Here is a 57,671-nt window from a genome sequence, read left to right as displayed (position 1 = left end):
CCGAGCAGCGTGACGCCCAGCGTCGACGGCCAGGTCAGGCCGACCGGGAGCGTGCTGATCGACCGCGGCAGGATCGTGTCGTCGCAAGCAGCGATCAGTGCGGTGAACCGTGGGTCCCAGCCGGCGAACAGGTCGATCAGCCGCACCCGGGCCGCGGCCGGATCGTCGAACGGGATCCCGCTGGCGGCGAACCAGTCCTCGGCGGTGTTGTGGAAGCTGAGGTAGACGCGTACGCGGCCGTCGCCGTTCCGCTGCGCCGACAGGGATTGCCCGTTGCCGAGCACCCAGTAGTTGCCGCGCCCGACCATCGCCGCGAGGTCGGGGTGGGTGCGGTCGATGTCGGGAATGCCGAGCTCGACGACGTTCTGGCCGGTGTGCGCCGGTCGGGCGTCGGTGAGCAGTGCGCGGACCCGGGAGTTCGCGCCGTCGGCGCCGACCAACAGGCCGTACGTCGCAACCCTGCCGTCGGCGAAGTGCAGCAGGCCGTTGTCGGCGGATTCGAACGCATGCCCCCAGCGCACCGTGTGTTCGGGGAGGGAGTCCAGCAGTAGGTCGCGCAGATCGGCACGGTCGACCTCGGGTCGCTCCAGCGGTGCGTCGTCGGGCGTGTCCTCCTGCAGCAGCAGGGTGCCGTCCGGCTCGAGGAGGCGCAGATCCTGGCCTTCGGGGCGGGCGATCGCGTGGAACCGGTCGATCAGGCCGGCCTCGCGTATCGCTCGCTGCCCGGTCCCGGAGTGCAGGTCGAGCATGCCGCCCTGGCCGCGCGCACCGTGCGACGGTTCGCGTTCGTACACGACGGCGTCGATGCCGTTCACGTGCAGCACACGGGCGAGGGCCAGGCCACCCAGGCCGGCTCCGACGATGGCGATGGTCATGACTGCCCCCGATTCACCGCATTGGTCGATACACTGTATCGCTGATGTCACCGTATCACTCGCGATAGTGTCGGCGACATGTTGGTGTGGGAGAGGCCGGAGCCGCCGGATCGGCCGGTGCCGGCCACGTTGAGCCGGGAGCGGATCGTACGAGCGGCGATCCGGCTGGCCGACGCGGACGGCCTGGAGGCGGTGTCGCTGCGCAAGGTCGCCGCCGCGCTGGGCGTCGGGCCGATGCGGCTGTACGGCTACATCGACACAAAGGACGAGTTGCTCGATCTGATGGTCGATGCGGTCCACGCCGAGATCCGGCCGACCGGAGACGGCTGGCGAGAGGTGCTGCACTCCCTTGCCGAAGCCACCCGGAAGGCCGCCCAACGGCACGCATGGTTCGCCGACCTGATCGGTGGGCGCCCGCAGCTCGGGCCGCACACGCTGGCCTGCGGGGAGGCCGTGGTGGCCGCAATGGGCGGCGTCGACCTGGACACCGCCGTGCCGGCGATCGCCGCGGTCAATGCGTACGTGACCGGCGCGGTGCGCCGGGAGATCACCGAGCGGCGTGCCGAGCGGGCCACCGGGATGGACAAGGAGCAGTGGCAGGCCGCCTTCGGGCCATATCTGGAGCGAACCTTCGCAACGGGCCGATTCCCGGCGCTGGCCACGGTCGTACGCGATGGCCCTCACCTGGACGCTGACCGAACCTTCCGGACCGGTCTCGACTTCCTCCTCGACGGCATCGAAGCCCGCATCTCAAGCTGACGCGCGGCCAAGGGGCCGGACGAGCGCCGCCCGTGGCGCCGAATCGACGCTGACGCGTTGCGACGTCGCAACCTCACCAAAGCGCGCGGCAGTGACTCCTCCCCCGGCTGAGGCCGGGGGCTTCTCGCTATGCCGGTACGGCTTAGCGACGGACCAGCCCGGCCCGTAGAACATTGAGTGCTCCCACGGTGTCAGCGTGCGCGTGGTGGCCGCACCGCTGACAGTGGAACTTCTCCTGTGCGGGCCGGTTCTCCTTGGCGACGTGCCCGCATTCGGGGCAGGTCCGGGAGGTGTTGCGGGGGTCCACGGCGATCAATTCCCGTCCGGCACTTTCAGCCTTGGCGTGCAGGACCGCGAGGAACACCCCCCATCCGGCGTCGGCAATGCTGCGGTTGAGTCCGGCCTTTGAGGCGGACCCGTTGGGCAGGAAAACGCCCGGCTGATCGGGGTCGGGCTTCGGCTTGGGGGCCTTGCTCATGTTGCGGATCTTGAGGTCTTCGTGCGCGATGAAGTCGTGCGCGCGGACCAGTCCAAGGGCGGTCTTGTGGGCGTGGTCGAGGCGTTGGCGGCGGACCTTGCGGTGGAGGTCGGCGACCTTGGCCACGGCCTTGCGGCGGCGGTTGCTGCGCCGCTTGCACCGGGCAAGGGCCTGCTGTGCGGCTTCGATCTTCGCGGCGACGGTGCGGGCGTGGCGCGGGTTGGGCACGAACTCGCCGTTGGAGTCGGCAAGGAAGTTGGCTATGCCCAGGTCGATGCCGACCACGCTGCCCGTCGCGGGCAGCTGCTCGGGCTGGTCCTGCTCGGCGGTCAGCACGACGAACCACTTGCGGCCCTCGCGCTTGACACTGACGGTTCTGACCTTGCCGACCACGGCCCGGTGCTGATTGACCTTGACGTGTCCGACGCCTTGGAACCGGACGCGAGTGACGGGGTCGTGCGGGGTGGAGTCCCACCGGCAGCCGTCCCCGTCTTTCGGGAACTCGACCGTGTCGAACCAGTTCACACCCCGGAACCGGGGGTAGCCGGGCGTCTCACCGGACTTGACCCGGCGGAAGAACGCCGCGAACGCCTTGTCGAGACGGCGGAGAGTCGCCTGCTGGGAGGAGAACGACCACCGGCCCTGACGCTCCGGGTCGAATGCCCGGATGTCCTTGAGCTGCGCCGACTGCATCCCGTACTTGACGCTCGTCTTCGACGGGTGCCGGTAGGCGTCGCGGCGTTCCTGCAACGCCCCGTTGTAGAGCGAACAGTGATCCCGCAGCATCTCGGCGAGTGCCTGTGTCTGACCCACGGTGGGCCGCATGAGGAACTTGTATGCACGGATCATCCGGTCCACCCCCTCCCGGTGCTGACGATTGATCATACTACGCTTGGCCCATGTCACCACGTTGGGAACCAGACCCCGATATACGGCGGGGAAACCATGTCGTCTCCAACCTGCACGCACACTTGGTGTTTGTCACCAAGTACCGGCGTGAGATCTTCAACGACGAGATGCTGACGCGCTGCGAGATGATCATGCGCGACGTGTGCGACGGCTTCGGCGCGGAGCTGCGGGAGTTCAACGGCGAGGGCGACCACGTCCACCTCCTGGTGCACTACCCGCCGAAGGTCTCCGTCTCCAAGCTGGTCAACAGCCTCAAGGGCGTCAGCTCCCGCTACCTGCGGGCCGAGTACACCGGGCGCATCAACCGGATCGGCATGGGGTCCGTCTTCTGGGCACCCTCGTACTTCGCGGGGTCCTGCGGCGGCGCACCGCTCAGCATCGTCAAGGACTACATCGAGAACCAGAAGCGCCCCGTTTGACCGTCACCACGGAGGCGCAGAGACCTCCGGCGCTCCGCGCCTCCGTGCCAGGGATCGTATTCCCGCCCGGCCTGAAGGCCGGGATTCCCTGCGAAGATCAAGGATGGGCGAGGCCGAGCAGGCCGTCGTCCGCAGCCAGCCGGTGCCGGCGAGGAGCTCTTCACCGTGGACGCCACGCCTGCACAGGCTGACCTTTACTGGATCGGGGTGCACAACGCGCTCGGTACGCCGGACGAGGCCGTACGGTACGCGTCACGGATTGCCCCGGCGGCGTTGCCGACGGCGGAGCGCCGGGCCCGACTGGGGACGGACACGGCGAGGATGTGGCAGCAGCTCGGGGATCACCGTCAGACGTTCGCCGCGCTGCGGCTGGTGGAGCAGGCGGCGCCGGAGGAGGCGCAGCGGCCGGCGTTGCGTGCGATGACGGCGGGGTTGTTGTACGGGCCGGTCGCACTGCCGGGGCTGCGGGAGTTCGCGCAACGGACCGGGGCTGCATAGATGCTGGCGACCGCCGAGAGCGCGGCCTTCATGGTCCGGCCCGCGGTAATGGTCAGCCGAGTACTCGCCGATCTCCGGTTCGGTCGGCGACGTCCTCCCCGCCCCGTCGGGGTGGTCGTCTGCGGCCTTTTCGTAGTCTGCTCCCCGCACGCGCGGGGAGCGCCCGCTGCATTCGGCCCTGGTATCGGGCCGCAGCGGCATCGGGCGGAGTGGAACGCCGAAGCCCCGTCACCGGGCCGGACCGCTGTGGGGCGGGATCCGGGTCCGGTGGCGGGGCCGCCGTCGGCGGGTCAGCCGCAGTGGCTCCAGGGGCTCTCGTACGAGCTCTGGTCGTTGTCGCTGAACCAGCCGTTCCACTTGACGCACTCGCCCGCGGCGTGGGCGTAGACCGGGCCGGCGTAGGACCCGTAGTAGCCGGTGTCGGACTTCTGGGAGCTGCCCTGGACGGTGAGGCCGGCCGACATGTGCACCGGGGAGCCCGCGTTCCCGCGGATGGTGACCACGCAGTTGTAGCCGTTGGAGCTGTTGTAGGTCAGGTAGACCCACACGTCGCGGTTGATGAGCTGTTCGGAGTCGACGACCTTGTAGCCGGGGCCGCAGACCTCCGTCGGCGAGGCGGCGAGAGCCGAGGCCTCAGGCGCGGTCATCACGGTGGCGGCTCCGGCCATCGCGAGGGCGCCGAGGACGGAGACGAGCTTCTTGCGCACGGAAAAACCTCTCTTGCGCCGAACATCCAGTGGTTCGACACGGTCGGAAATGCGGATCTGTCGGGCTCTGGTCGGTCCGCCGGGGGACGGGCCTGCCGGAGCCGGGAACGGGACCTCGGGGGCGTTCCCGCGGCCCGTCGAGGGGGCGGGAGGCGGGGCTCAGCAGCCCCGGGTTCCGCTCGACACGGAGTACTCGTGGCCGGCCCAGTTGACGTAGCCGTAGGCGTAGACGCAGTAGTCCGCCGTGCCGGTCACGCCGACCGGTCCGGCGTTGTACGCGTACGATCCCTTGTCGATGCGCGACGAGGCGTCGACGGTGCAGCCGCCGCCCGTACCGGACTTCTGCAGGCACCGGTAGATCTCGACGCTGGTCGTCGCCGAGACGCCGTAGGACGCTCCGCGGTGGTAGAAGCAGGCGCTGTTGGTGCCGCCGTTGCTGCTGTTGTAGTAGATGACCAACTCGCCGATGGCACTGCCGTTGTGCGAGACGCTCTGGTGGTACGTGATGGTGCCGGAGCAGGAGGTGGCGGCCTGCGCGGTGGAGGACGCGAACAGGCTGACGCCGGCGAGCAGCGCCACACTGGCGAACACTGCGAGGACTCGGCGGAGGACGTGCATACGGAACCCTGTCTGAGGCGGATCATCGATGATCGATCGAACGTCGACCATGCTGGCGCAGCCGCGTAACACCGCCGTATCGCACGAGGGCCCCGCTCGTGCGCCGCTTCCGCTGCCTGAACAGCGCCTGCTCAGCAGTGACGTTCGCCGAGCAGATCGAGGTGTCCCGAGAAGCGCCCCTTCACGGAGGAGGCCGCGCCGCTCGCGGGGGTGGAACCGGCGTTCCACCCCCGGCCCGCTTCCTCGACCGGCCCACCGGGCGGTCCGCTCGGGCGGGAGTGCCCCACCGCACGCCGCCCTATGACGCAGACGTCATGGGGTGCGGGTGATGAAGACGTCACTCCGGTTGTTGGTGTCCCCGGCCACGAGGTTGTCGGCGTACGACATGAACGTCACGGTGCTCCCGCTGCGGGTCATCGAGGGAGCGGAACTGACGTTGTTGCCAGGGGTTCCCGCCGCGTTGACACTCACGGCCCTGAGAGAGCCCGTGGAGATGACCTTGCGGTAGACGTGAGTGCCCGAGAACCCGGGGAGCAGGTTGGTGGCGTCGGAGTCGAACGAGACAACGTCCCCGCTGCCGCTGATGACCGGCAGGTAACCGACCGGACCATCGGGTTCCGCTGTTCCGTTCTCGCTCACCCGGACGACCGCACCCGTGGTGAGGTCCTTGCGGAAGACGTCGCTGGTGGCGTTGGTGTCGCCGGCGACCAGGTTGGAAGCGAAGGAACGGAAGACGACGTACCTGCCGTCGTTGCTCAGTGCGGGTTCGGTGGAGTCCCTGCTTGCGAGGACTCCCGCGCTGGAGGCACTGACGCTCGTGACTGACCGGTCGCTCAGGTTCACCCGGTAGACGGCAAGAACTCCGGAGGCCCCGGTGACGATGTTCGTCGCCGTGGAGTCGAAGGCGAGAAATCCTCCGTCGCCGCTGAAGGCGGAGTGCAAGGCATCGCCGTTGGCGGGCCCTCCCCCTGCGGTTCTGCTCACCAGGGCGACCGTACCGGCCGACACGTTCCGCACGAAGACGTCCGCACGGGCGTTGGCGTCGCCGGAGGTCAGGTTGTCGGCGGTCGAGGTGAAGGCGACGAGATTGCCGTCCCGGCTGATGGTGGGAAGCACCGAGTCTGCGTTGGCCGCCTGGCCCGAGGCACTGCGGCTCATCCGGGTGACGGCTCCGGTCTGCATGTCCTTGCGGAAGACGTCGGTCCTACCCGTGGTGTCTCCCGGGACGAGGTTGCTCGCCACCGAGCTGAAGACGACGTAGCGGCCATCTCCACTGATCGACTGAGGCGAGGTGACAGCGCTCGCGCCGTTGCCGATCCTTCCGGTCTGGTCGGCGCTGACAAGAGTCACGGTGCCGTCGAGGAGGTCCTTGAGGAAGACGTCACTTCGGCCGTTGGTGTCTCCGGACACCAGATTGTCCGCCGTCGAAGTGAAGGCCACGTAACGGGAGTTGTCGTTGACGCTGGACACCGTGGCGTGGCCGTTCGCGGCGGCCCCCACTGTCCGCGAGACGAGCGCAGGAGAGTAACTCGGCGGCAGGACCATCGCCTGAGCCGCTGTCGCGGCAAGTGCGACAGCGATCGCCGAGGAGACAACGAGCATTCCTCGCCACGACTTCATGAGCGACTCCTTCATCCAGAGTGGGCGGGTCGGTTGGAGTCTCGCGTGGTCACGGTCCTCGTGGCATGAGCATCGGTTACTCACCGACGCGGCCCGAGGTTCCGGAACAGGGGTCCGTCAGGGACGCCTGAGCCCGTCCCGACGGGGAGGGTGTTGTCCGCGGACAACACACCCCTCTGCCTGTGCGGGCACCCGGTGGCGATGGACGGCTCGTTTCGCAGTGCTCCGGTCAGTACGTGCGGTCGCTCCCAGACCTCGAGGACACCACGGTTCCCGTGACGATCGCGCCGTCCAGGAGCAGCGTGGGCGTCACGTCGTCCGCGTCGATGTCCCTGTGTTCCGCGCCGACCGCAACAGCTCCGGGTAGGGGTCCGGGTACTTGACGCCCGCCCTGGTCGACCAGCACCCGCAGTACCGACTGGACCGCCCCTTCCACGACACCGCTCACTCCCCCTGCCGGTCCGCCGGATCGCATTCGGACCACGTCCCACGCGTGGGCGGCGGGTGCTCTGCGGATCAGGCAGTGCGGAGTGCCTGGACGGGCAACCGTGATCACCGGGCCGCGGGCCAGGGCCGGCCTGACGGGTGGGGGCGAGAACCACTGGGTCCGGCGAGCGTCCCGAAGCTGTCGGCCGACCAGTTCGCCTCGCTGGAAGAGGAATTGGGCAAAGGGCCCATCCGCCCACGGGCTCGAGGCCCCCAGGACATCGTCCGCTTCGCCCAACTCACCCCCGGCGAGACCCTGCGCATCCGCAACCGCACCACCCGCGCCTCGCCGCCGCCACCATCCTTGATCTTCGCAGGGAATCCCGGTCGTCCGCCCGGCGGGGCCGATGCTCCGGCGCAGCAACCGCCGCCGCCGGATCGCGGGCTCGACCGCGGCTGACCGGCGATGCGTCAGGGACGGGGCCGGCAGGGCGCGAAGGGGCGGAAAGGCGCCGAACGCGGCAGGGCCCGGCACCTGGGGTGCCGGGCCCTACCGGGGTTGGTAGCGGGGACAGGATTTGAACCTGCGACCTCTGGGTTATGAGCCCAGCGAGCTACCGAGCTGCTCCACCCCGCGTCGGTAGACGCGACTGTACGGCACGGCGGCCACGCGCGGGAAATGCGTTTCCCGCCCCGCGCTGCCGCCGGGTGCCTGTGGTCCACGGGAGCCGGGCTCCTGTGCGACGGGATCGGCGCGAGGTGGGTGCTCCTCGCCGCGGCGGCCGGACCCGGCGGCGCCTGCGCGGGGACCTCTGGCGGCTCGGGCGTCCGGGGGCCGGGCGGAGGGCTGGTCGCGCAGGCCTGCGCCGGCGCGGGCGGGACGGTGGTGGCGCTGCCGCGCTGACGGCCGCGCCCTCGGCGCGGTGGCCGAGGGCCGCCGGCGCCGGGCGCGCCGGGGTCGTCCGGCTGCGCCGGGAGACGGCTGGACGGTCGTTGAGCGCGGCGGCCCTGGTCTCCTGCCGGAGGGGGCCGCTCCGCCTTTCTCTTCCGCGGTGGGCCTGGGTTTTCGGTTCGGTCGGGGGTTCCGGTGTCGGCGTCGGGGTTGGGAGCCTCAGGTCATGCGCGGATGGCCGAGGTCAGCAGGTCGCGCATCTCGTTCCAGCGGTCGAGGAGGTCGGCGCGGTGGTGGAGGGTCTCGGAGATGTGCTGGGCGCCGAAGAAGCCGGAGACGAGTACGCGGGCGGCGGCGTGCGGGTCCACCCCGGGGCGGAGCTGGCCCTCGTCCCGGGCCTTGGTGAGCAGGTCGCTCAGCAGGTCCGTCCAGCCCTGGTAGGGCGTCGGGAGCGGGGCGTCGATCAGTGACCGTTCGATCTGGAGGCGGGCGCCGGCCTGGACGACGATGTCGTCCCGGAAGGCCAGCGCGGCGCGGTTGAGCATCTCCACGGCGGTGTCCAGGGGGCTGAGGTCTTCGGCCTGGAGTTCGTTGAGCAGTGCCGGCCACCGGGCGTAGTGCTCCTCGACGACGGCGATGGCCAGTGCTTCCTTGTTGACGAAGTGGAAGTAGACGGCTCCCTTGGTCACTCCTGCCTCGTCCGCGACGTCCTTGACCGAGGCCCCGCGGAACCCGGAGCCCGCGAAGTGCCGGGCGGCGGCCAGCAGCACCTGGGCACGGGTGCGGACGGCTCGGTCCTGGACGAGTTCGGGCGACCGGGGCGGTCCTGACTTGGGGTTCTCCCACGCGGGCACAGATGAGGTCACTGGCACGCTGTCCTACCTTTCGTGGTGCTCGGCCGATGCCGGAGTGGAGGGCGCGTCGGCATCCCGTTGCAATATACCTTCCGGCCGGTATATTTTCGAGGAGCGTTCGGGTCGCGGTGACGCGCCCGGCGCGCGGTTCGTGATGTTCAGGTCATTTGAGGTCCTGCGACTCCCGGGGGAGGGAGCACGTACATGCACGCCAGCGTACCGTCAGCCAATCTTCAGCTGGTCGCTCAACCCAGCAAGCCCGATCCGCACCGCCTGCTCACGTTCGAACACGGGGTTCCGCGTCGGCTGGTCCACAAGGCGGCCGTCTCCGAGGTACTGCTCACCGACGCTCTGATGCTCGACACCGACAGGTTCGTCGTGGCCGCCCAGTGGCCACGCGAACACCTGCTCTACAACGGCGCCGCCAACGGGTCAAGTGACCCGCTGCTGGTGGCCGAGACCATCCGGCAGGCCGTGATCTACCTGTCGCACCGCTTCTACGCGGTGCCCGAAGGCCACCACTTCATCCTCGACAGCCTGGAATTCGACATCGACGCCCCGGGGATACCGCAAGGCACGGGGAGTCCGCTGGCCGTCGTCCTGGACGTCTCCTGCGTCCCCACCACCGACAACCCGCGCCGCTTCGCGATGGACATGGAGTGCTCGATCCACGTCGAGGGACACCGCTACGGCCGGGCCGGTCTGCGCTGGGGCGCGATGGACCACCGCCGGTACACGATGCTGCGCCGGCCCGAAGGCCCCGCCCCGAAGCCGGCACCGACCGCCGTCGCCTGCGGCCCGGCCCTTCGGCCCGCGGACGTCGGGCACCTGCACGAGCGCGACGTCCTCCTGTCCCCCGTGCCGCACGCGGCGCCCGGGACCTGGCTGCTGAAGGTCGACCAGGACCATCCCGTGCTGTTCGACCACGGATCGGACCACATCCCCGGCATGGTCCTGCTGGAGGCCTTCCGGCAGGCCTGCCACCCCGCCGCCCAACGCGACAACGCCTCGGCCCCGACCCCGAGCATCGCCGTCCTCACCTTCGCCGCCACGTCGTTCTCGGCCTTCGGCCGCCTCGGCGCCCCGGTGACCATCACCTCCCATCCCGCCCCCGGCTCGGACGACCTCTGCTTCGGCCTCGCCGCGACACAGGAGGGCCGGACCCTGGCGACCGGGATCCAGCAGTGGGTCCGCGTGCCGAAGCCTCGAATACCCACCCAGCGCAGCCACACCGACCGAGAGGGCGAGGGACGTTGCTGACCACGGCGTCGGCACCCGTGCCGCTCGAACCCGACGCCCGGCACGTGGCGGCCGCGGCGGCCCTGCACCGCGACCTGGCGGAGAACCGGCGCAGATTACCCGCCGACCTCGCCACGGCCCTGACCGACGCGGGCTTCACCCGCCACTTCGTCCCCGAACGCTGGGGCGGGCGGGCCGGATCCTTCGGCGAGCTGGTGGCGGCGGTCGCCACGGTCGGCGAGTCCTGCGCCTCCACGGCCTGGTGCGCGGCGCTCTACGCCGCGCACGCCCGGCTCGCCTCCTACCTCCCGGACCAGGCGCAGCGCGAACTGTGGGGCGAGCGCCCCGACGTGCGCATCGCGGCCTGCGTCATCCCGCCCTCGGGCGAGGCGGCCGCCGTCCCGGACGGCTGGCGGCTCAGCGGCCGCTGGGACTACGCCAGCGGGGTCGACCACGCCGACTGGATCCTTCTCGCCAGCCGGACAGCCGGGGAGCACCGGATCTTCGCGGTCCCGCGGGGGGACTTCGAGGTGATCGACACCTGGCACAACGTGGGCCTGCGGGGAACCGGGAGCAGCGGCGTGGCCGTCGGTGCCGCGTTCGTCCCGCGGCACCGCTCGTTCACGCTGGAGGACCTGCTCCGTCCGGGCGGCGGCGGAGGCCGTTGCCACAGCGTGCCGTTCCCGCTCGTCGCGGGGTTGCAGTTCGTGGCGCCCATTCTCGGTGCCGCGCGCGGCGCGCAGCGCGACTGGCTCTCCTCGATGGCGGGCAGGCGCCGGGCGGACGGCCGCTCGGCCCGGGACACGGCGACCGTGCAGTTCGTCCTGGCCCGGTCGTCGGCGGAGATCCACGCGGCGCAGTTGCTTGTGGAGCATGCGGCGCAGCGGGCGGACCACGGCCGGGTCACCGCCCTGGTCGTGGCGCAGAACCAGCGTGACGTCGCGATGGCCGCCGAGTTGTGCGCCACCGCGGTCGACCGGATCTTCCGCGCGTCGGGGGCGCAGGCCCAGAGGGAGTCGAGCCCGTTGCAGCGGAGCTGGCGTGACGTCACCGTCGCGGCCGGGCACGCCACGTTGGAGTTCGAGAAGGCCGCTTCGGAGTACGCGAAGGCCGCCTTCGCCGCCGAGGACGGGCGGGGGCGGTGAGTGTGTCGCGGGCCTCGGGGACGGCCCCGCGGCGGGGTGCGTTCTTCGATGTCGACGAGACGGTGATCGCGGCCAAGAGCATGCTGGAGTTCTGGCGCTACTGGACCGTGTGGAGCGGCGGCGGGTGGTCCCGGTACCGGGCCGGGCTGGAGGGGTTGGACGCCCTGGTCCGCCGGGGGGTGCCGCGGAGCGAGGTCAACCGCGCGTACTTCCGTCTGTTCGCCGGGGCCTCGCGCGCCGAGACCGAGAGTGCCGGACGGGCCTGGTACGCGGGCTACCGCCGCAGGCCGGCGGCGTTCGTCGCGGCCACCGCCGCCGCGCTCGAGGGACACCGCCGGGCCGGTGACGCCGTCGTGCTGGTGTCGGGCTCCTTCGCGGCGTGCCTGGCTCCGCTGGCCGATGACCTCGGGGCGGACCGGTTGCTGTGCACCGAACCGGTGGTGGCCCGGGACGGGCTGCTGACCGGTGAGGTCCGCCGGCCGATGATCGGCGCGGCGAAGGCCGAGGCGGTGGCCGCGACCGTCGCGCAGCTGGGTCTCGACGCCGCGGAGTGCTTCTGCTACGCCGACCATGCCAGCGATCTGCCCATGCTCCGTGCCGTGGGGCATCCCCGGGTGGTGGGCCGGGATGCGGTCCTGCTGGCGCGGGCGCGCGAGGGCCGTTGGCCGGTGCTGCCGGCCGGCGTCCACGGCAAGGACCGCGCGGCCGGCGGTCGCTGAGCCGGGCGGCCGGGCCGGCGGGCGTTCGTCTCGCCCATCGGCCCGGTCCGTCGGCCCTTGCCGTGCCCCGGTGTTTCGAAGGGGCGGCCGCCGGGAGTGGATCGCCGTCCGGCCCGGGGTGCGGCAAGGGGTCCCGGGGTCGACCCCGGACATGTAACATACCTTCCAGATGGTTTTTTATCTGCGGGCCGACCGAGGGGTGAGGATGGCGCGGCAGGAACGCGGTCGCACGACCCGTGAGCACGTGCTCGACGCGGCGGCGGAGGAGTTCGCCGCCTGGGGCTACGCGGGCACGAGCCTGAACTCGGTGGTCGCCCGCACGGGCCTGACCAAGGGGGCCCTGTACGGGCACTTCGCGTCCAAGGAGGACCTGGCCGCCGCACTCGTCCAGCAGGGCGAGCGGGCCTGGCACGCGCTGCGCGAGTCGTGCGACGCCCCGGGCGTCCCGGCGCTGGACGCGCTGCGCGCGCTCACGCTGAAACTCGCCGCGCATCCGGGCGACGGCGTCCGGTTCAAGGCCGCACTGCGGCTGGTCGTCGAGCGCGCGTGGCTGCAGACCGGGCCGGCGGGGGCCTTCTTCGACATCCAGCGGCATCTGGTCGACCTCGTCGAGCGGGCCCAGGCGGCCGGCGAGGTCGCCCCGGAGCACTCCCCCGAGACGGTCGCCCAGCTGCTCCTGGCGGTCGCCCTCGGGATCCACTTCGTCCCGCCGCCGACCGCGGGCACCTCGCTGCCCCAACGGGCCGAGAAGATCTGGGAGTTGGTCGCGGCGACGGTGCGCCGCTGACCGGGCCCGGACCCCGCGCCGATCGGAAAGTCCGATCGGCGTCCGATGAAAATACCTTTCGGAAGGTATTTTACTCTGTCATCCTGAAGCCCTGCCCGAGGTGCCCGTCGTGTCCGTGGAGGTGGTCGTCCAGTGAAGCTCGCCCAGTGCGCGGCCTTCGTCGCCATAGCCGACACCGGTACCTTCACCAGCGCCGCGACGGCACTGGGAGTGACCCAGTCGGCCGTCAGCCACGCCATCGCGGGCCTCGAGGCCGAACTCGGCGTGGCGCTGATGAAGCGGGACCGGAGCGGCGTCAAACTCACCGACGTCGGCCGGCGCGTCCTCGGCCACGCCCGCGCCGTCATCCTGCACACCGAGCAGATGCGGCAGGAGACGGACCTCCTGCGCACCGACGCCGGCGGCACGATCCGCATCGGCACCAGCCAGAGTTTCGCCGTCCGGCTGCTGCCGCGCCTGATGACGGAGTTCCGCTCCACGTTCCCCCGCCTGGAGATCGCCCTGCGCGAGGGCACCGACGCGCAGATCACCGAGTGGCTTCGCGGATACGCGCTCGACGTCGGCATCGTGACCCTGCCGAAGCGCGATCTGACGACCATTCCGCTGCTGCAGGACGAGTGGTACACCGTCCTGCCGGACAGCCACCCACTGGCCGGCTCCCGCGCCCTGCGGATCCACGACCTCAGGGCCGAGTCCCTCATCATGCCCGAGGGCGGAGTCGAGCCGATGCTTCGCACGATCTTCCGCACCGCCGGCCTGGAACCGGTCGTCGCCCACCGCGTCCGTGATGTGAACGCCCTGCTGGCCATGGTGGCCGAAGGACTCGCCCTGACGGTCCTGCCGGCCCTCGCGCTGCCCGCGCTGCCCCCCGGCCTGCGGGCGCTGCCCTTCGAACCCACCGTCACCCGCCACCTCGCCATCGGCGTCCGCGGGGCGGCAGGCAACTCCCCCGCCGTCAAGGCCTTCATCGCCACCGCGCAGGCCCTCGCCCGGCGAAACGACTGGAGTCACCGGCCGGCCCAGCACCGCCGGACCCCCGCCCCGACCCCCGCCCCGACCGCCGGACTCCGGCGGACCGCCGGCCCACCGGCGGTCCGCTGATGGGCCGCGACCACCGCCTCCCACGGCCCGGGCCGCTAGGACAGGGGCGCGGTCGGCGCCTCGCGGACGCCCAGGGCGACGCAGCCGGTGTCGGTGCGGACCCGGTGCACGCTGCCGGGCTCCTCGACGATCAGGTCACCGACCCCGTACCGGTCGCCGTTGTCGTTGCACAACTCCCCCGACAGGACGAACATCAGCTCGTATCCGGTGTGCTCGTGCAGGTCGCCGTGGGCCCCGGGCGCCATCCGCACCAGGAAGGCCGACGCCGACTGCGGGGCCTCGGTGGTGTAGATCGGGCACACCTCCACCCCGGCCCGGCCGGGCTGGACCCAGCGCACCCAGTCGAGGTTCTCCAACCCCTCGGGGGACAACAGGTCCCGCAGGACCGTGACGTTCCGGCCCCGGGGGCCGTCGGAGAGCTGAGTGGGCATCGACATGGCGGATTCTCCTCGGTGTTCACCTGCGAACGGGTACGTGCGAATGCGTGCGGGGCGGCGGCGGCGGCCGGGCCCGGCGGCCGGGCCGAAAGGGCCCGCCGCTCAGGCGTCCACCAGCCGGGGCCGCCCCACCGGGCGCAGCGCGGCGGCCAGCGCGTCGCCCGCGATCGCGTCGGCGTCGTGGACGAAGTCGGTCCAGAAACCCGGTCGGCTGCTGCCGCCCTGCATGAACCAGCGGGTGTGCTCGGTGGGGATGCCCAGGACGTACAGCCCGGGGTCCGGGCGTCCGTCGCGGCCCACCGGGTGGAACGGGGTGCCGGTCACGGCCACGCCACCGGTGTGGAACGCGTCGTCGCCGGCGCGGTTGACGTACTCGGTCCAGATGCCCCGTTCGCGAAGCCGGCGGGTGAGCGCGGCGGGGTCCCGGGTGAGGTCGGGCGAGGGGATCCGGGCGTCGATCACGGTGTCCACCGCGACCTCGGATCCGGCCACCAGGGGCGAGGAGACCAGGAAGGTGCCGGTGTCCGCGTCGGTGCCGAACCGCGCGTCGGGGCCCACGATGCGCAGCAGGCCGCAGTCGATGAGGGCCGCCGTCTGCTTCAGCCTGCCGAGCGGGGGGCCCGCGGCCAGGAACGAGCTCCTGGGCACGTACCAGCCGAGGAAGTCGGTCCGGTGCGAGGCGGGGTCCAGGCCCGAGAAGTCGACCAGTTCGCGGATGACCCCGCGGGTGTCGCGTACGACGTCCAGTGCCGCCTTGAGCGGCGAGTCGACGTTTCCCTGTTCCGCGTGGTCGAGGTCGCGGCGCAAGGCCGCGGTCAGCTCGTCCTCGAAGGACTCCCGGTCCGGGAAGGTCCGGCCGGCGAACGGGCGGGCCAGCCGGTCGAGGTCGATGGGCGGCAGGTCGCCGACGCCGTGGCGGGCGGCGATGGCGGCCACGTCGGGCACCTCGGTGCGCACGGCGTCGACCACCTGCGCGACGAAGGCGGAGCGCGCGCCGGCGCCGCGGCGCTCTTGCAGGGCGGTGGCGTAGTAGACGAGTTCGATCTCGGCCATCAGCAGCGGCATGGCGTCGGCCATGAAGTCGACGCGTTCGCCGCCGCCGCGGCGGCGGACCCGGTCGGCGGTGAAGAGCAGGGGCCGGTAGCGGTGGTCGGGGTGCTTCTGGTTGCGGCCGCGCGCCGGCAGCGGCATTCCGCTGCGGGAGCCGGCCACCATGACGGGCTCGTCTCCGCTGGGGCGGTAGAGCAGCCCGCCGTCGCCGTCGTCGTCGAACGTTCCGCCGCGTCCGAGGGTGAGTGCGGCCATGACGTCGTAGAAGGAGAGGCCGAGGCCGAGGACGCCGACCGCCGAGCCCGCCGCGATGGTGTCCAGGGGCATGTCGGCGGCGGAGTCGCCGGGGATGTAGGTGAGCCGGGGGTGGGTGTCCGCGAAGCCGGCGAGCTCCTTCTGGTGGCCCGTCAGTTCCGGCTGGGTGTGCCCGGTGACCAGGACGACCCGGTCGGCCAGCAGGTCGGGGCCCTGCGACAGCGTCAGGCGGTAGCCGCCCGGGGTGGGTTCGAGGTCCTCGACCAGGGTGTTCATCCTGTGCAGCGAGGAGCCTGCGGGCAGCGCGGCCTCGACGGTGTCCAGCACGAACTGCATGTAGCGGCCGTGCACGGCGCGCGGCGCGTACCCGTCGGGGCCCGGGAACGCCGGGTCGGTGGTACTCCACCACTGTGCGAGGGACGGGCCGTTTCCGGGGCGGACGGGGCCGCCGTCCCACGGGCCGGAGAACGAGGAGACCTCGGCGGCCACCGTGTTCATCAGGAACCAGTCCGGCTGGTCGGTGCGCCACACCCGGCCGCTGCCGACCTGGACCGCGTCGATCAGGTAGATCTCCACCGGCCGCGTGGGGCGGGCCTCGGCCAGGCGGGCCGCCATGCGTTCGAGCACGCTCAGGCCCCGGGGGCCGCTGCCGACCACCGCGACGCGGTGCGGGCGGCCGTGGCCGGCGTGCTCGCGCGGGGGCCGGGGGGCACCCGTCACCGGGGCGGACGTGGCACGTGCGGCCGGTTCCTCGAAGCGGGACGCGACTCGGCTCTTCACCTTTCCACCTTTCTCTGAATTCTCGTGAACGCGCTCGCTCCCGACGGACCGGACGGAGATATGACCAGGCATATCCGCGCAGCCAGGATTGACGTCCGAAATGGGGGGCGAGGTGTTCTCCTCAAGCGACTCCCCGAGCGTAGACCGGACGGGGAGGCGGTTCAACGGCGCTTGGTTCATGCATGGCATGAGCGTTTCTCATGCGCGGCTTCGCCGCCGCCGAAGCGAGCCGGACCGCGCCGGCCGTGCGTGCCGCTCGTGGCCGGCGGCGGCCGCACCGGCGGCCTTGGGCCGCCTTCACCCCTTGTCGTGGCCGACAGCGGCCGAATACCTCGATCGGAGACAGGAATGCGACGACGACCGGCACTTCTGGTGATGGACCTGATCAACGAGATTGTGCACCCGGACGGGAAATACGCCGCCGAGGGATATCTTGAGCAGATCACCCGGCGAGGGGTGCTCGAACGGACCGCCGTGGCGATCGGGCGTGCCCGTGCGGCGGGCATTCCCGTCATCTACGTGGTGGTCGGCTTTTCGGCGGGCTTCGCCGACTGGCCGGAAGGGTCACCGGTATTCGACTCGGCGCGTGCCGACGAGCGCCTGGTGCTGGGCACGTGGGCGACGCGGGTGCACGAGGCGATCAGGCCCGCCGACGGCGAGGCGGTCGTGGCCAAGCGGCGGGTCAGCCCGTTCCACGGCACGCACCTGGAGGTGCTGCTGCGCGGTCTGCGGGTCGACACCCTGCTGCTGGCCGGGGTGACCACCGACCTGGTGGTGCTGTCCGCGGCCCGGGAGGGGCACGACCGCGACTACCGCGTCGAGGTCCTCGAGGACGCCACCGCCACCTCCGACCAGGAGCTGCACGAGGCGGCGCTGAAGGTCCTGGCCCGGACCGCGACGATCACCAGCGTGGACCGGGCCCTGCCCGCCTGACGGCGAAGGCCCGTTCGGACCGCGCGGTGATCCGTGCCGACCGCGGGGGCGTCCCGGGAGAGATCCAGTGAACCGGCCGGCGGCAACCGTGCCGTCGGCCCAGCAGAAGGGTGGGAGACATGAAGAACCGCACAGCGGCCCGGTTCTCCGGCATCGAGAAGTCGGCGACCTTCGCCGTGGTGGACACGGTGCGCGCGCTGCGCGCGCAGGGGGTCCACGTCCTCGACCTCGGAAGCGGCGAACCGAGCTTCGATACCAGCGCGCACATCACCGCCGAGGCGTCGAAGGCGCTGCTCGGCGGATTCACCCACTACACGCCCAGCCGCGGCCTTCCGGAGCTGTTGGAGGCGATCGCCGGGAAGCTGGCCCGCGACAACGCGGTGGTGGTCGACCCGGCCACCGACATCATCGTGACGCCGTCGGCGAAGCACGCCCTGTACATCTCGATGATGTCCGTCCTCGATCCCGGCGACGAGGTGATCATCCCGACCCCGAGCTGGGTCAGCTACCAGTCGATGGCGCGCCTCGCGGGGGCCCGGCCGGTGGCGGCGCGGCTGAGCGCCCAGGACGGCTTCCGGCTCTCCCGCGCGCTCCTCGAGCGGTATGTGACGGAGCGGACGAAGGCGCTGCTGATCAACACGCCGAACAATCCGACCGGGCGGGCCCTCACCCGTCAGGAGGCGTTCGAGGTGGCGGAGTTCGCCGCCGAGCACGACCTGCTGGTCATCACGGACGAGATCTACGAGAAGGTGCTGTACGGCGCGGAGCATCTGAGCCTGGCGAGCCTGCCCGCAGCCGCGGGGCGCACGCTCGTCGTGAACGGGTTCTCCAAGGGCTACGCGATGACGGGGTGGCGGCTCGGGTACGTGGCCGGGCCCGGCGACGTCATCGGCGAGATGGTGAAGGTGCAGGAGCATTCGGTCGGCTGCGCGGGGTCGTTCGTGCAGCGCGGCGGCCTGGCCGCGCTCACCGGTGCGCAGGATTTCATCCGGGAGATGGTGGACGAGTACGCGGTCCGTCGGGAGGTGATCGTGGCGGGACTCAACGCCCTGCCGGGGGTCAGCTGCGAGCTTCCCGAGGGCGCCCTCTACGCGTTCCCCGACATCAGCGCGACCGGGCTGGGGACGTCCGCGCAGTTCGCCGCCTGGCTGCTGGAGGAGGCGGGCGTGGCGGTGACGCCGGGTTCGGCCTTCGGGCCCGGCGGGGAGGGCCATGTGCGGCTCTCGTTCGCGACCTCGCGGGATGTGATCGAGGCCGCGCTCGAGCGGATGGCCACCGCGCTGGCCGGTCGGCGCGGCGCGGCCGTGCGCGGCTGACGGCCCGGCAGGGGAGACGACGGTACGGCGGCGGCGCCCGGCCCGACCGGGCGCCGCCGCCGTTCTCCGCGCCGCGCCGCCCTCGTGGGCGGGCGCGGCCCGGGGGACGCCGAAGCCGGCGGGCGCGGGCCGGGTGGCCCGTGCCCGCCGGCTCGCGTCGGCGGCGTCCGGTCGGTCAGCCGGTGGACGACACGGCGCCCGCCAGGACGGGGGTGCCGAGCTCGCGGGCCAGGCGCGCCTTGACGACGGCGAGGTCCTCGCAGTCGGCGCCCGTGCGCTCGGCGATGTGGACCCGGTAGAGCTCGGCCAGCCGCTCGTTGTCGACCTCGACGCCGAGCTGGTCCAGCAGGTGGCGCAGCACGGCTCGGCCCGAGTGGCGGCCGATCAGGATGGACCGTTCGCGGCCGAATCGCGCCGGCTCCACGTACTCGTAGGTCGCGGGGTTGCGCAGGATGCCCTGTTGGTGGATGCCGGCGGCGGTGCCGAAGGCGTAGGTGCCGAAGATCGCCTTGTTGCGCGGCTCCTCCAGGCGGATGGTCCTGCGCAGTGCCGTGTACGCCTCGTACATGGACGCGAGGTCGATGTCGGTGTAGATGCCGAGGACGCCGCGCTTGTAGCTGAGCAGCGCGGCGACCTCCTCCAGGGGGGTGTTGCCGGCGCGCTCGCCGATGCCGCCGAGGGTGGCCTGGACCTCGTCGGCGCCGGCCTGCAGGCCGGCGACCGCGTTGGCGGTCGACAGGCCGAAGTCGTCGTGGCAGTGCGTGGAGAGCCGGATGGGGGCGGGGGCCCAGCGGCGGAAGGCGGCGATGAGGTCGGCGTACTCCTCGGGGGTGGTGCAGCCGGAGGTGTCGGCGACCGCGAAGCAGGTGGCGCCGGCGTCGATGGCGCCTTCGGTGATGGCGCGCAGGAGGTCGTGCTCGCCGCGGCTGGCGTCCTCGATGCCGACGGAGACCGACTCGACGCCGAGGGAGTAGGCGTGGGCCACGGTGTCGGCGACCTCGTCGACGGCCTCGCGGCGGGTGATGCCGCGTTTGTGCTTCAGGTGCATGTCGCTTCCGGTGGCCATCACCTGGACCTGGTGGTTGGCGGTCCCGCCGGCCTGGACGGCGCGGTCGACGTCGGCCCGTACGGCGCGGCAGAAGGTGGTGAACCGGGCGGTGGTGAGGTGCTGGGAGATGAGGCGGGTGGCTTCGAACTCGCTGGGTGAGGAGGCCGGGAAGCCGGCCTCGATGTAGTCCGCTCCGAGCGCCTCGATGCGCAGGGCGATGTCCAGTTTCTGCTGGGGGGTCATCGCGTTGGCGGGGGCCTGCTCGCCGTCGCGCAGTGTGGTGTCGAAGACGGAGATCCGTCGCGCTGCGGGTCGGTGGTCCATTGTGCGTCCTCCATGTGTGTGCGGACGGATGGGCGGTGCGGGATGGGGGGGTTCGGGATGGGGGGTTCGGGATGGGGCCGTGCGGGGTGCGCTGGGTGCCGGGGTGCGGGTGTGGTTCCCCTCAGGCGGGCGGGGCGCCGCGTCGCATCGTGGCGGCCGCGAGCGCGGAGCCGGTGAGGAAGGCCGCGCCCGCGATGAGGGCCGACCGGTGCAGGCCTGACGTGAAGTGGGCCGCGGTGGCGCAGAGGGTTCCGAAGAGCGCCACGCCGACGGCGTTTCCGACCTGTCGGGAGACGTTGAAGACCGCCGAGGCGACTCCCGCTCCGCCGGCCGGCGCGGATTCCATGATCGCGGCGGTGGCGGCGACCACGGTCATCGGTGTGGCCAGCCCGGTGGCGATCAGGGCGAACAGCAGGACGGGGTAGGCGGTGTCGTGGTCGGCGGCCAGCCAGCCCAGGAAGCCGACGGATCCCAGCAGGAGGGCGAAGCACATCGGCGGGTAGGGGCCGGTGCGGGCGGTGATCCGGCCGGAGAGCGGCGCGGCGATCAGGGACATGCAGACCGAGGGGAGCAGGGCCAGTCCGGTGCCCAGGGCGCCGTAGCCGCGTTCCTGCTGGAAGTAGAGGGTGGCCAGGAAGAGCATGCCGTAGTAGCCGAAGCTGAGCAGGAAGCCGATCACGGCGGTGGGTGCGAAGCCCGTGCGGCTGAAGAGCGACGGCGGCATCAGCGGTGCCCGGCCGTCGGGCCGCGAGGCGAGGCCACTCTCCAGGCGGCGCTCCACCGTGACGAACACGGTGAGCGCGAGCGCGCCCGCGGCGAACGCGGCCAGGACCGGGAGTGATGTCCAGCCTGCCGTGCCGGCCTCGTTGAGTGCGCCGGCCAGTGCGATCAGGCCGACCACGCCGAGCACCTGGCCCACCGGGTCCATCCGGGTCCGGGTGGGGCGGGGCGGTGGGGAGGGGACGTGGCGCAGGGTCAGCAGGACCGCGACGAGGGCCACCGGCACGTTGAGCCAGAACACGGCGCGCCAGTCCAGTCCTGCCACCAGGAGGCCGCCCAGGACCGGGCCGGACGCGAAGGCGATCGAGGAGACGCCGGCCCAGATGCCGAAGGCGCGGGCGCGGTCGGCCTTGGTGGGGTAGGCGGTCTGCAGGAGGGCGAGCGAGGCCGGGACCAGGAAGGCGGCGCCCGCTCCCTGCAGCAGGCGGGCGACGACCAGGACGCCGGTGGTGGGCGCCAGGCCGCAGCCGACCGAGGCGGCGGTGAAGGCGGTCAGTCCGGCGACGAACATCGTGCGGTGGCCGAGGCGGTCGCCCAGTCCCCCGCCGAGCAGCAGGAGGCCGGCGAAGACGGTGCTGTAGCCGTCGACGATCCACTGGAGGCCGGCCGGGCCGGCGTGCAGGGACCCGCGGATCGCCGGTACGGCCACGGTGACCACGGTGACGTCGAGCATCACGAGGAAGTAGCCGAGGCTCAGGGCGATCAGCGGCAGGCGGGACACGGGCGCGGCGTTCGGGGGTGCCGGATCCGGCGTGGCGTCGTCCCGGCGCGGGGGCAGGCGATGTGACGTCGTGTCAGTGGTGGGCATAGCGATCCCTTCGGGGGCGTCGGGCCATGATGACACAGAAAAATTCCTTCTAGAAGGTATTCTTTTTGTTCATGGATGACCCCGGCGGTGACCTGCGGCGTCAGGTCCCGGCCTCCACCAAAGCGGGAGTGCGGACCCTCCTTCGGGATGACCGGCAGGCGACGGCCTCCACCACCGACCGATGACCGGGCGCCGCGCCGGACCGAGGCTTGGGGCACCAACCGGCCCACAGCCTCGGGGAGAGCGACCCGTGAAACCCTTCTACGCCCTGTCCGACCACGAGCGCGACGCCCTGTACCGCGTCCTGGAGAGCGTCGGGAAGAACCCGTTCGAGGACTACCCCGCCTTCTCCCGCGCGGTGGCCGACGTGGTGGACCGCGGGGAGGTGCCGGCCTTCTTCACGCAGGTCTGCGGGCGCATCCGCGCCGAGCGCGAAGCCGGCGTCTCCGACGCCCACGTCCTGCGCAACTGCCCGATCGACGCCCACGTCCCGGACCTCGACCCCGACGACCCGATCGCCGACAAGTACGCCAAGAAGAAGACCTTCGTCGCCGAGGCCTTCCTGGAGCTGTTCGCACAGCTGGTCGCCACTCCCCTGCTGGCGTACGCCACGCGCTTCAACGGGGACTTCTTCACCGACGTCGTCGCCATCAACCGCTACAGCGGCATGCAGACCGGCTTCAGCGACAGCGAGCTCGTCTTCCACAACGACCGCACCGCCCACGCCGTGAGGGCGGACTTCATCTCGCTGCTCGGCATGCGCTGCTCCGACGCCGACTTCATCTACACGGGCTTCGTCGACGGGCGCTCCCTGCTGGCCCACCTGTCCGAGGAGCAGCAGGCGGTGCTGCGGCAGCCCTGCTTCATCACCCCGTTCGACGTGTTCTCGCGCGACAGCAACAGCCGCCAGACGGTCTCCGAGCGGCATCCGATCCTGGAGAACCACCACAGCTTCCGTTACCTCGACACCTGCACCACGGTCGCCGAGGGAAGCCCGGAAGAGGCCGTCCGGGCGCTGCTCGCGATGAAGAACGCGCTGGTCCGGGCGGACAAGGTCCGCCACCGCATCCTGACCGGCGACCTGTTCGCCCTCGCCAACCAGGACGGTCTGCACAGCCGGGAGAAGATGGAGATCAACGACCCGGCGCGGGCCCGCAGGCGCTGGCTGCTGAAGACCTACGCGTTCCGCGACCAGAGCGCCGCCGACCGGTACTCGGGCCACTGGCTCGACGGCGTCCCAGGCCGGGTGGCCGACTGACGGCCGCCCTCGGCGGTCCGTACGCCCGCTTCCCCCGGGCGGGCGTACGGACCGCGCCCGACCACCTGCCTTTTCACCTGCCCTTCCACCTGCCCGCTGCCCAGGCCCGTGCGACCCACCGGCCGGGCGTGCCGTTCCCCGGCCCGGCCCCGCGTGAGATCCACGCGCGGCCGGGCCGGGTCGTGTGCGGTGACGGGCCCCGCCCCTAACATTCCTTCCAGAAGGTATTCTTCTGTGGCATGATGTGGTCCGCTACCCGAAGGGGCCAAGGGCACAGGGGGCGAGGGGCCGCACCACGCCCCTCGCGAGGTGGCAGTGCAACGGGCAGAGGCCACCTCGCCGCTGCGCCGGTGCTGCGCACGTCAGTTCACCTCGGCCGTCGCGCCTTTCGCGCCCCCTTCGAACAGCCCACGCGACAGGGGAGCCCGATGACCACGACCGTGAACCTTCCTGTGCCCACCGCTCCGCCCGGACGGCCGGCGCCGGCCGCCGGGGCGACGAGCCGTCAGAGACCGTCCGGTATGCCGTTCCACCGGTACGTGCCGTTCGCCGCGGTCGACCTGCCGGACCGCACCTGGCCGAGCAAGGTGATCACCCAGGCCCCGCGCTGGCTGTCCACCGACCTGCGGGACGGCAACCAGGCGCTGATCGACCCGATGTCCCCGGCCCGCAAGCGCACGATGTTCGACCTGCTGGTCAAGCTGGGCTACAAGGAGATCGAGGTCGGTTTCCCGTCCTCCGGCGCCACCGACTTCGACTTCGTGCGCTCGATCATCGAGGAGGGCGCGATCCCGGAGGACGTCACCATCTCCGTGCTGACGCAGGCCCGTGAGGACCTGATCGAGCGCACGGTGGAGTCCCTGGTCGGTGCCCACCGGGCGACCGTCCACCTGTACAACGCGACCTCGCCGCTGTTTCGCCGGGTGGTGTTCAAGGGGTCCAGGGACGACATCCGCACCATCGCCGTCGACGGCACCCGGCTGGTGATGGAGTACGGCGAGAAGCTGCTGGGCGAGGAGACCGTCCTCGGCTACGAGTACTCGCCGGAGATCTTCATCGACACCGAGCTGGACTTCGCCCTGGAGGTCTGCGAGGCGGTGATGGACGTCTGGCAGCCGGGTGAGGGCCGCGAGATCATCCTGAACCTGCCGACCACGGTCGAGCGTTCCACCCCGAACGTCTACGCCGACAAGATCGAGTGGATGTCGCGGAACCTGTCGCGCCGCGAGTTCGTCGCGCTGTCCGCGCACCCGCACAACGACCGGGGCACCGGCGTCGCCTCGGCCGAACTGGCCGTGATGGCCGGCGCCGACCGCGTCGAGGGCTGCCTGTTCGGGCAGGGCGAGCGCACCGGCAACCTGGACCTGGTCAACGTCGGGATGAACCTGTTCTCCCAGGGCGTCGACCCGATGATCGACTTCTCCGACATCGACGAGATCCGCCGCACCTACGAGTACTGCAACAAGATGGCCGTCCCCGAGCGCCACCCGTACGCCGGCGACCTGGTCTACACCTCGTTCTCCGGCTCGCACCAGGACGCCATCAAGAAGGGCTTCGACGCGCTTCAGGTCGACGCCGCGACGGCCGGCGTCCCGGTCTCGGAGTTCACCTGGGGCGTGCCGTACCTGCCGATCGACCCCAAGGACGTCGGCCGCTCCTACGAGGCCGTCATCCGGGTCAACAGCCAGTCCGGCAAGGGCGGCATCGCCTACGTCCTGAAGAACGACCACAAGCTGGACCTGCCGCGCCGGATGCAGATCGAGTTCTCCCGGATCATCCAGGCCAAGACCGACGCCGAGGGCGGCGAGGTCACCCCCGCGGCGATCTGGTCGCTCTTCCAGGACGAGTACCAGAACACCGCCGACACCCCCGGCAGCCGGATCCGGCTGGGACGACGCCTCGCCCTGAGCACACACGACGGCCGGGACACCTTCACCGCCGACGCCGTCGTCGACGGCGCGCACACCGTCCTCACCGGCCACGGCAACGGTCCCGTCGACGCGTTCGTCAACGCCCTCGCCGGCGTCGGCGTCGACATCGGGATCCTCGACTACGCCGAGCACGCCATGGACCAGGGCGTGGGCGCCACGGCCGCCGCCTACCTGGAGTGCCGGGTCGAGGACAGGGTCGTCTGGGGCTTCGGCACCGACCCCAGCATCGCCAGGGCGTCCGTCAAAGCCGCCGTCAGCGCCGTCAACCGCGCGCACCAGCACCGATCCGAACCACCGGTTCGGTGAACCAACCCATCTCACCGGGAGCCGTTATGGAGTTCAGACATCTTGTGACGTTCCAGAAGGTGGCCGCGGTCCTGAGCTTCACCCGGGCCGCAGCCGAACTGAGCTACGCGCAGTCCAGCGTCACCAGCCAGATCAAGCACCTCGAGGCGGCCCTGCAGACCGAGCTGTTCGACCGGCTCGGCGGCAGGATCCAGCTCACCGACGCCGGCCAACGGCTCCTGCCCTACGCGGAGCAGATACTGGCGCTCGCCGAGGAGGCACAGAACCAGCTCACCGGAGTCCGGGAGCCGGCCGGCGCCCTGACCGTCGGCACCATGGAGAGCATCACCTCCTACCGCCTGCCCCCGCTCCTGGAGATGTTCCACTACCGCTACCCGCGCATCCAGCTGACCCTGCGGCCGAGCCTGTGCGCGGAGACCCGCCTGGCCCTGCAACAGGGCACCTACGACGTGGGCTTCCTGATGGAACAGCAGGTGCACCACCAGGGCCTGGAGACCGTCGTCCTGGCACCGGAGCCACTCGTCCTGGTCGCCTCCCCCAGCCACCCGATGGCCTGCGCGTCCCGCATCACCGTCCCGGAGCTGCGCCGGGTGACCGTCCTGGCGACCGAGCCCGGCTGCGCCTACCGCGACCTCTTCGAGGCCGAGCTGAGCACCGGGCCGGGCGAGCCCGCGTCGTTCCTGGAGTTCGGCACGATCGAGGCGATCAAGCGCGGCGCGGTCGCCGGCCTGGGAGTCAGCCTGATACCGGAGGTGGCCGTACGGGACGCGCTGTCCGCCGGCTCGCTCGTGGCCCTGCCGTGGGAGCCGCCGTTCGCGGTGCACACCCAGCTGGCGTGGCGGCGCGGCAAGCGGCTCTCGCGCGAACTGCAACTGTTCATCGACGAGACGATCCGTGCCGTGCAGGAGGCCGGCTCCGCGGCGGCGTGAGCCACCGGCCCACTCCCCCGGGCCGAACACCGTGTGGGCCGCGCTCCGTCGTCCGGGAGCGCGGCCCACACGGTCGAGCGGGCTCAGTAGTGGACGCGCCGGCTGCCGGAGGTCGCCCGGTAGCGGATGCTCCAGTGGTCGCGTCGCACGTAGGTCCGCTGCAGCCAGCGGTCCCGGCCGTCGTAGCGCGCGGTGAACTGCGAGCGGGCGTGCAGCCCCTTGCGGTTGTTGATCAAAAGGGCCTGGCCCGGCCGCAGGAACACCTCGTGCGAGACCTCCCGGCACACCGCCTGGAGCACCTCGAGGGCCTGTTCGGCGGCACGGGTCATCGCCCGCACGCCGTTGGCCGACACCGAGATCTCCGGCGCCTCGTCCGGACCGCTGATGATGGCCACCGGGTCGGAGAGCACCTCGGCGCCGCCGGCCACGTCCCGCACGTAGCTGCCGGGGGCGTTGAGCCGAAACAGCGGGCTGCGCAGCACCTCCAGGACCTGCGGGTCCAGGGCCCGGACGATGTCCCGGGCGTCCGCGTAGTAGGTCGCGGCCACGCCCTCGTGATCCGCGCGCACGCAGCTGAGGACCAGGAAGTCGGGGTTGCTGACGTCGTAGCGGCCGATGACGTCGTGGACGATGTCGTTGTGGAAGTTGAGGAAGACGGTGGAGCCCTGGTTGGTCTGGCTCTGGGCGCCGGTGGCGACGGGTATGACGTCGTGCACCAGCTGGCCGTCCTTCTCCGACAGGAAGCCCACGGGCTCGCCGAGCAGGCCGCTGAGCCCGAGCAGGACGCCCTCGGCGGTGTAGGTGGCCTTGTCCGGGCACGGCCTGCCGTCCCGGGGGGTGGGCGGGAGCTCGGCGTCGACCGGCAGGTTGCGGACCAGGCCGACGCCCGGGGCGTCCGGGTGGCGGCCGAAGTCCAGCATCTCCTGGAGGATGTCGACGGGCAGCGAGGCGAAGATCTGGTAGTAGCGCGCCATCGCCCGGTCGATGTCCTTCGTCGGGTCCGACATCGCGGCGAGCTCGCGCCCGATCGCGTCGCGGGCGACGTCCGGGAGGGCGATCTCGGCGAGGGTCCGGGGGCGGACGGCCTGCGGGCCGCGGTGGTCGATCACAGTCATGACGGTTTCTCTCCTGTGGTTGGTTCAGACCGAGGTGAGCCGGCGTGCGGGGGCGGCGATGTCGTCGTGCAGCCGCTGGGCCAGCACGACCGCCTCGTACTCGTCCGGGGCGAGGTGGGTGGTGACCCGGCTGCCGTGCACCTCGCAGACCGGGATGCCCTCGACCCGGGCGGGCGGCAGGTGGTGGCGGCGCTGGAACTCCTCCAGGTCGAGGTAGCCGCCGATGACCGCGACCTGTGGTGCGCCCTCCAGCCGGGTGGTGTCGACACCCTGCGCGTGGAAGGCGGCGTGCGCCAGGTCGGCCTGCGCGTCGTCCTGGTAGCCCAGGACCACCGAGCGGCGGTTCACGATCACCGCCTCGGTGGGTGATCCGACGGCGCTGATGGTGGTTCCGGCCGGGAACGGCGCCCGGTTGTGCCGGCACACGATGGCGATGCCGTGCTGCTGGGCGAGTCTCACCGCGCGCCGGTGCAGGACCTTGGCGCCGTGCAGCGACAGCGCGGTGGCGACCTCGTAGGAGACCGCGGGCAGCAGGCGGGTCCCGGTGACGAGGTTGGGGTCCGCGCTGTAGATGCCGTCGACGTCGGAGTGGATCTCGCACTCGCCGGCGCCGACGACCGCCGCCACCAGGAGCGCCGAGAGGTCGGAGCTGTTCTTGCCGAGCCAGGTCGGGCGGTTGTGGGCGTCGACGGCCTGGCCGCCGGGGATCACCACGACGTCGTGCTCGGCCAGCGCGCCGACCAGCGGGGCCGGATCGACCTCGCGGACGCGGGCCCACATGTACGTGCTGTCCGTCGTCAGCCCCAGCTGGGAGCCGGCGAGCACGGTGGCCCGGCGCCCGGCCCTGTGCAGCGCGGTGGCCAGCAGGTGCGCGCTGACCGTGTCGGCCATGGTCAGCAGGCCGGCCACACTGGGGTCCGCGGGGTGGGGGTTGACCTGCTGGAGGCGCTCGCGCAGCCGTTCGGTCTCGCCGGGCATGGCGCTGACGACGACGGCCAGGGGGCGGCGCTCCGCGGCGATCCGCTCCGACAGGGCCCGCGCCAGGTCCGCGTAGGCCTCCGGCGAGCGGAAGCTGGAGCCGCCGAACTTCAGGACGGCGGGTGGGTTGCTCACAGCACACCCCTCTCGGTCAGGGCCTCGGCGATCTGGATGGCGTTCAGGGCGGCGCCTATGCGCACGTTGTCGGCCACGATCCAGAGCCAGAAGCCGCGCGGGTTCTGCGGGGAGACCCGGATACGGCCGACGTGGACGTGGTCGGGGTGGCCCGCGGTGCGGGGCGTCGGGAAGGCGCCCACGGTGACCTCGTCGTGGACGGTGACCTCGGACAGGGCCGCCAGACGCCGGACGATCTCCTCGCGGTCGACCGGGTTGTGGCACTCGATCCAGGCCGCCTCGGAGTGCCCGTTGACGACCGGGACCCGCACGCAGGTGGTGGTGACGTCCAGGTGCGGCAGGCCGAGGATCTTGCGGGACTCCTGGAGCATCTTCTGCTCCTCGAAGGTGAACCCGTTGTCCAGCAGGCGGTCGATGCTGGGCACGACGTTGAACGCGAGGGACGGTGTGAACTCCTCGTCGGGTCCCATCGCCTCGTGGTCCTCGAGGCTGATCCGGCTGGCCTCGTAGAGTTCGGCGACTCCCGAGTGCCCCCGCCCGGAGGCGGCCTGATAGGTGCTCACCACCGCCTGGCGGATGCCCCAGCGCTCCTCGATCGTCTGCAGCAGGCGGACCAGCGGGATGGTGGAGCAGTTGGGGTTGGCGATCACGCCGCTGGCCGGACGGCGGTCCAGCTCGTGGGCGTTGACCTGCGGCACGACCAGCGGAGTGTCGGGGTCCATACGGAAGGCACTGGTGTTGTCGATGACCAGGGCGCCCTGGGCGACGGCGGTGGGCACCCACTTCTCGCTGACGGACCCCCCGGCCGAGAAGAAGGCGACATCGGTGTCGGAGAAGTCGAAGCCGTCGAGGTCGTGGACCCGGTGGGAGCGGCCGTCGACGGTCATCTCCCGGCCCGCGGACCTGGCCGACGCGACCAGGCTGATCCCGCGGTACCGGAAGCCGCGTTCCTCGATGAGCCGGATCAGGGTGTTCCCGACGGCGCCGGTGGCGCCGACGAGGGTGATGCGCGGGGCGGAGGGATCGCTCACGAGGGTCATCGGTTCTCTCCAACGGTGACGGTCTGCTGGGCGGCCGCGGTCGCGGTCGCGGTGGGGGCAGGAGTGGCGGTGGCGGTGGCGGTGGGGGTGGCGGTGGGGGCGGGGGTGCGGCGCGGGCCGATCCGCCAGCCGAGGTTGATGCCCAGGCTGGCGCCGACGATCAGCGGGATGCCCAGGGCCTGGAGCAGGGTGACGTGGTGTCCGTAGACGGCCCAGTCGCAGAGCATCGCCACGGCCGGGTAGACGAAGGCGAGGACCGCGATCTTGGGGGTGGGCAGCTTCTGGTAGGCGGAGTACATGAGCACGTACATCAGGCAGGTGTGGATCAGACCGAGGCCCACCAGCCAGGCCCAGCCGCTCCCCAGGTGCGAGACCTTGCCCAGATCGGTGAACGGCAGCAGCAGCGGGATGCCGAGGACGACCTGGACGAGCGCGACGAGGTGGGGGCGCACGCCGGTGACGCGCTTGGTGATGACGGTGGCGAAGGCGTAGAACACCGCGGCGAGCAGCGCCTGTCCGAGGCCGACCAGGTAGCCGCTGTCGCCGCTGAGGTCCGAGACGGTGACGCCGGCGACCAGGATCAGGCCGACGAAGGCGACACCGAGCCAGCCGAACTTGGCGGCGGTGATCCTGTCGCGGAACAGCAGCGCTCCCAGCAGGACCACGTAGAACGGCTGGGTGTGGTAGACGACGGTGGCCACCGAGATGGAGGTGCTCTCGTAGGACGAGAAGAGGAAGGCCCAGTTGAAGACGATGAACACCCCGCCCAGGGCGGTCAGGCCGAGCTTCTTCGCGGTGAAGCCGTGGTTGGTGAAGAAGCCCCGGGCCAGGCAGTAGAGCCCCAGACCGACCGCTCCGAACACGCAGCGGAAGAAGACGATGTTGAAGGGGGAGGCTCCGGACTCGACCACGAAGATGCCGATGGTGCCCGAGAGGACCATGGCAAGGGTGAGTTCGATCGCGCCTGCCGTCTCCTTGGCACGCGACTTCAATGATGAGGACATGTCACTCTCCTTGTGGGGCGAGGCCCCGGCGGGATCTCGGTGCGGGGGTGGATCGGGTGGATCGGGTGGATCGGGTGGATCGGGTGGATCGGGTGGATCGGGTCAGTGCAGGGGCGGCGCGTAGTGCAGGCCGCCGCGGGTCCACAGCTCGTTGAGGCCCCTCGGCACGTCCAGGCCCGACGCGGGACCGAGGTTGCGGGCGTAGACGTCGCCGTAGGTGCCGACGGCGGCCAGGACGCGAGCGGCCCAGTCCTCGTCCAGGCCGAGGGCCGGCCCGTGGCGGCCCGCCGAACGGGCGGCGGCGGCCAGGGCGTTCGCCCGGTCCTGCCCCGCGGCCTCGTCCGCGGCGTGCTCGGCGGCGGTCAGAAACCGCAGCACCCACCGGCACAGCCGGTACCAGGCCGCGTCACCGTCGCCGACCGCCATCGCCATCGGCTCCCGGGAGATGGCCGTCTCGAGGATGACGTGCGCCGCGGGGTCCGGCAGGGCCGCGCGCTCGCCGGCCAGCGCGACCCGGTCCAGCACGTAGGCCGCGCACTCGCCCCGCGCGTAGGCCGCCAGCGCCTCGCCCGGCGTCGGATAGGCGACGGGCTCGACGGCCAGTGCGCGCGGGCCGAACCAGCCGGCCAGGTTCGCCGCGCTGGTCGTACCGGCCTGCACGGCCAGGCGGCGGCCCGCCAGCTGCTCCGCGGTGGTGATGCCGTCGGCGGCCCGGACCAGGAAGCCCTCGCCGTCGTAGCAGGTCACGCCGGCGAACAGCACCGGGTGGCCGGCCTCGCGGCCGAGCGTCCAGGTGAGGTTGCAGGCCACCAGGTCCGCCTCGCCGGCGACCAGCCGCTCCAGACGCTGCGCCGGGTCGGTGGGCAGCCACGTGACCGCCGCGGCGTCGCCGAGGGCGGCCGCCGCCACGGCGCGGACCACGTCCGCGTCCATGCCGCTCCAGTGGCCGTCCGCGCCCCGCAGCGACAGGCCGCGGATGCCGCGGCTGACCACCGCCCGCAGCGTGCCGGCCGACCGGATCCGCCGCAGGGTGGAGCCGGCGGAGCCGGTCGAGCCGGCGGCCGTCGTGGTGGCGCTCATCGAATACCCCTCGGGTGTGAGCCGACCAGCTGTTCGCGGTCGAAGCGGCGCTCGTTGAAGCCGAGCATGTCGATCAGTCCACGGGCGGTGACCGCCCGCTCCCCGGCGCCGTCGGCGGGCACCGCCACCGGCATGCCGCCGCTCTCGGACCAGCGCAGCCGGCCGCGCGCGTCGATGCGGGCCCGGGACCGGTTGGCGTTGTCCTGGTGCAGGCAGTACGGAACGTCGAGGTGCCCTCGGGCGAAAGCCCGCACCAGGGCGCTGCCGACGTCGTCGCCGAAGCGCAAGGTGCTGGTGATGAGGGTGCGGGCCTCCTCGTAGAGGCCGGTGTCCGACGGGCGCACGTGCGGCGCCCGGGTGGACTCGTCCCGGGCGACGGCCGCGGCGAACTCCAGGGCGTCCACGTTCTCCGCGACGGTGGGGATCCGGTGGGCCTCGGCCGGGGTCTTGACGATGAGCCGCTCGGTGCCGCTGCGCACCGCCAGCCGGGCACTGTCCTCCAGGATCCGAAACGCCCCCACCGGGGTCCGGGGGAAGACGCCCATGTAGGTGTAGAGGACGACGTGCCAGTCGGCGTCGCCCAGCCATTCGCCGGCCAGCGCCCGCAGGGCGGCCAGCGCCTCCAGGTCCTGCGCGGGGTCGGTCTGCTGGGCGTAGCTGACGGAGATGCTCCGCAGGCCGTGCTCGCGGAAGAACATGCCCTCCAGGACGCTGAGTGCCACCAGCAGGCTCGGTGGGCACAGCTGTCCGAGCATGCAGCCGCCGAAGCTCTCCAGGTGGATCGGCTCGGCGAGGTCGGCGAGCAGCCTGCAGCACTCGGACCAGGCCGATACCGCCTGGGACAGCGGGACGCGGCTGTAGGGGAGGCAGTAGGAGACGGGGCCGCCCTCGGTCGCGTCGGCGCCGGCGGCGGCCAGGGCCGCGAAGAGCTCCTGTGGCTGGGCGGAGCCGTGTCGGATCTGGACCGGGAACCGTTCGCCGGCCACCTGGGCGAGCATCTCCCGGACCCGCTCGGGGCCGTGGGCCACGACCGGGAAGCCGTTGAGGTCGTCGCCCTTGGCCAGCGCGCGCCGGGCCGATTCGTGGTCGTTGACCCGGGTGTAGCTGTCCACGGTGATGGTGCCGACGGTGGCGCCCCGGGCCTGGCGGACCGCCTGGAGTCCGGCGCGCATTCTCGGCATCTCGCCGAATCCCATGCGCGGCTGCACGACCAGGTGGCCGGCGTCGCGCGCGTTGCCGACGAAGCGGGAGAACCGTCCGTGCGGGCCCCGCCTGGGGAGGGTGGCGGCGGTCCTCGGTGCGACGGTCATCGGTGCGGCGGTCATCGGTGCGGCGGTCTCTGCGTCGCCGATCACTTCCGGGCTCCGTTCCGTGCGCCGACGAGTTCGGGCTGCCGGTTGGTGGGTTCGGGCTGCCGGCCGGTGAGGGCGGGCTGCCCGTTGGTGGGTTCGGGCTGTCGGTTGGTGAGGGCGGGCTGCCGGTTGGTGGGTTCGGGCTGCCGGTTGGTCAGGGCGGGCTGCTTCGCCGGTTCCAGGGAGGCGAGGAACTCCTCGAACCGGCCGAGGCCGGCGTCGGACTCGAATGCGGCGTCGAATCCGCTGGTGACGAGTTCGTCGACGTATTTGGCGTTCCCGGCGCCCTTGACTCCGAGCTTTCCGCCGATGACGACGCGCAGGCCCACGAGGTCCGGGTCTTCGCGGATCTTGCGGATCAGCCGGAGTCCGTCCAGGTGGCCGTGGCCGTTCACGGTGCTGATGACCAGGACGTCGGGTCGGATGCGGCGGCACTCGTCGATGATCAGCTCGTCGGGCACGCAGGCTCCGAGATTGATGACGTCGCCGCCCTGCTCCTCCAGGAGGAGTTGCAGGAAGACCAAATTCCACATGTGCGCGTCGGACGAGACGCTGGATACGACAAACCGCTTGGGGCGGGCCAGAGTTATCGAAGTCATCGGGTGGATCCCTCTTCTGCGGGAGGCGGTGAGAACGACGCTACGGTCCTGAGCTGCAGGTCGTCCACGTCCCAGCAGGGCGTCTGGCCGATGCCGCCGATCGGCGGGGCCGATGGGCCGGCGCGCGGCGGGGCCGATGGGCCGTCAGGCGCCGGCGCCGCGTGCGACCAGCGGACGAGGGGCGCCGTGCGCCCGGTGCTGGGGGCGGGCAGCGGGGTGGTGGCCGTGCAGCACCCGCTGGATGAGCAGGACGGCCTCCAGGCGGTTGCGCAGGCCGAGTTTGGTCAGGGCGTGCGACACGTGACTCTTGACCGTGGCCGGGGAGACCCTGAGGGCCCCGGCGGTCTCCGCCGTGGACAGCCCGTCGGACAGCAGCGCGAGGACCTCGCGCTCCCGGTCGGTGAGGGCGCCCAACAGGTGTTCCGGGGACGGGCCGCCGCCGGCGCGGGCGGCCGCGGCCCGGCCGGCCGACGGACGCGGGGCGCGCGCGTACAGCCCGAGCAGCTCCGGGGACAGCACCGTGTGGTCGTGCGCCACGGTGTGGACCGCCGCGGCCAGTCCCTCGATCCGGGCGTCCTTCACGAGGCAGCCGGCGGCGCCGGCGGCGAAGGCGCCGTCCAGCCGCTGCCGGGTCCAGTCGACGCCGATCATCAGGATTCGGATGCCCCGGGCGGCGAGTTCACGGACGGTGCGGGTGAGGTCCTCCTGCGGCCCGACCGCCAGCACGGCCACGTCGACCTGGGCCAGCGGCCACTCCTGCCACGGGCTGCGGGTGTCCACGCAGACGACGCCGGCGAGCCGCCCGCTTCTGTCGAGCACCCGGCCCAGGACGTGCCTGGAGACCGGGTCGTGGTCGGCGAGCAGGACGCGCGGCGCCGGCTCGGCCAGCTCACCGTCGGCGAGCCAGACGTCCTTCGGTGCGCGGATACGCGGCATAGTTCTTTCCCCTCAACGCGTGGAACGCGGGCCTGGGCCTTCCATGACGTTTCTTCATATAGTCCAGAATCCGATACATATCTTCTTGTATCGTGGACACGGGCGGTAAGTTAAGCACAGTCAGAACCACGGCGTGCAGGGCGTGTTGGGAACGGCGTCCGGATACGGACCCGCGGTGACGCCCCGGATCCCGCAGGGCCCTCGGCCTTCGGGAGAACGGCACGACCCAGGTCGCCGGCAGCCCCCGCACCCCAGGTCGCCGGCGCTGTTCACCGGCCCCGCCACGGCGCCACGAAACGCCTCCCCCGGCCGCCCCCGCGCGGAGCGGCCGTCCGCGCATCACACCACCGGCAACCTCGTCACCAGGGAGTAGGAACCGCATGGGCAGGACACTCGCGCAGAAAGTGTGGGACGCACACGTCGTACGGAGCGGCAGCGCCGGCGAGGACCTCCTCTACATCGACCTGCAGCTGCTCCACGAGGTGAACACCCCCCAGGCGTTCGACGCCCTGCGCGCGGCCGGCCGCACCGTCCGCAGGCCCGACCTCACCCTCGGCACCGAGGACCACAACACCCCGACGCTCGCCATCGACAAGGTCATCCGGGACCCGGCCGGACGCCGCCAGGCGGCCCTCATGCGCGAGAACTGCGCACAGTTCGGCATCCCGCTGCACCGGCTCGGCGACCCCGACCAGGGCATCGTCCACGTCATCGCCCCCGAGCTCGGCCTCACCCGACCCGGCATGACCATCGTCTGCTGCGACTCGCACACCACCACCCTCGGCGCCTTCGGGGCACTCGCCTTCGGCATCGGCGCCAGCCAGGTCGAACACGTCCTGGCGACCCAGACACTCCCGATGCGCCGGCTCAAGGACATGGCCGTCACCGTCACCGGCCGCCTGCCCGACGGCGTCACCGCCAAGGACCTCGTCCTCGCGCTCATCGCCGAGGTCGGCACCGCCGGCGGCCAGGGCCACATCATCGAATACCGGGGCGAGGCCGTCACCGCGCTGTCCATGGAAGCCCGAATGACCCTGTGCAACATGTCCGTCGAAGCGGGCTCCCGAGCCGGCATGGTCGCCGCCGACGACACCACCCTCGCCTACCTGCGCGCCCGACCCGGCATGCCCCGAGGCGAACACTGGGACACCGAGACCGCCCACTGGCGCGGCCTGCGCACCGACGACGACGCGGTCTTCGACACCGAGGTCGAGCTGGACGCCGGCCGGCTTCGCCCCTACGTCTCCTGGGGAACCAACCCCGCCCAGAGCGTCCCCCTCGACGGCCGCGTCCCCTCCCCCGCCGACTTCCACGACCCCGAGGAACGCGCCGCCGCCGAACGCGCCCTGCACTACGTCGGCCTGCGCCCCGGCACCGCGATGCGCGACGTCCCCATCGACACCGTCTTCCTCGGCTCCTGCACCAACGGCCGCATCGAGGACCTGCGCGCCGCCGCCGACGTCCTGCGCGGCCGCCGCGTCGCCGACGGCACCACCATGCTGATCGTCCCCGGCTCCGCCCAAGTCCGCAGGCAGGCCGTCACCGAAGGCCTCGACCGGATCTTCACCGACGCCGGCGCGGACTTCCGCGCCGCCGCAGGCTGCTCCATGTGCGCCGCACTCAACGAAGACCGCCTCGGCCCCGGACAGCGAGCCGCCTCCACCAACAACCGCAACTTCGAAGGCAGGCAGGGCAAGGGCTCCCGAACGCACATCGTGTCCCCGCCGGTCGCCGCCGCCACCGCCGTCGCCGGCCACCTCGCCGCCCCCACCGATCTGTGAGGTCCACACCCATGGAGAAGTTCACCGTCCACACCGGCACAGCCGCCCCCCTCAAGCGCAGCAACGTCGACACCGACCAGATCATCCCGGCCCGCTTCTGCGTCCACTCCACCCGCACCGGACACGCCGCCTCACTCTTCGCCGACTGGCGCGAGGACCCCACCTTCGTCCTGAACCGGCCCGAACACCACCAAGCGACCATCCTGGTCGCCGGCAACGACTTCGGCACCGGCTCCTCACGCGAATACGCCGTCTGGGCCCTCCAGGACCACGGCTTCCGAGCCGTCGTCGCCCCCCGCTTCGGAGACATCTTCCGCGGCAACGCCCTGATGAACGGCCTCCTCACCGTCACCGCACCACCCCACGTCGTCGAAACGCTCTGGAACCTCATCGACGCCGACCCCACCACCCCCTCACCGTCGACCTGCACCACCGGCAACTGCGCTGCGAAGACCTCGTCCACCCCATCGACATCGACGACGACACCCGCACCCGACTCCTGCAAGGACTCGACCCCATCGCCGCCACCCTGCAACACGCACCGGACATCACCGCCTACGAACACCACCGCCGCCCCGCCCTCCCCCACACCCACTGACACCGAACCCCACACCCCACAGCCACCCCCACCACCCCACCGCGCGGACCGTCGGCCACGGCATCCACGACAACCCATCACCCCGCCAACACCCCAGCCCCGCCAGCGAACCGGCACCCCGGCAACCCGGCAACCCGGCAACCCCCCGGCGAACCGGGCCAGGACACCGGCCCGACCGGCCGCCGCACACCACCGGCCCCTTCCACCACCACCCGAGAACCCATCCCCACGGTGGAGCCGTCCTCGCGGCGACCGCGGAACACCAGGATGTCCACACACCCCCGACGGCCGTCAGGCCGCAGGGCCTCATCGAGCTTGCTCCCCACAGGGGTTCGGACCCGCGCACCGAAACGAGCGCCGGGAACCGAAGGACAGCGGCCGGGCGGCGCGGCGGGCAGCCGATGTGCCGGGCGCGGATGGCGGCGGCGCGGGTCTCGACGGCGCCGTGCCATGGCGGGCCCGGGACAGCGGCGGCAGGCGGCAGGCGGCAGGCGGCAGGCGGCAGGCGGGCGGGGCACGGCGGCGGGCCGGCCCTCGCGGACGGTCGGGATCCGCCGGGGACGCAACATTTCCCGCGCCCGGTCCCGTGTAGAAGTCGACGCGGGGCACCACCGTCGCGCGGGCAACTCGGCACGGACGACGGAACAAGGGGGCCGGGCACGGATGTCGCCGGAGCGCGAGAGGTTGTTCGAACAGTTCGCCGCCGCCCGGTACGGGGCGCTGCGCCGCACCGCGTACCTGCTGTGCGGCGACTGGCACCTGGCGGAGGACCTGGTGCAGTCGACCCTGATCAAGGTGTACGCGCGCTGGCCGCGGCTGCGCGACCCGGACACCGCCGGGGGCTACGCCCGCACCACGCTGGTGCGCACCTTCGTGGACGGGCGACGGCGCCGCTCGGCCGGCGAGGTGGCCAGCGCCGAGCCCCCGGAGACGGCCGCGGTGGGCGCCGACCCGGACCGGCGGCTGGCACTGCTGGCGGCGCTGGCCCGGGTGTCACCGGGCTACCGGGCGGTGCTGGTGCTGCGCTACTGGGAGGACCTGAGCGTCGAGGAGTGCGCCGCGATCCTCGACCGGAGCAGCGGCACGGTGCGGTCGGACGCCCACCGCGGTCTGGCGCAGCTGCGGACGATCCTCGGCGACTCGGTGCACGAGATCGCCGGCACGTGAACAAGCCGGCAGATGCGCGGCACGGCAGGTGCACGGCGCGGCAGGTGCACGGCGCGGCGGATGGGCGACACGGCCGATCGGCGGCACGACAGGTGGGCGAGCGGGTGTACGGGCGAGGCCGGGGACGCGGAGCGAGAGGGAGGAAGCGGGCATGACGCACGGTGGAGAGGACCCCGACCGGCGGATGGCGGCGGAGGTGTTCCGGGCGGTGCTGGAGCAGCCGGAGCCGGAGCCGCCCGCGGTGCTGGCGGCGGTGCGGGCCGGCGGGCGGCGGCTGCGGGCCCGGCGGCGGCTCACGCTCGGCGCGGCGGTACTGACGGCGGTACCGGTGCTGACGCTCACGGCGGCGCTGGCCGTAGCGGGGCCGGCGGGGACGCCACGGCTGCGGGACCTGGTGGGGCTCGACCCGGCCGGGGGCCGGCCCTCGACGGCGCAGCCGTCGAGCTACGGGATGGACCAACTGGACGCGGTGCACGAGCGGCTGCGCTCCGCCCTGGCCGCCCACCTGCCGGCCGGGTACACCGGGGTGCTGGACGGCGGCGGCCCGACCACCTTCCGGCTGGTCCGCGCCGACGGCGGGTTCACGGCGGTGGCGACGATCATGGGCGATCCGCTGGCACCGGGCAGCCGCGCGCCCTCACCGTGCGAACCACGGGCCGGCCGGCCGGTCTACGCGAGCGACTGCGTGTCCCGGACCCTGCCGGACGGCTCGACCGGCTGGCTGTACCGGACCACCTCCTACCCGGGCACCCAGTTCACCCTCGTCACCCCACAGGGCCGAATCGCCGGACTGGGAACCCTCCCCACAGCCACCCCACCCCAGGGAGAAGGCGGCGAGCCACAGGAGTCCAGGGCGATGACGCCCGAGGACCTGGACGCCCTGGTCCGCGACCCGCAGGTGCTCGCCGCACTGGAAGCCGTCCCACTGGACGCACCGGGATGACACAGCGCACCGAGGCCACGCACCGGGATTGCGCACCGGACCCGGAACACGGCCCCACCAACGGCAACGACCACAGAGCCCGGGCCCGGAACACGGCCCCACCAACGGCAACGACCACAAGGCCCGGGCCCGGAACACGGCCCCACCAACGGCAACGACCACAAGGCCCGGGCCCGGAACACGGCCCCACCAACGGCAACGACCACAAGGCCCGGGCCCGGAACACGGCCCCACCAACGGCAACGACCACAAGGCCCGGGCCCGGAACACGGCCCCACCAACGGCAACGACCACAAGGCCCGGGCCCGGAACACGGCCCCACCAACGGCAACGACCACAGGGCCCGGGCCCGGAACACGGGGCACACCGTCACCGAACAGGCCGCCCACACACCCGCACCGAAACCCGGCCGGCAGCCCGACCGGTGGTGACGGCCACAGAAGCCGGGCCCGGAACACGGGGCACACCGTCACCGAACAGGCCGCCCACACACCCGCACCGAAACCCCGCCGGCGGCCCGACCCTGATTCGGGCCCGGACCACCGGCACGCGCACCACCACTCCGCACCGGGCCTCAGGCCCGGGCCCCGGGCCCGGGCCACAGGTCCGAGATCCCGGTCGGCGCCGACCGGACACGGCGACCGACAGGCACCGCCGGTACTCCTCACCGCACCCGAGCTACCGGGCCGGAAAACGACACCGGGAAACGACCCAGCAGCGCACACACCAGCCCTGCACCACACGCGAACCGGCGAAAGACCAGCCGACGGGCGCCGAGACGGGGCGACGCGCCCCAACGCTCCGAAACCCCGTCCCGTCCACACCCGCACACAACGGGTCACACCGCACTCCCCCAACAGATCCACCGATCTCCCGGCCCGCCAGAACGACCCCTGCCCGGCCAGCCGCCGCGACCGGCCGACCCGCGACCGCCCTCCGACCGCCCCTCCGCCGCTCCCAGCCGCCCTCGCTGACAGACCGTCGCACGGGAACCCACCCCACACCGCGCGAGCCACCCCCGACCCGGAGCGCACCAAGACCCGCAGGCGATCAGCCATCCAGCGCAAACCGTTCCCCCGCGCGTCCGCGACAGCACCTGTGGAGTGGCCGAGCACCCGCAACCGGGAGGTAGTGGAGACAGGCACCACCACCCTCGCCCAAGGAGCAGCGCATGCCCCGAACCCGCCAGGCAGCCGCCCTCACGGCCGCGATGCTCACCGCCACCCTGAGCAGCTGCGCCAGCGAGTGGCGCCCACTGCCCCCCTCGGCGCCCAGCCCCACCCACGCCGTCCCCACACCGCAGCCCACCGGCGGGCACGCCACCGTGCCCGCAGGGCTCCCCGCGCCGGTCCCGGCCGCACCCGGCACGACCGTCACGGTGGGCAACTCCGGCCCGCTCGGCCCGGTCCTCACCGACGCCCAGGGCCACACGCTCTACGTCTTCGAAGCCGACACCATCGCCATGTCGACCTGCTACCAGGCCTGCGCCACCGCACTGCCCCCGCTGACCACCACGTCCGCCCCGATCGCCGGCCAGGGCGCCACCCAAGGCCTGCTCGGCACCACCATCCGCGCCGACAAGACGATCCAGGTCCTCTACGACGGCCACCCGCTGTACCTGTGCGCCGACGACAAGACCGCCGGGCAGGCCTCCGGCCACCGACTCACCCGCTTCGGCGGCACCTGGCACGCCGCCGACCCGGGCGGCCACCCGATCAAGACCCCAGCCCCCAGCACCGACACCCACCAGCACAACCCCACGAACAACACAGCAGATTCCCCCCAAAGCACCACCCCGGACACCACCCCCGACGCGAACACACACAACACTCCCGGCACCACCGGCCCCACCACCCACGACACCACCGGCCACACACCGGACACCACCCACAGCACCGGCCCCACACCGGACTCCACCAACGACAGCACCACCCACGACACCACCAACCCCACGCCGGACACCACCCACAGCACCGGCCCCACACCGGACACCACCAACGACAGCACCGGCCACACACCGGACTCCACCAACGACAGCACCAACCCCACGCCGGACACCACCCCGAGCACCACGCCGGACACCACCCCCCAGAGCGCCCAAACCGAAAACACACACGACAGCACCGACAACACCCCCGACACCACCACCCACGACACCGCCAACCCTGCGCCGGACACCACCCCGAACACCACCCCGAACACCGCCGACGCAACCCCGCAGAGCACTCAAGCCCCGAACACACACGACAGCACCGACAACACCCCCGACACCACCACCCACGACACCACCGCCCCTACACCGGACACCGCCGACAGCACCCCCGACACCACCACAGACGCCAGCACGGACACCACCGGCAACACCTCCAGCACAACCGACACCACCCCGGATACCCCCTCCAGCGGCACCAACTGAGCACCCACCACCCGCCCCCACCGAACCCGAACCACCAAACCACCAAACCGCCGACAGCGACCCGGTTCCAATCCCAGCGGCCACAGTCCCCACCCGTCACAGCGCACCACGACGTCACCAGGAACAACCCAGACGATCAAGGCGCCGGGCGCGGCGGTATCGCGAGCGCACGACGCGGAACACGAGCCGGAAGCGGTGTCCCCCCTCCCGCCGGGCGACCCCGCCCGCCCGACAGGCCATCAAGACCACCCCCACACCGGCAGAAAGCCCACGACACCACCCACCATGAGGCCCACGACCTCTCGACAAGGCCCGCGACGGCCAGTCACGGCCGGCGACGAAAGGCCCCCGTCGACGAAACGGCGCAACAGGCGGGCGAAGACCCGGGCATCCACCCGCGGCCACGTGCCGAGCGAGGCCTCGACGGCGGCCACCACTCACCGCCCGGTGACCGCCACGATGCCGCCGCCGTCACCGGTGCGGGCGAGCACGGTCACACGGCCGGCGGCCGGGTCGGACCCACGTCACAACAGGCCGGCCCGCTCCACACGGCCGGCGCGGCGACCGACAGCAGAGCGCCCCAGGTCGACCCCGCGCCCCAGGCCCGCGGCGCAGCACCGACCGGACCAGGCAAAGCCGCCGAAGACCCGGCAGGTGAAGTCATCGACCGCCTCCCCCAGCCCCTCGGTGAGGCGGGTGTGGACGCGGGCGCGGGTGCCCCGCCGCAGGAGCAGCCCGACGGCGTGGGCGATATCGTTCCCGGTCGTCCTCAGGCACACATCACCCGCACTCCCCGTGCGAGCCACCGCCATCACACCGGAGGAACCCTCCCAGCGCCGCGAGCCCTGCATCGACAGGGCGCGCCCCGGCCCGACCATTGGCGGCTCGCCTCAGACCACGTCTCGACGGGTAGGAAGCCGTTGCCCTACCGACCAAGGAACTCGCCGATCGAACGGGAGCCCCGTCCGGGTGATCGCGGTCGGTGCCGGCCGTGATCGAGAACGCCCAACGGCCGTCTGGACTTCGCCGTCACATCACCTGGGTAGTCACAGCCCGTCGGTCAGCTACCGAACACGTTGCTTGGAGCGTGACCTCGGAGTTCGGCCGTTCGACAGCATCGTGGAGACGGCGTCGAGGCGATCGGCGGAAAGGCCGGTCGGCCTGGCGGGGTGCTCGTGCGCGCTTCGGCCGGGAACCGCCGCCGGCCGCGCGTCGATCGCCGGCAGGAGGCCGGCATTCCGGCGCCCGGCTACCCGGGCCGGTTCGTTGCCGTGACGTCGGCGCAGACGGGGTGGGTGCGGGCGGCGTAGGAGCGAGCGGCCACGACGAGGCCGATGCCCAGACCGGCGAATGCCAGGCCACCGAACTCGACCATCCAGGTGATCCCCGAACTGGTGGTGAACGGCGGGGACGGCTCGATCGCGGGCAGCACGCCGACGGCGATGAGCGGGGCCATGACGATGAGGACCACCCCGTACATCGTCAGAGGGATGCCGGTCAGCCAGGCCGGGATCAACGGCAGCAGGCGCGGGACCCGCCGTCCGGAGAGGATCAGCGTCCAGCGGGGGAACACCTGCCCCCACGCGTACAGCAGCCCCAGCAGCAGGAACACCCCGACCATCGCGGCCAGCACGGTCACGTCGATCCCCGCCGCCGCGGCCGCCTTCGACGGCCCCGACGCGCCGACGCTCGTCGTCCGCCGCCAGTCATCGGCCGAGACGCCGAGTGCGTCGCCGCCCAGCGTCCAGACACTTTTGACCCCTGCCCACGGCAGGAGTCCGCACATCAGCAGATACACCGCCCTGCGGGTCCGCTTCGGGGCCGGGGAGACAGCCGGGTGGGCAAGCGGGCCGTCGCCGGCGCCGGCGTGCGGCCGCCCGCATCGCGGGCAGTCACCTCGCAGCCGTCGGCGGAACGACAGGCCGGCCAGGAGCACAAGCGCGGCGCCGAGCGTGTTCAACAGCACCTGAGCCAAACCGGTGGCGCTCTCGATCCCCGAGAGCGTCACCAGCGTCACGAAGTAGATCGGCAGTCCGTTCGTCCCCACGACGAACACCGGGATCGCCACGATCAGCGCTGCTTTCACCGCAGCCCGGCCAGGCCCGGCGAGCGTCCGGGTGCTGGCCAGGCAGGCCCCGCCGGCCAGGACGGCGAGGGCCGCCAGGAGAAGCTGGACCGCCGGCGAGTACGAGGCGTGCTCCTTCCATGGCACGGTGATACCCGCCGCCGCCCACGTGACCTCGACACCGCCGTACAACACGCCCCACAGTGCGGCGGCCACGGGCACCCACACGGGCCACCGCCGCCACCACGACATCCGCCCCGGGCCTACGGTCGGCGGCCCAACAACGCCGCCCACCTCCGAGTCCGCAGCAACAGCCACCGTGTGCCCCCCGTACATCCCGAATTCCGACGCTCCAAGACTCCCCGTCACCCGCACCGACCGCATCCATCCCACGGATCATCCGGCCTCCCCCGCGCAGGGGAGACCGGATCGTGAGCGCCACCCCGGCCGAAGGACCACGCCGCCGCGCGCCCGGTCAGGGCAACGAACCGCCGCGCCGACCAAGGACCCGCTGCGCATGTCCTGCGCCTCCGGCGTCCCCATGGCCTGGCAGGCCGCCGACGCCATCACCGCCCGCCTCACCGGCGCCAAGACCCCCCCCACATCCCGATCCGCTACTTCCAACAGCGCATCTCCCTCGGCCGCAAGGAAGGCCTGATCCAGTTCGTCACCGCCGACGACCAAGCCAAGGACAGCGCCCTGACAGGCCGCGCGGCCGCCCTCTACAAAGAACTGATCTGCAAAGGCGCGGCCTGGGGCGTCACCAACCCCACCGCCGGCCTGCCCTCCCGCCGCCGACGCGTCCACCAGCAACAGGCCCAGATCCACCGCACCCCACCAGTCAAGGCCACGACCTGACCCCGCCCCACCCCCAACCACCCGCGCCGGCCGACACGATGAGCAAGCCGACCGACGCCCAACGCAGCCGGGTCGGGGGTACCGCGGCCGGAACCGCCAGCAGGGCGCCGGCGACGGCCAGATACCCGGAGACGACCACGACGAGACCCCCGACGCCCTCCCGCAGGCGCGCCCCCCTCACCCGACCGGACGAGAAAGACCTGAACGAGAAAGACCCGGACGAGAAGGAGGGCTACGTCGAGGACGGCGCCCGGGGCGCGGACCATCCACGGCCCGGCAATGACATCCACGGCCCGCCCCGCGAGTCGTGACAGGCAGGACGACGGCACAACCAGTCGTGGGCCGTCACCCGGACAGCCCGGTCACCGACCGCACCCAGGACAGCCGACCCGACCCGCACCCGGGCAGCAGCACGACGGCGACCCGCACGGACGCGATATGTTGCGAGATGTCTTGACGGTCCGTCAAGACATCTCGCGCCGGAGCGGGGGCAGGAGGAGCGGTGTCCCCCTCCCGCCCCCGCCGCAGGGCAGGTCAGCCGGCCTGCTGCACGGTCCAGTTCTGGGACAGCTGGCCGGACGGCTGCTGCAGTTCGAGCTGCCAACCGCCGTAGTACCAGCGCTTGCTGACGCCGAGGACGAGCGAGGAGCCCGCCGGCTTCAGGCTGTAGCCGCTGCCGCCGGCGGTCAGCTCCCACTGCTGCGCCGCGGCGGCCGCGTTGCAGGGCTGCTGCATGACGAACTGGCCGGCGGCCACGGCGTCACCCGCCTGGAGGCACTTCTTGGAACTGGCCGACCTGATCCGCAGGCGGCCGTTGCCGGCGTCCTCGAACAGCCACTGCTGGTTGCCGTAGCCGTGGCGCTGGAAGGCGATCAGCGCGGCGCCGTCGTCGGCCGAGCCGCCCCACAGGTCGGCGGCCTGGCCGGTGAGGCTGTTGACCACGACGTACGGCGTGCCGGGCCTGGTCGGGCCCGCGCCGTCGGCGGCGGCGGCCAGGGTGCGGAGGCGGGTGACCGGGCCGGCCTTGCCGACGCGGCCGCCGCTGTCACGCGGGGCGATGGCGATCTTGTACTCGGTGTTCGGCTCGAGCTGGACCAGACGTACCACGGTGGAGCGCACGGTGCCGTCCGACTTGCCGTCCACCTGAAGCTCGTAGTCGGCTGCTCCGGCCACCTGCGGCCAGCTGAGCAGCACGGAGTTCTGGGTGAGCTGACCTGCGGTGACGACCGGGCCGGTGGTGGCGCCGCCGGTCGTGGTGCCGCCGGTGGGCGAGGGGGTCGGGTTGGGGGTGGGCTTGGTCGGGTTCGGCGAGGGCTTGGCGGTCGGGCTCGGGTTGGGGTTCGGGTCGCCGCCACCGCGGATCAGGAACTGGTTGTTGGCGATGTTCCAGTGGTTGCTCAGATAGCTGCCGGGCGCAGGATTGGTGTGGTAGTAGTCGTCGTGGTTGCAGTCCAGCCGGTCCTCGTGGGCTTGGTCCGGGCACTTGGTCTGCATCTTCACGCCTTTGAAGTCCCCGTAGCACATGACGTCCGACTCGTCGACGCAGTGGGCGTGCTGGGTGCTGTTCGGGGCACTGTTGTTCACCGCGCCGAGATTGTGTCCGAGCTCGTGCGCCGGGGTGTGGCCGCCCCAGCAGCCGCTGTCGGTCCGGCCGAAGGAGGGGCCGAAGTTGCTCAGGTTGTCCTGCCCGGGACGCTCGTCACCGTTGAAGGTGCCGATGCCGCAGTACACCTCCGAGTCCCCGAAGATCATGTACTTGCGGTCCTTGCGGTTGTACCCCTGCCCGGACAAGGCGCTGATCGTCTCACCGAAGTTGGCCATCGCGGCGGCGGGCAGCTCGACGTCGAGCACCGAGGCGGTGCAGTCGCCCGCGGTGACGTAGCGGATGTGGCGCACACCCCCGGTCTCGGCGGCGCTGGCGTTGTAGATGACATCGGCCTCCGCGGCCCACCTCTTGAACGAGGACAGGTACTGGGCGAAGCGGTCGTGACCCGGAGTGTGGACATACAGCACCTGAACACGGTTGCCGGTGACGCCGTCACCCTCGCACGCCACGGTGCCGCCCGCGGCCGCGGCGCCCTGGCCGGCAACGCCACCCGGACCGGCCCCGTCGGCCGCATCGGCGGCGTCGGCGGCCGCCACCGGGCCGCCGCCCAGCACGGACCCGGACTTCACGTCGAGCACCGGCGGGGCCGCCGCCAACAGATCGGCCGCGGACGGCGCCCGGCCATCACCGGCACCCGCCAGGGCGGGCACCTTCGCCGCATCCACCACCGGCGGGGTGTCCTTCTTGATGTCGACACCCTTCGGCGGCTCGTCAGGCCCATGCGAACACTGATTCGCGGTCGACACCGTGAAGACACCCACACACGGATCCTCCTGAGCCGCCGCAGCCAGCCCGTCAAAGACCAGACCACGGTCCGGCTCGTTCCCGGGTATCGAGCCGATCGGCTTCGGCTTCTCCTTGCGCTGCGCCACAGCAGCGGGCGACGCCGCCGCAACGGCCTGCCCGACGGCGATCTCACCGGCGGCGATGGTGTCCTGCGGCCGGTCGCCCTCGGAGACCGCGCCGATCCCGATGACGCTCGCGACCAGACCCGCCGCCACCGATGCCGCGACGACCAACAGACCGCGCAGTTTCCGGCGGCTCGGTGCCGCCTCCCTGATTCCCATGACTGAACTCCCCGTCGGCAGAAGAGGTGTGAGGTGCCGACACATGGGAGAGACCGGAAGACCACCGAGATAACAGACAATCAGTTCTCTCTTCCGAGTCGATTCGCACGGCAGGCCGCACCCGGCCCGCCGAGGGGGTCGGGCAGCACGGCGCCTCACCCCGCAGGCACCCCCTTGAAGGGGTGTCGCACCAAACCGCTACGAGCGGACAGCCCACAACCGAGCTGCCCGCCCACACCGCCGAAACCACCCCGCACACCACGGGCCTCGACGCACGGCCGACCACGCCGGCAACCGTCGCCCAGGTCGTCGTCAGATAGTCAGAACGCCCCCCATGCCCGACCTCGGGGTACCCCGGCTCAGAGCGTCCTCCAAGGTTCATTTGGGGCGCCGAGAGCTTTGCGACTACTGCGCCCAGCGTCCCATGGTCGGCGCGGTGCCGATCAGGCACTCGATGTCGATCCGGAAGCCAACGAGGGCGTGGGCGGTCAGGCGTAAGTGGCCCTCAAGGCAGACCAGATTGTCCTGACCCTCGCCGAGGAGGATGAGCGGAGGAAACCGCTCGCCTCCGATGAGCGCGTGGGCTGCGTCGACGAACGGTTCGTTGGGAACGTCGAACGCCCGTATCCCTGCCTTGATGCGTGCGGCCGCGTCGGCCGGCCGGCGGCTGCCACCCGACAGTTCGACCCAGTAGGAATAGTTGAGGTAGCGGACTCTGGCGGCCTCGTCGGCGGACAGGAGTGCCCTGGTCCACGTGACTTGAGTGGGGAAGTTCTCGAACAGGTCGCGGTTCTCGCCGTACCCGCGCGTCGCAGCGAGCAGAGCGCGACGTGCGAAGTTCGCTCCAGTGTCGGAGAGGTCCGGATGCGTCAGCAACTGCTCGGTCTGTCCGGCTGCCGCCAGGTGGGACCGGAGGTTCTGGCCGAACCTCCGACTGGACAGCTCGCCGCGCAAGAAGCAGGCGACCATCTCGTCCTCACTGCTCATACCCAGTACCTGCACGACCGTCAGCATAGTATCGACCCCGTTCGCCCGGCACCGCCCAGGCAACTCCGTCACTCCGCGCCACCAGCCCACCTGACCCAAGCCAGCGGTCGGATCGGGTAAAGCGGTTCAGAACGCCCTCTGATGGTGCTCGGCTGAAACGCTCCGTCGCGTCCGATGCCTGTGGCGTCCCGCTCGGGATCGTCTCCGACGGCCGACCGGCACGATTCACCCCTGCTCGGCCCCACTCTGGACGCGGCACGGGCACAGGTCGGCGCGATGCCGGAGACCGTCAACGGCAACCTCGACCGCGGCTACGACAGCGCCAAGTCCCGTCTGCTGATAGCCGGGTTGGGCTTCACTGCCGAGATCGCACGCAAGGGCGTGCCCGCCCCGTCGACGACTTCCGCGTAGCAGTCACCGTTCTCGATCCAAACGGCGACGTTCTCGATCCCCGCCGACCGGTCGTTGTCATCCACCCAGAAGGTTATGCAACCGGACCTGCGCCACCCACACCGAGCGGACGGCGGGGAACTCGCGGACCCGCCGAACGAGTGCGTCGCGCAGGGCGACCGCCACTGGGTCGGTGGACCAGTCGAGCGTCATTTCCGCCCCGGGCCCGTAGGTCGCCCAGTCTCGCAGCACCGGTTCGGGAAAGATCGCCTGCCCGTGTCCGGAGCGGACCCCGAGCACGGCGACGCCGGTCCTCTCCAGGATGTCCCTCAGCCGCGCCGCGTCACAGTGCACCATCCCGGCGGGACGGCCTCCAGTTCGCCCGGCTCCACCCGGAAGCCCCGGATCTGCACCTGGTCGTCGGCCCGGCCGACGAATTCGATCTCGCCGTCCGGCCGACGGCGCACCAGGTCCCCGGTCCGGTACAGCCGGGTCCACGGTGAACCGCTCGGCGGTCAGCTCGGGGCTGCCCAGGTAGCCGCGGGCCAGGCCCGCCCCGCCCAGGTACAGTTCACCCACCTCACCGTCCGCCGCCTCGGCACCTGCCGCATCCCGGACCAGGGCGGTGATCCCGGGCAGCGGCCGGCCGATGGTGGCCGGGCCCTCGCCCGGCGACACCGGGCCGGAGAGCGCGACCACGGTGGACTCGGCAAGCCCGTAGTTGTCAACGAGGGTAAACGGCAGCCCGGCGGGCGGCCGGGCGGTGAGCCGGTCGCCGCCGGTGAGCAGGGTGCGCAAGGCGGTTGCGGCGGGCCAGGGCAGCGCCGCCAGGGCCTCCGCCAGCAGAGTGGAGGCGATCGCCAGGGTGATCCCGGCGTCGACCAGGAAGTCCCGCAGCCCGGCCGGGGAGCGCCGGTCGTGTTCGGTGGCGACCACGACGGTGGCACCCGCCGTCAGGTAGGGCCACAGCTCAAGGACCGAGGCGTCGAAGCCGACCGCCGACAGCAGTGGGGTGCGGTCGCCGGGGCCGGGGGCGAAGGTGGCGTGCACCCAGGTCACCAGGTTCTGCAGGCTCGCGTGCTCGACGGTGACGCCCTTGGGGCGACCGGTGGATCCGGAGGTATAGACCACGTAGGCGAGGTCGCCGGCGGCCGGCGTGCTGTCCGGGCGTCGGGGTGGCCCGGACGGGCGGGCGGCGACGACAGCGGCCGCGTCCACCATCTCGGCCACCGCGGCGTCCTCGAGCATCAGCTCGCGGCGCTCGGCCGGGTAGGCCGGGTCGACCGGCAGGTAGCAGGCACCCGCCCGCAGCACGCCGAGCGCGGCGACCACGTACTCGATCGAACGCTCGCACAGCACACCCACCGTGGCTCCCGCCGACACGCCGCGGGCGCACAACTGCGCGGCCAGCGCGTCGGCCCAGTCGAGCAGGGCGCCGTAGGTCAGCTCACGGTCACCCTGCACCAGGGCGGTGCGATCCGGGTCGGCGGCCACGCGGGCCGCCACGAGCTCGGGCACAGTCGGCACGACACCTCCTTCTCCCGGCAGCGGGCACGATGGCCCACAGCCTCCCCCACCGGCCCCGACGGCGCTGGCCGTCACACCCGGTCGAACAGGCACCGATAATCCTCGCCCGTGCCGTTGAGTAACATCGGGGTGATCCCCCCTGCACTCCCGCGCGCACTCCCGTAGGCGTACGCAGGGCTGCGTCACCCCGCATCCGAAACGGCCTTCGCAGACCGGTGAAGCACCGCCTCGGCATGGCCGCCGCCCATGACCGGCGCGAGACCTCGACGCGAGGCTGCCACGCCGAGGACCAGGTCAAGAACCCCACCGGGAACAGGTCCTGTCTGTGCCTGGAGCGCTGTGGAACCGATCACTGGATGCGCCCCGGCGAAGTGTTCACGGTCGTTGCCGGAGGCGACCCTGAGGAGTCGCCCTTCAATCTGGTCGGGCCTGTCCAGCGAACGTCGCGGCCCGGTGGGGTGGAGTTGGCGGTGGCCTGCGGAGAGGCGGCCGTCAAAGGCGAGCGCGAAGCCGTTCAGCGCGGCCTCCGAGCAGGTCGTCCGATGCTTGGCGTGCTGGCAGTTGACTTCCTCCCCGGCGTTCAGGCTGGGTCGGAAGTCAAGGTGCTGCCCAGGCGTCGGGTGGCCGAGCGCACGCTGCCGCAACGGATCGGCTCGGTGGCACCGCCTGCGGGCCGGGAAAGGGTTTGCCCGCTCGGGCTGCGGGTGAATTCGCCAGTCACGTTGCGTCATGGGTCACGTAGTCAGGTGCCGGGGTCCCTGATGGGCGTGGCCTGTCGGGTGGGGGTGATTGGATGCGGGTCATGTCTGATGATCTGAGTATTGACGGCGTCGGGGCCGCACTTGCGGGGGCGGATTTGCGGCTGGCGGATCCGGGCTTCCTCGTGAACGCCGCTCCGGCCGAGGTGCTGGCGCTGTTGGACGCGGCTTCGGGGCCTGGGGGGCGGTTGGCGGCGGCGGCTTACCGGGCGTCGGTGCATCTGCACGGGGACGCCCCCGCGGGGGTGCGGCGGCAGCTGCTGGCGCTGGACGCCGCCCGGTACGGGGACCAGGAGCTGTCGGCGCGGATCACCGCCGTACCGGTGGAGGGGGAGCCCGCCGCGCAGTGGAGTGTGGAGTGGGCCAGCGGCGGCATGGTCGACCACCGGTACCGGCAGGCTCTGACCGGCCAAACCAGCTGGGTGGCCGGCGTGGCGACGGCGTTGGTGGACGGCCGCCCGGTCGCTGTCGCCGTCACCGCCAGCTACGACGAGACGGTGCGGGTCTGGGACCTGACCACCGGCCAGCCCGTTGGCGAACCCCTCACCGGCCACACCCGTGAGGTGACCGCGGTGGCGACGACCACGCTGAACAGCCTCCCGACCGCCGTCACCGCCAGCTGGGACGAGACGGTGCGGGTCTGGGACCTGACCACCGGCCAGCCCGTCGGTGAACCCCTCACCGGCCACACCGGTGGGGTGCACGGGGTGGCGACGGCCGTGGTGGACGGCCGCCCGGTCGCCGTCACCGCCGGCGGGGACAAATCGGTGCGGGTCTGGGACCTGACCACCGGCCAGCCCGTCGGCGAACCCCTCACCGGCCACACCGGCAGGGTGAACGCGGTGGCGACGACGGTGGTGAACGGCCTCCCGATCGCCATCACCGCCAGCTGGGACGAGACCGTGCGGGTGTGGGACCTGAGCACGGGCCGGCCCGTCGGCGAACCCCTCACCGGCCACACCGGCTGCGTGAACGCGGTGGCGACGACCGTGGTGAACGGCCTCCCGATCGCCATCACCGCCAGCAACGACCAGACCGTCCGGGTCTGGGACCTGAGCACGGGCCAGCCCGTCGGCGAACCCCTCACCGGCCACATCGACCGCGTGTCGGCGGTGGCGACGACCGTGGTGAACGGCCTCCCGATCGCCATCACCGCCAGCGACGACCAGACGGCCTGGGTGTGGGACCTGACCACCGGCCAGCCCGTCCCTGAACCCCTCACCGGCCACACCGGTGGCGTGTCGGCGGTAGCGACGACGGTGGTGAACGGCCTCCCGGTCGCCATCACCGCCAGCTACGACCAGTCGGTCCGGGTCTGGGACCTGACCACCTGCCGACCCGTCGGCGAACCCCTCACCGGCCACGCCCGTGGGGTAACCGGCGTGGCGACGACCACGGTGAACGGCCTCTCGGTCGCCGTCACCGCCAGCTACGACCAGTCGGTCCGGGTCTGGGACCTGACCACCGGCCAACCCGTCGCTGAACCCCTCACGGGCCACACCGACCAGGTGAACGCGGTGGCGACGACCATGGTGAACGGCCGCCCGGTCGCCGTCACCGCCAGCGACGACGAGACCGTGCGGGTGTGGGACCTGACCACCGGCCAACCCGTCGGCGAACCCCTCGCCGACCACATCGACCGGGTGCCGGCGGTGGCGACGACCACGCTGAACGGCCGCCCGGTCGCCGTCACCGCCAGCGACGACGAGACCGTGCGGGTGTGGGACCTGACCACCGGCCAGCCCGCCGGCGAACCCCTCACCGGCCACACCGGCAGGGTGTACGGGGTGGCGACGACCACGCTGAACGGCCGCCCGGTCGCCGTCACCGCCAGCTCGGACAAAACGGTGCGGGTATGGGACCTCACCACCGGCCAGCCCGCCGGCGAACCCCTCACCGGCCACACCGGCAGGGTGTACGGGGTGGCGACGACCACGCTGAACGGCCGCCCGGTCGCCGTCACCGCCAGCTCGGACAAAACGGTGCGGGTATGGGACCTCACCACCGGCCAGCCCGCCGGCGAACCCCTCACCGGCCACACCGACCAGGTGAACGCGGTGGCGACGACCACGCTGAACGGCCGCCCGGTCGCCATCACCGCCAGCCGGGACAAAACGGTGCGGGTATGGGACCTCACCACCAGCCGACAGATCGGGCGGGAGTTGGTGTTCCCCGCACCCGTCGACGCGGTGGCCGTTACCCCGGACGGCCGACTGGTGGCGGGATTCGGCTGGGAGGTCGCAGTGCTGACCCACCGCTGACCGGCCCCACACGGCACGTCCCGGCGTGTCGGCCAGGTGGAGGCCGGTGCCTGGGGCGTGTTACCTCCGGATTCCTCGGGGCAGTGGTGATGAGCCGAGCGTGCCAGCGGTGGGTGTTCCCACGCCCGGCGGACGCATCGGGTCGCAGGCCGGCCGCTCGGACTGCTGCACTGAGCTTGCTCCGCTTTGACGGACACCCTCGGTGTGGTGGTCGGGCTGCGAGGACCGTCTCGTACTTGGCGGGACTGCGGTAACCGAGGCTGCTGTGCAGCCTTCGTATCTTGTACCAGGCTTCGATCCACTCGAAGATCGCTGAGCGGGCTGCCGCCCGGCTGGGCCACGGACGGCCGCCGATCAGCCCCAGCTTGAGGGTGGCGAAGAACGACTCGGCGAGCGCGTTGTCCCAGCGCTGGCCGGTGCCGACCCACCGACAGGATGCGGTGGTCGGCCGGGGTGTCAGCGGATGCTGAAACCGTCGTGGTCGCCGGTGGCGGGGCCCCAGCTCTCCGTCACCGCCTCCACCCGGCCCGGGGTGTCGCCCTTCCGCAGCCAGTCCAGCAGCAGCGCGCAGTCCTTCCGGGGCCCCTCGGCCACCACGTCGACCCGGCCGTCCGGCAGGTTGCGGGCGCAGCCGGTCAGCGTACCGAGCCCGGCCGCCCCATCCCTGACGGACCATCGGAAGCCGACTTCTCGTGCAGCGCACGCGCGCTCCGGACGGTGGGTACAGTCACCGGCGCAGCGTAGCAACCAGGGCGGGCAGCCCTTGCGGCGGCCGGCAGGCCCGCGAGATGTCGGTCCGTCCCCGTTCGGGTGCCAGGGGTCCCGGTGGTGACCGCGCGGATGACGCGCGCCGGCAACCCGGCGGCACGACGGCGATGTGGGTGCGCGATCGCCTCGACCGTCTGTGGAAGGACGAGGATTTCGCCGACCGGTACTCGCACGGCGGGAGCCCCGGGCTCTCGCCCGCCCGGCTGGCCACGGTGAGCGTGCTGCAGTTCCTGCTCGGCCCTCCGAGCGCGACGCCGCCGGGGCCGTGCGCTGCCGTATCGACTCCGAACCGGACCGAAGGCCGAAGCCGGGGAGATGGAGAATCAAGCTCAGATCTCGTTCGCGGCAACGCTGGAGTGCTGGTCCTTGACGCGGGCAATGCGGGCGGCGATCCTGCCGGCCGCATGACGGATGTGAGGGTCGGGATCCTCAACACTGACCCGGTGGACGAGGTCTGACAGAGCGATGATTGCGTCGTCGTGGCGGCTGTCGCTCATCCACAGCGCACCCCATACCCGGTCACGGAGCTCGGTATCGGGGTGTTCGGCGACCAACGCCATCGCGGGCAGGGCGAGGCGAATGTCCGCGCCGCTGACGGCCCGTTCCTCGGTGACGGCCATGGCGGCGCGGCTTACCTCGATGTCGGGATCGAGGATGGCCACTGTCAGTGCGGGCTGGGCGACCCGCACGTCGTGGACATCCGTTGCCTGTTCGTGGAGCCGGGCGATGATCGCGCGTCGAGGCTGCGGGTCCGGCTCGGTCCACAACGGCCGAATGACAGCCCTCAGCCGGTCATCCGCCCGGTCCTGTGCTGCGGTCATGCGGAGGTCAGCTCCGTTCGAGGAAAATCGTTGCCGATATCTGTGCCGCGCGACGCGAGGGCCGCCAGGGCGGCGGCTGCTTCGCGGCTGGCAGTGAGCGACTCCCACCGGTGGACATCGGAGCCGGGTGTGTCGAAGGGGTGCGCGGCCACTGCGGTCAGGCCCTCCACCAGGCAGCGTCCGTCCGCCCCCTGTGCCACGGCCAGCCGGGCGACCTCGGCAGCGGCGCGACTACCGTGCCGGCCAGGAACGAGGAAGGCCGGCAGCCAGCGAGCCACCGAGGCCACCGACCCGCCGGCCTTCGCGATGTCACGCAGGCATTCCAGAGTCATGTCGAGATCGACCCGCCAGTCACCGCACAGCAAGGTCCCCGCGATCACCGGCACCGCTGCGGTCACGTCGGATCCGTTGCTGGCTGCGGCTGCCAGCGCTCGCAGAGCGCTCCCCCGCCGGCGGCCGGCCAGGTGGTCGATCAGGATGCCGAGACCCTCGCGGGTTTGCACCCGAACGTGCTGTGCGAAGAAGGAGGAATGGAAGGCCGACTCGGATTCGAAATACCAGGCCGGGTCGAAGTCGTTGGCCACCAACCAGTCCACCAGGGAAGGCGCGAGCCGCCCGTACGGGGTGTCCATCACGCCCTCAACGGCGGCAAGGGCCAGATCGCGTCGGCCGAGCACTGCTTCCAGCGGTGTGAAGTCGCCGCCGAGTCGTGCGCTGGCCACGCCGAGACCGAACGCCGCCGCTCGCCGGGCGTGCCCACGGCGCTGGGACAACGCTTTCTGAAGCCCCGCCACGATGCGTGCCGGATCAGCCACTCCGCCGGCAGCCCGGCCCAGGGCCAGCGCGGCGTGCGTCCCGGCCGTTGCGTGCCACCAAGTGCCCCCCGATGGAGGAAGGGATTTTTTGAGGTCGAGGCGATGCTCGTCGGTCAGAGCGTCGAGTAGAGCCGGAACGGCCGCTTCGAGGTTCGCGCCGGCCGCCGCGCACTCGGCCAGGCTCGCGATCGTCACGATGCGTACATCGGGATCCGCGGAAGCGATGCAGGGATGGATCCCGTCGACGATGAGCTGGCTGTTGCGCCCTCGTGGCCATTGGTACGTGCTCCCGCCACGTATCGCACCATGGATCGAACCCACGACCTGGAACAGTTCTCCTGGCCCCGCCGCCGACCGCACGGCCGCGGCGAACCCCGGCGAGTCCCCGCGCAGCCAGCAGCGGTAGTAGAGGGGTTCGGTATCGCTGACGCGATCAATCGCCCATCCGTCACCCGCTTCCGCCGCCGCGTTGATCAATTCGTGCCACAGCTCAGGGTCGCCGTCGCTGAACGCCTGGAGAATCACACGGCAGGCGCCGGGGTCACTCACGGCGAGACCTCGGATCTCCCGCCGTACGCCCTTACGCACCGCCTCGGCCACCGCCCAGCTCTGATGGCCGCACAACGCTCGCAGCGCCGGCGCCAGACCGGGTGCGGCCTGCGGCAACAGGCGGAGCGCGTCCGCAACGGCCGCGCGGACATCGGCGACCTTGCGCGACCGCAGAGCCCTCTCGATGCCGGCAACCGTGTCGTCCAATACCCTCGGATCGACGTGAGCAGACTCCGCATCACCAGTGCCGGCGGTTTCGGCGCTTCCTTCCGTGCGCGCTTGTGCCACCGCTGCGGTTGCCACCTCCATCCACAACCTCTGGCGGCCCGCCGACTCACCGTCGGCCCGTAGACGCGACACCAGTGGCCCCATGTCCGGATCCTGCCAAGCCTCCGCCGCAGCCCACGCCACCGCCGCACCGACCGTCAACGCTTCGCTGCCACCGGCGTCACACCGTCGAAGAGCCTCCTCGACAGCGGCGGGCCTGTCAGGGCCCGTCAGGCGCTCATACAGTTCCCACGCCGCCGACCAGCCACGACCGCCGTCCCCATCTCCCGGATCACCAGACATGACCGGCATCGTAACCACCCCCACCGACACACGACCGCCCACCAGACATCCGCGCAGCCACGGCTGAGCCCGAATCCACCAGCCGGTGATCGGGGCGGGGAGGAGATGACGCAAAGAGGTGCCTGCTGAGCTGGGAGGATGGGAGTTCTCACGCTTCCGTCCGGCCCGACCAGCAAGGCACCTCGTAAGTGAAATCCTCCCACAGCCCCGGCGCTGTCTCCGCCGTGTTCGACGAGCCGAACCTGATCGGCGGACGCCGGGCTGGTCCCGCTGGTCCGCCCGGCCGAACGGGTTGGCCTGCCCGGTCTCGTCGCAGAGCGGCTGCGCATCGACGGCGCGGGTAACAGCGGCGGCGCCCACCCGAATGTGAAGGCGATGACGCTGGTCGCTGCGATGTGCGCCGGGGCCGACTCCATCGACGACGCCGACCGGCTGCGGCACGGCGCGATGGGCCGACTGTTCGGCGGGGTGCGCGCGCCCTCCACGCTGGGCACCTTCCTGCGCTCGTTCACCCACGGCCACAACCGGCAACTGCACGCGGTGCACCGGAACTTCCTCGCCCGCCTCGCGCGAGACACCCCGCTACTGCCCGGCCTGGACCGGTTGGCGTTCGTGGACATCGACCCCACCCACCGGCGCGTGTTCGGTCGGACCAAGCAGGGTGCCGAGGTCGGACGGTTCATGGGCGTACGCACCCTGCACCCAATCCTGGCCACCCTCTCCACCCCGCTGGCCAGGCCTGTGGTCGCGGCCGTCAGGCTGCGTCGGGGCAAGGCTGCCGACGCCCGCGGAGCCGGGCCCTTCACGAGCGAGGCACTCGCGGCCACCCGGCAGGCCGGCGCGAGCGGGACCGTGATCGTCCGCGCGGACAGCCAGTTCTACAACGCCGACGTCGTGGCCGCCTGCCGCCGCTCGAACGCGCACTTCTCGCTGACCGTGCGGATGAATCCCCACATCGCCGCCGCGATCAGCGCGATCGGCGAGGACGCCTGGACGCCGATCCGCTACCCCGAGGCGTTCGTCGACCCGGACACCGGCGAGCTGGTCTCCGACGCCGAGGTCGCCGAAACCACCTACACCGCGTTCACCGGCCGCCGGAAGGCCGAGCAAGTCACCGCCCGCCTCATCGTGCGCCGAGTGCGCCGACTGAACGCAGAAGTCACGCCCGGTCAGGGCGAGTTGTTCATATCCTGGCGCTACCACGCCGTCTTCACCGCCTCAGGGTGACGCCGTGCCGAGCAGCGCCGCCAAGGCCTCACTGGCCTGCTTCAGTTGGTGCTCGTC

At 71.9% G+C, this 57,671-nt stretch carries 46 protein-coding genes, 1 tRNA gene and 4 pseudogenes (2 of these 51 only partly in view); 23 read left to right on the top strand and 28 right to left on the bottom strand.

From position 1 onward, the window contains the following. Positions 1 to 875, bottom strand: partial view of an FAD-dependent oxidoreductase gene (locus OG871_RS38500; protein WP_371503186.1) — the 5' portion only. The gene continues 241 nt to the left of window position 1, outside the view; the window shows 875 of its 1,116 coding nt (coding positions 1–875); the start codon lies at positions 873 to 875; its stop codon lies off the left edge, out of view. Positions 876 to 953: 78 nt separating this feature from the next. On the opposite strand from OG871_RS38500, the gene OG871_RS38495 reads away from it, so the two are divergent. After that, positions 954 to 1,634 (top strand): TetR/AcrR family transcriptional regulator, encoded by a 681-nt coding sequence (locus OG871_RS38495; RefSeq protein ID WP_371493586.1) that lies wholly within the window; start codon positions 954 to 956, stop codon positions 1,632 to 1,634. A 142-nt stretch (positions 1,635 to 1,776) separates the two neighbouring features. Here the strand turns inward: OG871_RS38495 and OG871_RS38490 are convergent, their stop codons facing one another. Beyond that, positions 1,777 to 2,961 (bottom strand): RNA-guided endonuclease InsQ/TnpB family protein, encoded by a 1,185-nt coding sequence (locus OG871_RS38490; RefSeq protein WP_371493587.1) that lies wholly within the window; start codon positions 2,959 to 2,961, stop codon positions 1,777 to 1,779. Between the two features lie 50 nt (positions 2,962 to 3,011). Between OG871_RS38490 and tnpA the strand changes: the two genes are divergently transcribed. Continuing rightward, the gene (gene tnpA / locus OG871_RS38485) at positions 3,012 to 3,440 is read left to right on the top strand and encodes an IS200/IS605 family transposase (protein WP_371493489.1); all 429 of its coding nucleotides are present in this window, start codon (positions 3,012 to 3,014) and stop codon (positions 3,438 to 3,440) included. 165 nt (positions 3,441 to 3,605) lie between these two features. Next, positions 3,606 to 3,938, top strand: a complete 333-nt coding sequence (locus tag OG871_RS38480; RefSeq protein ID WP_371493588.1) for a hypothetical protein — start codon at positions 3,606 to 3,608, stop codon at positions 3,936 to 3,938. 290 nt (positions 3,939 to 4,228) lie between these two features. Here OG871_RS38480 and OG871_RS38475 read toward each other — a convergent pair whose 3' ends face one another. The 5 genes from OG871_RS38475 to OG871_RS38455 form a co-directional block, all read right to left on the bottom strand. Further along, on the bottom strand, positions 4,229 to 4,645 hold the full coding sequence (locus OG871_RS38475; protein WP_371493589.1) for an acetyltransferase: 417 nt from the start codon (positions 4,643 to 4,645) through the stop codon (positions 4,229 to 4,231). A gap of 159 nt (positions 4,646 to 4,804) precedes the next feature. Then, on the bottom strand, positions 4,805 to 5,236 hold the full coding sequence (locus tag OG871_RS38470) for a hypothetical protein (protein ID WP_371493590.1): 432 nt from the start codon (positions 5,234 to 5,236) through the stop codon (positions 4,805 to 4,807). A gap of 339 nt (positions 5,237 to 5,575) precedes the next feature. After that, positions 5,576 to 6,763, bottom strand: coding sequence for a hypothetical protein (locus OG871_RS38465; protein WP_371493591.1), 1,188 nt, complete (start codon positions 6,761 to 6,763; stop codon positions 5,576 to 5,578). Positions 6,764 to 7,869: 1,106 nt separating this feature from the next. Beyond that, positions 7,870 to 7,946 (bottom strand) — tRNA-Met (locus OG871_RS38460). Between the two features lie 479 nt (positions 7,947 to 8,425). Next, positions 8,426 to 9,067, bottom strand: a complete 642-nt coding sequence (locus tag OG871_RS38455; protein ID WP_371493592.1) for a ScbR family autoregulator-binding transcription factor — start codon at positions 9,065 to 9,067, stop codon at positions 8,426 to 8,428. Between the two features lie 192 nt (positions 9,068 to 9,259). Here OG871_RS38455 and OG871_RS38450 point away from each other — a divergent pair, with 192 nt between their 5' ends. The 5 genes from OG871_RS38450 (at position 9,260) to OG871_RS38430 (ending at position 14,046) form a co-directional block, all read left to right on the top strand. Next, positions 9,260 to 10,315 carry a ScbA/BarX family gamma-butyrolactone biosynthesis protein gene (locus tag OG871_RS38450; protein WP_371493593.1) on the top strand — a complete coding sequence of 352 codons (1,056 nt, stop codon included), beginning with the start codon at positions 9,260 to 9,262 and terminating at the stop codon, positions 10,313 to 10,315. A 17-nt stretch (positions 10,316 to 10,332) separates the two neighbouring features. Next, positions 10,333 to 11,439 carry an acyl-CoA dehydrogenase family protein gene (locus tag OG871_RS38445; RefSeq protein ID WP_371493594.1) on the top strand — a complete coding sequence of 369 codons (1,107 nt, stop codon included), beginning with the start codon at positions 10,333 to 10,335 and terminating at the stop codon, positions 11,437 to 11,439. Further along, the gene (locus tag OG871_RS38440) at positions 11,436 to 12,158 is read left to right on the top strand and encodes an HAD family hydrolase (RefSeq protein WP_371493595.1); all 723 of its coding nucleotides are present in this window, start codon (positions 11,436 to 11,438) and stop codon (positions 12,156 to 12,158) included. Before OG871_RS38445 ends, OG871_RS38440 begins: the two co-directional genes overlap by 4 nt. 205 nt (positions 12,159 to 12,363) lie before the next feature. Continuing rightward, a complete protein-coding gene (locus tag OG871_RS38435) occupies positions 12,364 to 12,945 on the top strand; it encodes a TetR family transcriptional regulator (protein WP_371493596.1) in 582 nt (193 codons plus the stop codon). A gap of 132 nt (positions 12,946 to 13,077) precedes the next feature. Then, positions 13,078 to 14,046, top strand: coding sequence for a LysR family transcriptional regulator (locus tag OG871_RS38430; RefSeq protein ID WP_371493597.1), 969 nt, complete (start codon positions 13,078 to 13,080; stop codon positions 14,044 to 14,046). Between the two features lie 35 nt (positions 14,047 to 14,081). Here OG871_RS38430 and OG871_RS38425 read toward each other — a convergent pair whose 3' ends face one another. Together OG871_RS38425 and OG871_RS38420 are read right to left on the bottom strand one after the other, a co-directional pair. Beyond that, the gene (locus tag OG871_RS38425; RefSeq protein WP_371493598.1) at positions 14,082 to 14,483 is read right to left on the bottom strand and encodes a cupin domain-containing protein; all 402 of its coding nucleotides are present in this window, start codon (positions 14,481 to 14,483) and stop codon (positions 14,082 to 14,084) included. 102 nt (positions 14,484 to 14,585) lie between these two features. Continuing rightward, a complete protein-coding gene (locus tag OG871_RS38420) occupies positions 14,586 to 16,568 on the bottom strand; it encodes an FAD/NAD(P)-binding protein (protein ID WP_371493599.1) in 1,983 nt (660 codons plus the stop codon). Positions 16,569 to 16,916: 348 nt separating this feature from the next. On the opposite strand from OG871_RS38420, the gene OG871_RS38415 reads away from it, so the two are divergent. Beyond that, positions 16,917 to 17,501: a cysteine hydrolase family protein gene (locus tag OG871_RS38415; RefSeq protein ID WP_371493600.1), complete on the top strand. Its 585-nt coding sequence runs from the start codon at positions 16,917 to 16,919 to the stop codon at positions 17,499 to 17,501. 119 nt (positions 17,502 to 17,620) lie between these two features. Then, a complete protein-coding gene (locus tag OG871_RS38410; protein ID WP_371493601.1) occupies positions 17,621 to 18,817 on the top strand; it encodes a pyridoxal phosphate-dependent aminotransferase in 1,197 nt (398 codons plus the stop codon). A 175-nt stretch (positions 18,818 to 18,992) separates the two neighbouring features. Here OG871_RS38410 and OG871_RS38405 read toward each other — a convergent pair whose 3' ends face one another. Further along, complete coding sequence (locus OG871_RS38405) at positions 18,993 to 20,189, bottom strand: LeuA family protein (RefSeq protein ID WP_371503179.1); 1,197 nt, start codon at positions 20,187 to 20,189, stop codon at positions 18,993 to 18,995. Positions 20,190 to 20,310: 121 nt separating this feature from the next. After that, on the bottom strand, positions 20,311 to 21,777 hold the full coding sequence (locus OG871_RS38400) for an MFS transporter (RefSeq protein WP_371493603.1): 1,467 nt from the start codon (positions 21,775 to 21,777) through the stop codon (positions 20,311 to 20,313). 250 nt (positions 21,778 to 22,027) lie between these two features. Between OG871_RS38400 and OG871_RS38395 the strand changes: the two genes are divergently transcribed. From OG871_RS38395 to OG871_RS38385, 3 genes are all read left to right on the top strand, one after another. Continuing rightward, positions 22,028 to 23,035 carry a TauD/TfdA family dioxygenase gene (locus OG871_RS38395; protein ID WP_371493604.1) on the top strand — a complete coding sequence of 336 codons (1,008 nt, stop codon included), beginning with the start codon at positions 22,028 to 22,030 and terminating at the stop codon, positions 23,033 to 23,035. 428 nt (positions 23,036 to 23,463) lie between these two features. Beyond that, positions 23,464 to 25,272 (top strand): 2-isopropylmalate synthase, encoded by a 1,809-nt coding sequence (leuA, locus tag OG871_RS38390; protein WP_371493605.1) that lies wholly within the window; start codon positions 23,464 to 23,466, stop codon positions 25,270 to 25,272. Between the two features lie 44 nt (positions 25,273 to 25,316). Next, positions 25,317 to 26,201, top strand: coding sequence for a LysR family transcriptional regulator (locus OG871_RS38385; RefSeq protein WP_371493606.1), 885 nt, complete (start codon positions 25,317 to 25,319; stop codon positions 26,199 to 26,201). Between the two features lie 83 nt (positions 26,202 to 26,284). Here OG871_RS38385 and OG871_RS38380 read toward each other — a convergent pair whose 3' ends face one another. The 8 genes from OG871_RS38380 to OG871_RS38345 all read right to left on the bottom strand — a co-directional run bounded on the left by OG871_RS38380 (position 26,285) and on the right by OG871_RS38345 (position 34,440). Further along, the gene (locus tag OG871_RS38380; protein ID WP_371493607.1) at positions 26,285 to 27,316 is read right to left on the bottom strand and encodes a TauD/TfdA family dioxygenase; all 1,032 of its coding nucleotides are present in this window, start codon (positions 27,314 to 27,316) and stop codon (positions 26,285 to 26,287) included. Positions 27,317 to 27,340: 24 nt separating this feature from the next. Continuing rightward, positions 27,341 to 28,429: an aspartate kinase gene (locus OG871_RS38375; RefSeq protein WP_371493608.1), complete on the bottom strand. Its 1,089-nt coding sequence runs from the start codon at positions 28,427 to 28,429 to the stop codon at positions 27,341 to 27,343. Continuing rightward, entirely contained in the window at positions 28,426 to 29,469 is a 1,044-nt protein-coding gene (locus OG871_RS38370) for an aspartate-semialdehyde dehydrogenase (RefSeq protein ID WP_371493610.1), read from the bottom strand. Before OG871_RS38370 ends, OG871_RS38375 begins: the two co-directional genes overlap by 4 nt. Beyond that, positions 29,466 to 30,473, bottom strand: a complete 1,008-nt coding sequence (locus tag OG871_RS38365; protein ID WP_371493612.1) for a DMT family transporter — start codon at positions 30,471 to 30,473, stop codon at positions 29,466 to 29,468. Before OG871_RS38365 ends, OG871_RS38370 begins: the two co-directional genes overlap by 4 nt. Positions 30,474 to 30,575: 102 nt before the next feature. Then, complete coding sequence (locus OG871_RS38360; protein WP_371493614.1) at positions 30,576 to 31,553, bottom strand: transporter substrate-binding domain-containing protein; 978 nt, start codon at positions 31,551 to 31,553, stop codon at positions 30,576 to 30,578. Then, complete coding sequence (locus tag OG871_RS38355; RefSeq protein ID WP_371503187.1) at positions 31,550 to 32,863, bottom strand: methylaspartate mutase; 1,314 nt, start codon at positions 32,861 to 32,863, stop codon at positions 31,550 to 31,552. The genes OG871_RS38360 and OG871_RS38355 overlap by 4 nt, the downstream gene beginning before the upstream one ends. Positions 32,864 to 32,904: 41 nt before the next feature. Then, a complete protein-coding gene (locus tag OG871_RS38350; protein WP_371493615.1) occupies positions 32,905 to 33,504 on the bottom strand; it encodes a cobalamin B12-binding domain-containing protein in 600 nt (199 codons plus the stop codon). Between the two features lie 144 nt (positions 33,505 to 33,648). Then, positions 33,649 to 34,440, bottom strand: a complete 792-nt coding sequence (locus tag OG871_RS38345; protein WP_371493617.1) for a LuxR C-terminal-related transcriptional regulator — start codon at positions 34,438 to 34,440, stop codon at positions 33,649 to 33,651. 380 nt (positions 34,441 to 34,820) lie between these two features. Here OG871_RS38345 and leuC point away from each other — a divergent pair, with 380 nt between their 5' ends. The 5 genes and pseudogenes from leuC (at position 34,821) to OG871_RS38320 (ending at position 41,345) form a co-directional block, all read left to right on the top strand. Beyond that, positions 34,821 to 36,221 carry a 3-isopropylmalate dehydratase large subunit gene (gene leuC, locus OG871_RS38340; RefSeq protein WP_371493619.1) on the top strand — a complete coding sequence of 467 codons (1,401 nt, stop codon included), beginning with the start codon at positions 34,821 to 34,823 and terminating at the stop codon, positions 36,219 to 36,221. Positions 36,222 to 36,232: 11 nt separating this feature from the next. Continuing rightward, a pseudogene (gene leuD / locus OG871_RS38335) lies at positions 36,233 to 36,819 on the top strand (3-isopropylmalate dehydratase small subunit). A gap of 684 nt (positions 36,820 to 37,503) precedes the next feature. Next, the gene (locus tag OG871_RS38330; protein WP_371493622.1) at positions 37,504 to 37,986 is read left to right on the top strand and encodes a SigE family RNA polymerase sigma factor; all 483 of its coding nucleotides are present in this window, start codon (positions 37,504 to 37,506) and stop codon (positions 37,984 to 37,986) included. A 151-nt stretch (positions 37,987 to 38,137) separates the two neighbouring features. Then, entirely contained in the window at positions 38,138 to 38,929 is a 792-nt protein-coding gene (locus OG871_RS38325; protein WP_371493623.1) for a hypothetical protein, read from the top strand. A 1,171-nt stretch (positions 38,930 to 40,100) separates the two neighbouring features. Continuing rightward, positions 40,101 to 41,345: a hypothetical protein gene (locus tag OG871_RS38320; protein WP_371493624.1), complete on the top strand. Its 1,245-nt coding sequence runs from the start codon at positions 40,101 to 40,103 to the stop codon at positions 41,343 to 41,345. Between the two features lie 1,249 nt (positions 41,346 to 42,594). Here the strand turns inward: OG871_RS38320 and OG871_RS38315 are convergent. Beyond that, positions 42,595 to 43,626 carry a hypothetical protein gene (locus tag OG871_RS38315; RefSeq protein WP_371503177.1) on the bottom strand — a complete coding sequence of 344 codons (1,032 nt, stop codon included), beginning with the start codon at positions 43,624 to 43,626 and terminating at the stop codon, positions 42,595 to 42,597. Positions 43,627 to 43,906: 280 nt separating this feature from the next. Between OG871_RS38315 and OG871_RS38310 the strand changes: the two are divergent. Then, a pseudogene (locus OG871_RS38310) lies at positions 43,907 to 44,268 on the top strand (oxidoreductase); the annotation flags it as partial. Between the two features lie 534 nt (positions 44,269 to 44,802). Here OG871_RS38310 and OG871_RS38305 read toward each other — a convergent pair. Together OG871_RS38305 and OG871_RS38300 are read right to left on the bottom strand one after the other, a co-directional pair. Then, on the bottom strand, positions 44,803 to 46,941 hold the full coding sequence (locus OG871_RS38305) for an RICIN domain-containing protein (RefSeq protein ID WP_371503175.1): 2,139 nt from the start codon (positions 46,939 to 46,941) through the stop codon (positions 44,803 to 44,805). A 405-nt stretch (positions 46,942 to 47,346) separates the two neighbouring features. After that, positions 47,347 to 47,928 carry a hypothetical protein gene (locus OG871_RS38300; protein WP_371503173.1) on the bottom strand — a complete coding sequence of 194 codons (582 nt, stop codon included), beginning with the start codon at positions 47,926 to 47,928 and terminating at the stop codon, positions 47,347 to 47,349. Between the two features lie 128 nt (positions 47,929 to 48,056). Here OG871_RS38300 and OG871_RS38295 point away from each other — a divergent pair. Beyond that, positions 48,057 to 48,321, top strand: a pseudogene (locus OG871_RS38295) (IS5/IS1182 family transposase); the annotation flags it as partial. A 75-nt stretch (positions 48,322 to 48,396) separates the two neighbouring features. On the opposite strand, the gene OG871_RS38290 reads toward OG871_RS38295, so the two are convergent. After that, on the bottom strand, positions 48,397 to 49,845 hold the full coding sequence (locus tag OG871_RS38290) for an AMP-binding protein (protein WP_371503170.1): 1,449 nt from the start codon (positions 49,843 to 49,845) through the stop codon (positions 48,397 to 48,399). A gap of 233 nt (positions 49,846 to 50,078) precedes the next feature. Between OG871_RS38290 and OG871_RS38285 the strand changes: the two genes are divergently transcribed. Both OG871_RS38285 and OG871_RS38280 read left to right on the top strand, forming a co-directional pair. Then, a complete protein-coding gene (locus OG871_RS38285; RefSeq protein ID WP_371503168.1) occupies positions 50,079 to 50,663 on the top strand; it encodes a hypothetical protein in 585 nt (194 codons plus the stop codon). After that, positions 50,648 to 52,864: a WD40 repeat domain-containing protein gene (locus OG871_RS38280; RefSeq protein WP_371503166.1), complete on the top strand. Its 2,217-nt coding sequence runs from the start codon at positions 50,648 to 50,650 to the stop codon at positions 52,862 to 52,864. The genes OG871_RS38285 and OG871_RS38280 overlap by 16 nt, the downstream gene beginning before the upstream one ends. Here OG871_RS38280 and OG871_RS38275 read toward each other — a convergent pair. The 4 genes from OG871_RS38275 to OG871_RS38260 form a co-directional block, all read right to left on the bottom strand. Continuing rightward, positions 52,800 to 53,324, bottom strand: coding sequence for an integrase core domain-containing protein (locus OG871_RS38275; protein WP_371503524.1), 525 nt, complete (start codon positions 53,322 to 53,324; stop codon positions 52,800 to 52,802). The two genes, OG871_RS38280 and OG871_RS38275, sit on opposite strands and share 65 nt — an antisense overlap. Further along, the gene (locus OG871_RS38270) at positions 53,321 to 53,611 is read right to left on the bottom strand and encodes an acylphosphatase (protein WP_371503165.1); all 291 of its coding nucleotides are present in this window, start codon (positions 53,609 to 53,611) and stop codon (positions 53,321 to 53,323) included. The genes OG871_RS38275 and OG871_RS38270 overlap by 4 nt, the downstream gene beginning before the upstream one ends. A gap of 350 nt (positions 53,612 to 53,961) precedes the next feature. Beyond that, positions 53,962 to 54,453 (bottom strand): hypothetical protein, encoded by a 492-nt coding sequence (locus OG871_RS38265; RefSeq protein ID WP_371503164.1) that lies wholly within the window; start codon positions 54,451 to 54,453, stop codon positions 53,962 to 53,964. After that, positions 54,450 to 56,387, bottom strand: coding sequence for a hypothetical protein (locus OG871_RS38260; RefSeq protein ID WP_371503163.1), 1,938 nt, complete (start codon positions 56,385 to 56,387; stop codon positions 54,450 to 54,452). The genes OG871_RS38265 and OG871_RS38260 overlap by 4 nt, the downstream gene beginning before the upstream one ends. A 258-nt stretch (positions 56,388 to 56,645) precedes the next feature. On the opposite strand from OG871_RS38260, the pseudogene OG871_RS38255 reads away from it, so the two are divergent. Beyond that, positions 56,646 to 57,614 (top strand): annotated as a pseudogene (locus tag OG871_RS38255) (transposase); the annotation flags it as partial. A 41-nt stretch (positions 57,615 to 57,655) separates the two neighbouring features. On the opposite strand, the gene OG871_RS38250 reads toward OG871_RS38255, so the two are convergent. Beyond that, positions 57,656 to 57,671: the final stretch of a hypothetical protein gene (locus tag OG871_RS38250; protein WP_371503162.1), read on the bottom strand. The gene runs 674 nt beyond the window's last position; only the last 16 of its 690 coding nucleotides appear in the window; its start codon lies off the right edge, out of view; its stop codon occupies positions 57,656 to 57,658.

Origin of the sequence: Kitasatospora sp. NBC_00374, from assembly GCF_041434935.1 — a bacterium.
Lineage (GTDB): Bacteria > Actinomycetota > Actinomycetes > Streptomycetales > Streptomycetaceae > Kitasatospora.
The sequence above is the reverse complement of the archived record's forward strand: the minus strand, read 5'-3'. Positions and strand labels throughout refer to the sequence as shown.

Bases quoted from the DNA above. Each gene is read 5' to 3' on its own strand.
- OG871_RS38495 (WP_371493586.1), top strand. From the start codon at position 954: ATGTTGGTGTGGGAGAGGCCGGAGCCGCCGGATCGGCCGGTGCCGGCC.
- OG871_RS38490 (WP_371493587.1), bottom strand. From the start codon at position 2,961: ATGATCCGTGCATACAAGTTCCTCATGCGGCCCACCGTGGGTCAGACA.
- tnpA (WP_371493489.1), top strand. From the start codon at position 3,012: ATGTCACCACGTTGGGAACCAGACCCCGATATACGGCGGGGAAACCAT.
- OG871_RS38450 (WP_371493593.1), top strand. From the start codon at position 9,260: ATGCACGCCAGCGTACCGTCAGCCAATCTTCAGCTGGTCGCTCAACCC.
- OG871_RS38435 (WP_371493596.1), top strand. From the start codon at position 12,364: ATGGCGCGGCAGGAACGCGGTCGCACGACCCGTGAGCACGTGCTCGAC.
- OG871_RS38425 (WP_371493598.1), bottom strand. From the start codon at position 14,483: ATGTCGATGCCCACTCAGCTCTCCGACGGCCCCCGGGGCCGGAACGTC.
- OG871_RS38415 (WP_371493600.1), top strand. From the start codon at position 16,917: ATGCGACGACGACCGGCACTTCTGGTGATGGACCTGATCAACGAGATT.
- OG871_RS38410 (WP_371493601.1), top strand. From the start codon at position 17,621: ATGAAGAACCGCACAGCGGCCCGGTTCTCCGGCATCGAGAAGTCGGCG.
- OG871_RS38405 (WP_371503179.1), bottom strand. From the start codon at position 20,189: ATGGACCACCGACCCGCAGCGCGACGGATCTCCGTCTTCGACACCACA.
- OG871_RS38400 (WP_371493603.1), bottom strand. From the start codon at position 21,777: ATGCCCACCACTGACACGACGTCACATCGCCTGCCCCCGCGCCGGGAC.
- leuA (WP_371493605.1), top strand. From the start codon at position 23,464: ATGACCACGACCGTGAACCTTCCTGTGCCCACCGCTCCGCCCGGACGG.
- OG871_RS38380 (WP_371493607.1), bottom strand. From the start codon at position 27,316: ATGACTGTGATCGACCACCGCGGCCCGCAGGCCGTCCGCCCCCGGACC.
- OG871_RS38370 (WP_371493610.1), bottom strand. From the start codon at position 29,469: ATGACCCTCGTGAGCGATCCCTCCGCCCCGCGCATCACCCTCGTCGGC.
- OG871_RS38365 (WP_371493612.1), bottom strand. From the start codon at position 30,473: ATGTCCTCATCATTGAAGTCGCGTGCCAAGGAGACGGCAGGCGCGATC.
- OG871_RS38360 (WP_371493614.1), bottom strand. From the start codon at position 31,553: ATGAGCGCCACCACGACGGCCGCCGGCTCGACCGGCTCCGCCGGCTCC.
- OG871_RS38355 (WP_371503187.1), bottom strand. From the start codon at position 32,863: ATGACCGTCGCACCGAGGACCGCCGCCACCCTCCCCAGGCGGGGCCCG.
- OG871_RS38350 (WP_371493615.1), bottom strand. From the start codon at position 33,504: ATGACTTCGATAACTCTGGCCCGCCCCAAGCGGTTTGTCGTATCCAGC.
- OG871_RS38345 (WP_371493617.1), bottom strand. From the start codon at position 34,440: ATGCCGCGTATCCGCGCACCGAAGGACGTCTGGCTCGCCGACGGTGAG.
- leuC (WP_371493619.1), top strand. From the start codon at position 34,821: ATGGGCAGGACACTCGCGCAGAAAGTGTGGGACGCACACGTCGTACGG.
- OG871_RS38325 (WP_371493623.1), top strand. From the start codon at position 38,138: ATGACGCACGGTGGAGAGGACCCCGACCGGCGGATGGCGGCGGAGGTG.
- OG871_RS38320 (WP_371493624.1), top strand. From the start codon at position 40,101: ATGCCCCGAACCCGCCAGGCAGCCGCCCTCACGGCCGCGATGCTCACC.
- OG871_RS38305 (WP_371503175.1), bottom strand. From the start codon at position 46,941: ATGGGAATCAGGGAGGCGGCACCGAGCCGCCGGAAACTGCGCGGTCTG.
- OG871_RS38300 (WP_371503173.1), bottom strand. From the start codon at position 47,928: ATGAGCAGTGAGGACGAGATGGTCGCCTGCTTCTTGCGCGGCGAGCTG.
- OG871_RS38285 (WP_371503168.1), top strand. From the start codon at position 50,079: ATGGCCGCCGCCCATGACCGGCGCGAGACCTCGACGCGAGGCTGCCAC.
- OG871_RS38280 (WP_371503166.1), top strand. From the start codon at position 50,648: ATGTCTGATGATCTGAGTATTGACGGCGTCGGGGCCGCACTTGCGGGG.
- OG871_RS38265 (WP_371503164.1), bottom strand. From the start codon at position 54,453: ATGACCGCAGCACAGGACCGGGCGGATGACCGGCTGAGGGCTGTCATT.
- OG871_RS38260 (WP_371503163.1), bottom strand. From the start codon at position 56,387: ATGTCTGGTGATCCGGGAGATGGGGACGGCGGTCGTGGCTGGTCGGCG.